Annotated in this window: 48 protein-coding genes and 2 tRNA genes; 13 read left to right on the plus strand and 37 right to left on the minus strand. The window is 60.0% G+C overall.

Annotated elements, in window-relative coordinates; translation table 11 throughout:
* Positions 1–4: 4 nt before the first annotated feature.
* From ACTHV6_RS06425 to ACTHV6_RS06450, 6 genes are all read right to left on the minus strand, one after another.
* A tRNA-Ala gene (locus tag ACTHV6_RS06425) sits at positions 5–77 on the minus strand.
* A 98-nt stretch (positions 78–175) separates the two neighbouring features.
* The gene (locus ACTHV6_RS06430) at positions 176–823 is read right to left on the minus strand and encodes a histidine phosphatase family protein (protein ID WP_441386459.1); all 648 of its coding nucleotides are present in this window, start codon (positions 821–823) and stop codon (positions 176–178) included.
* Entirely contained in the window at positions 820–1,278 is a 459-nt protein-coding gene (gene rsfS, locus ACTHV6_RS06435; protein WP_441386460.1) for a ribosome silencing factor, read from the minus strand. Before rsfS ends, ACTHV6_RS06430 begins: the two co-directional genes overlap by 4 nt.
* Before the next feature lie 73 nt (positions 1,279–1,351).
* A complete protein-coding gene (locus ACTHV6_RS06440) occupies positions 1,352–2,482 on the minus strand; it encodes a hypothetical protein (RefSeq protein ID WP_441386461.1) in 1,131 nt (376 codons plus the stop codon).
* Between the two features lie 2 nt (positions 2,483–2,484).
* A complete protein-coding gene (nadD, locus tag ACTHV6_RS06445; RefSeq protein ID WP_441386462.1) occupies positions 2,485–3,159 on the minus strand; it encodes a nicotinate-nucleotide adenylyltransferase in 675 nt (224 codons plus the stop codon).
* Positions 3,146–4,411 carry a glutamate-5-semialdehyde dehydrogenase gene (locus ACTHV6_RS06450; protein ID WP_441386463.1) on the minus strand — a complete coding sequence of 422 codons (1,266 nt, stop codon included), beginning with the start codon at positions 4,409–4,411 and terminating at the stop codon, positions 3,146–3,148. The genes nadD and ACTHV6_RS06450 overlap by 14 nt, the downstream gene beginning before the upstream one ends.
* Before the next feature lie 125 nt (positions 4,412–4,536).
* Here ACTHV6_RS06450 and trxA point away from each other — a divergent pair, with 125 nt between their 5' ends.
* Complete coding sequence (gene trxA, locus ACTHV6_RS06455; RefSeq protein WP_441386464.1) at positions 4,537–4,899, plus strand: thioredoxin; 363 nt, start codon at positions 4,537–4,539, stop codon at positions 4,897–4,899.
* A 67-nt stretch (positions 4,900–4,966) separates the two neighbouring features.
* On the opposite strand, the gene ACTHV6_RS06460 is transcribed toward trxA, so the two are convergent.
* The 6 genes from ACTHV6_RS06460 to ACTHV6_RS06485 form a co-directional block, all read right to left on the minus strand.
* The gene (locus ACTHV6_RS06460) at positions 4,967–5,863 is read right to left on the minus strand and encodes a hypothetical protein (protein ID WP_441386465.1); all 897 of its coding nucleotides are present in this window, start codon (positions 5,861–5,863) and stop codon (positions 4,967–4,969) included.
* Between the two features lie 359 nt (positions 5,864–6,222).
* Positions 6,223–7,353: a glutamate 5-kinase gene (proB, locus tag ACTHV6_RS06465; protein WP_441386466.1), complete on the minus strand. Its 1,131-nt coding sequence runs from the start codon at positions 7,351–7,353 to the stop codon at positions 6,223–6,225.
* A 15-nt stretch (positions 7,354–7,368) separates the two neighbouring features.
* Positions 7,369–8,892, minus strand: a complete 1,524-nt coding sequence (obgE, locus tag ACTHV6_RS06470) for a GTPase ObgE (protein ID WP_441386467.1) — start codon at positions 8,890–8,892, stop codon at positions 7,369–7,371.
* Between the two features lie 100 nt (positions 8,893–8,992).
* On the minus strand, positions 8,993–9,250 hold the full coding sequence (rpmA, locus tag ACTHV6_RS06475) for a 50S ribosomal protein L27 (RefSeq protein ID WP_441386468.1): 258 nt from the start codon (positions 9,248–9,250) through the stop codon (positions 8,993–8,995).
* Positions 9,251–9,293: 43 nt separating this feature from the next.
* Complete coding sequence (gene rplU / locus ACTHV6_RS06480; RefSeq protein ID WP_441386469.1) at positions 9,294–9,611, minus strand: 50S ribosomal protein L21; 318 nt, start codon at positions 9,609–9,611, stop codon at positions 9,294–9,296.
* Positions 9,612–9,786: 175 nt separating this feature from the next.
* Positions 9,787–12,240: an Rne/Rng family ribonuclease gene (locus ACTHV6_RS06485; protein ID WP_441386504.1), complete on the minus strand. Its 2,454-nt coding sequence runs from the start codon at positions 12,238–12,240 to the stop codon at positions 9,787–9,789.
* Positions 12,241–13,068: 828 nt separating this feature from the next.
* On the opposite strand from ACTHV6_RS06485, the gene ACTHV6_RS06490 reads away from it, so the two are divergent.
* From ACTHV6_RS06490 to ACTHV6_RS06510, 5 genes are read left to right on the plus strand one after another with little or no spacing between them, the layout of a single operon-like run.
* Positions 13,069–14,538 (plus strand): cytochrome ubiquinol oxidase subunit I, encoded by a 1,470-nt coding sequence (locus ACTHV6_RS06490; protein ID WP_441386470.1) that lies wholly within the window; start codon positions 13,069–13,071, stop codon positions 14,536–14,538.
* A 13-nt stretch (positions 14,539–14,551) separates the two neighbouring features.
* Positions 14,552–15,682, plus strand: a complete 1,131-nt coding sequence (gene cydB, locus ACTHV6_RS06495) for a cytochrome d ubiquinol oxidase subunit II (protein ID WP_441386471.1) — start codon at positions 14,552–14,554, stop codon at positions 15,680–15,682.
* A 3-nt stretch (positions 15,683–15,685) separates the two neighbouring features.
* Positions 15,686–17,356 (plus strand): thiol reductant ABC exporter subunit CydD, encoded by a 1,671-nt coding sequence (cydD, locus tag ACTHV6_RS06500; protein WP_441386472.1) that lies wholly within the window; start codon positions 15,686–15,688, stop codon positions 17,354–17,356.
* Positions 17,353–19,098: a thiol reductant ABC exporter subunit CydC gene (gene cydC, locus ACTHV6_RS06505; protein ID WP_441386473.1), complete on the plus strand. Its 1,746-nt coding sequence runs from the start codon at positions 17,353–17,355 to the stop codon at positions 19,096–19,098. Before cydD ends, cydC begins: the two co-directional genes overlap by 4 nt.
* Positions 19,091–20,710: a GAF domain-containing sensor histidine kinase gene (locus ACTHV6_RS06510; protein WP_441386474.1), complete on the plus strand. Its 1,620-nt coding sequence runs from the start codon at positions 19,091–19,093 to the stop codon at positions 20,708–20,710. The genes cydC and ACTHV6_RS06510 overlap by 8 nt, the downstream gene beginning before the upstream one ends.
* On the opposite strand, the gene ACTHV6_RS06515 is transcribed toward ACTHV6_RS06510, so the two are convergent.
* From ACTHV6_RS06515 to ACTHV6_RS06560, 10 genes are all read right to left on the minus strand, one after another.
* The gene (locus ACTHV6_RS06515) at positions 20,707–22,104 is read right to left on the minus strand and encodes an NAD(P)(+) transhydrogenase (Re/Si-specific) subunit beta (RefSeq protein WP_441386475.1); all 1,398 of its coding nucleotides are present in this window, start codon (positions 22,102–22,104) and stop codon (positions 20,707–20,709) included. The two genes, ACTHV6_RS06510 and ACTHV6_RS06515, sit on opposite strands and share 4 nt — an antisense overlap.
* A gap of 9 nt (positions 22,105–22,113) precedes the next feature.
* Positions 22,114–22,392: an NAD(P) transhydrogenase subunit alpha gene (locus ACTHV6_RS06520; protein ID WP_441386476.1), complete on the minus strand. Its 279-nt coding sequence runs from the start codon at positions 22,390–22,392 to the stop codon at positions 22,114–22,116.
* Complete coding sequence (locus ACTHV6_RS06525) at positions 22,392–23,534, minus strand: hypothetical protein (RefSeq protein WP_441386477.1); 1,143 nt, start codon at positions 23,532–23,534, stop codon at positions 22,392–22,394. The genes ACTHV6_RS06520 and ACTHV6_RS06525 overlap by 1 nt, the downstream gene beginning before the upstream one ends.
* Positions 23,535–23,595: 61 nt before the next feature.
* The gene (locus ACTHV6_RS06530) at positions 23,596–24,210 is read right to left on the minus strand and encodes a response regulator (RefSeq protein ID WP_441386505.1); all 615 of its coding nucleotides are present in this window, start codon (positions 24,208–24,210) and stop codon (positions 23,596–23,598) included.
* A 27-nt stretch (positions 24,211–24,237) separates the two neighbouring features.
* Positions 24,238–25,044, minus strand: coding sequence for a ribonuclease III (rnc, locus tag ACTHV6_RS06535; protein WP_441386478.1), 807 nt, complete (start codon positions 25,042–25,044; stop codon positions 24,238–24,240).
* Entirely contained in the window at positions 25,041–25,598 is a 558-nt protein-coding gene (locus ACTHV6_RS06540) for a YceD family protein (protein ID WP_441386479.1), read from the minus strand. Before ACTHV6_RS06540 ends, rnc begins: the two co-directional genes overlap by 4 nt.
* A complete protein-coding gene (locus ACTHV6_RS06545) occupies positions 25,589–26,209 on the minus strand; it encodes a hypothetical protein (protein WP_441386480.1) in 621 nt (206 codons plus the stop codon). The genes ACTHV6_RS06540 and ACTHV6_RS06545 overlap by 10 nt, the downstream gene beginning before the upstream one ends.
* Positions 26,206–26,682, minus strand: coding sequence for a pantetheine-phosphate adenylyltransferase (gene coaD / locus ACTHV6_RS06550; RefSeq protein ID WP_441386481.1), 477 nt, complete (start codon positions 26,680–26,682; stop codon positions 26,206–26,208). Before coaD ends, ACTHV6_RS06545 begins: the two co-directional genes overlap by 4 nt.
* A gap of 77 nt (positions 26,683–26,759) precedes the next feature.
* A complete protein-coding gene (gene rsmD / locus ACTHV6_RS06555) occupies positions 26,760–27,305 on the minus strand; it encodes a 16S rRNA (guanine(966)-N(2))-methyltransferase RsmD (protein ID WP_441386482.1) in 546 nt (181 codons plus the stop codon).
* A 23-nt stretch (positions 27,306–27,328) separates the two neighbouring features.
* Positions 27,329–29,419, minus strand: coding sequence for an ATP-dependent DNA helicase RecG (locus ACTHV6_RS06560; RefSeq protein ID WP_441386483.1), 2,091 nt, complete (start codon positions 29,417–29,419; stop codon positions 27,329–27,331).
* A gap of 156 nt (positions 29,420–29,575) precedes the next feature.
* Between ACTHV6_RS06560 and rpmB the strand changes: the two genes are divergently transcribed.
* Complete coding sequence (gene rpmB / locus ACTHV6_RS06565; protein ID WP_109093195.1) at positions 29,576–29,767, plus strand: 50S ribosomal protein L28; 192 nt, start codon at positions 29,576–29,578, stop codon at positions 29,765–29,767.
* Positions 29,768–29,835: 68 nt separating this feature from the next.
* Here rpmB and ACTHV6_RS06570 read toward each other — a convergent pair whose 3' ends face one another.
* From ACTHV6_RS06570 to leuC, 12 genes are all read right to left on the minus strand, one after another.
* Entirely contained in the window at positions 29,836–31,539 is a 1,704-nt protein-coding gene (locus ACTHV6_RS06570; protein WP_441386484.1) for a discoidin domain-containing protein, read from the minus strand.
* 17 nt (positions 31,540–31,556) lie between these two features.
* A complete protein-coding gene (locus tag ACTHV6_RS06575; protein WP_441386485.1) occupies positions 31,557–32,918 on the minus strand; it encodes a GntP family transporter in 1,362 nt (453 codons plus the stop codon).
* A complete protein-coding gene (locus tag ACTHV6_RS06580; protein ID WP_441386486.1) occupies positions 32,915–33,817 on the minus strand; it encodes an NAD(P)-dependent oxidoreductase in 903 nt (300 codons plus the stop codon). The genes ACTHV6_RS06575 and ACTHV6_RS06580 overlap by 4 nt, the downstream gene beginning before the upstream one ends.
* 28 nt (positions 33,818–33,845) lie before the next feature.
* Positions 33,846–35,261 (minus strand): four-carbon acid sugar kinase family protein, encoded by a 1,416-nt coding sequence (locus ACTHV6_RS06585; RefSeq protein WP_441386487.1) that lies wholly within the window; start codon positions 35,259–35,261, stop codon positions 33,846–33,848.
* A gap of 27 nt (positions 35,262–35,288) precedes the next feature.
* Positions 35,289–35,975: a cyclase family protein gene (locus tag ACTHV6_RS06590; protein WP_441386488.1), complete on the minus strand. Its 687-nt coding sequence runs from the start codon at positions 35,973–35,975 to the stop codon at positions 35,289–35,291.
* A gap of 186 nt (positions 35,976–36,161) precedes the next feature.
* Entirely contained in the window at positions 36,162–36,857 is a 696-nt protein-coding gene (locus ACTHV6_RS06595) for a FadR/GntR family transcriptional regulator (RefSeq protein ID WP_441386489.1), read from the minus strand.
* A gap of 30 nt (positions 36,858–36,887) precedes the next feature.
* Positions 36,888–37,931 carry a thiamine-phosphate kinase gene (thiL, locus tag ACTHV6_RS06600; RefSeq protein ID WP_441386490.1) on the minus strand — a complete coding sequence of 348 codons (1,044 nt, stop codon included), beginning with the start codon at positions 37,929–37,931 and terminating at the stop codon, positions 36,888–36,890.
* Positions 37,932–37,945: 14 nt separating this feature from the next.
* On the minus strand, positions 37,946–39,043 hold the full coding sequence (locus ACTHV6_RS06605; RefSeq protein WP_441386491.1) for a D-alanine--D-alanine ligase family protein: 1,098 nt from the start codon (positions 39,041–39,043) through the stop codon (positions 37,946–37,948).
* Positions 39,040–39,849, minus strand: a complete 810-nt coding sequence (locus ACTHV6_RS06610) for a lysophospholipid acyltransferase family protein (RefSeq protein ID WP_441386492.1) — start codon at positions 39,847–39,849, stop codon at positions 39,040–39,042. The genes ACTHV6_RS06605 and ACTHV6_RS06610 overlap by 4 nt, the downstream gene beginning before the upstream one ends.
* A gap of 72 nt (positions 39,850–39,921) precedes the next feature.
* A complete protein-coding gene (gene murA, locus ACTHV6_RS06615) occupies positions 39,922–41,244 on the minus strand; it encodes a UDP-N-acetylglucosamine 1-carboxyvinyltransferase (RefSeq protein ID WP_441386493.1) in 1,323 nt (440 codons plus the stop codon).
* A gap of 74 nt (positions 41,245–41,318) precedes the next feature.
* Positions 41,319–41,975 (minus strand): 3-isopropylmalate dehydratase small subunit, encoded by a 657-nt coding sequence (leuD, locus tag ACTHV6_RS06620; protein ID WP_441386494.1) that lies wholly within the window; start codon positions 41,973–41,975, stop codon positions 41,319–41,321.
* 10 nt (positions 41,976–41,985) lie between these two features.
* Entirely contained in the window at positions 41,986–43,383 is a 1,398-nt protein-coding gene (gene leuC / locus ACTHV6_RS06625) for a 3-isopropylmalate dehydratase large subunit (RefSeq protein WP_441386495.1), read from the minus strand.
* Positions 43,384–43,474: 91 nt separating this feature from the next.
* Here leuC and ACTHV6_RS06630 point away from each other — a divergent pair, with 91 nt between their 5' ends.
* Positions 43,475–44,227, plus strand: coding sequence for an IclR family transcriptional regulator (locus tag ACTHV6_RS06630; protein ID WP_441386496.1), 753 nt, complete (start codon positions 43,475–43,477; stop codon positions 44,225–44,227).
* A 2-nt stretch (positions 44,228–44,229) separates the two neighbouring features.
* Entirely contained in the window at positions 44,230–45,354 is a 1,125-nt protein-coding gene (locus tag ACTHV6_RS06635; RefSeq protein ID WP_441386497.1) for a glycosyltransferase family 4 protein, read from the plus strand.
* 4 nt (positions 45,355–45,358) lie between these two features.
* Here the strand turns inward: ACTHV6_RS06635 and ACTHV6_RS06640 are convergent, their stop codons facing one another.
* Entirely contained in the window at positions 45,359–45,811 is a 453-nt protein-coding gene (locus ACTHV6_RS06640) for an NUDIX hydrolase (protein ID WP_441386498.1), read from the minus strand.
* A 573-nt stretch (positions 45,812–46,384) separates the two neighbouring features.
* Between ACTHV6_RS06640 and ACTHV6_RS06645 the strand changes: the two genes are divergently transcribed.
* The 3 genes from ACTHV6_RS06645 to ACTHV6_RS06655 all read left to right on the plus strand — a co-directional run bounded on the left by ACTHV6_RS06645 (position 46,385) and on the right by ACTHV6_RS06655 (position 50,529).
* A complete protein-coding gene (locus ACTHV6_RS06645; RefSeq protein ID WP_441386499.1) occupies positions 46,385–48,229 on the plus strand; it encodes a DUF222 domain-containing protein in 1,845 nt (614 codons plus the stop codon).
* A gap of 14 nt (positions 48,230–48,243) precedes the next feature.
* Complete coding sequence (locus ACTHV6_RS06650; RefSeq protein ID WP_441386500.1) at positions 48,244–49,068, plus strand: LD-carboxypeptidase; 825 nt, start codon at positions 48,244–48,246, stop codon at positions 49,066–49,068.
* Positions 49,069–49,191: 123 nt separating this feature from the next.
* The gene (locus tag ACTHV6_RS06655) at positions 49,192–50,529 is read left to right on the plus strand and encodes an MFS transporter (RefSeq protein ID WP_441386501.1); all 1,338 of its coding nucleotides are present in this window, start codon (positions 49,192–49,194) and stop codon (positions 50,527–50,529) included.
* A gap of 1 nt (position 50,530) precedes the next feature.
* Here ACTHV6_RS06655 and ACTHV6_RS06660 read toward each other — a convergent pair whose 3' ends face one another.
* On the minus strand, positions 50,531–55,927 hold the full coding sequence (locus ACTHV6_RS06660; RefSeq protein WP_441386502.1) for an alpha-1,6-glucosidase domain-containing protein: 5,397 nt from the start codon (positions 55,925–55,927) through the stop codon (positions 50,531–50,533).
* A gap of 193 nt (positions 55,928–56,120) precedes the next feature.
* On the opposite strand from ACTHV6_RS06660, the gene ACTHV6_RS06665 reads away from it, so the two are divergent.
* Complete coding sequence (locus tag ACTHV6_RS06665; RefSeq protein ID WP_441386503.1) at positions 56,121–56,501, plus strand: helix-turn-helix domain-containing protein; 381 nt, start codon at positions 56,121–56,123, stop codon at positions 56,499–56,501.
* A gap of 99 nt (positions 56,502–56,600) precedes the next feature.
* Here the strand turns inward: ACTHV6_RS06665 and ACTHV6_RS06670 are convergent.
* Positions 56,601–56,673: transfer RNA gene (locus tag ACTHV6_RS06670), tRNA-Glu, on the minus strand.
* Between the last annotated feature and the right edge of the window lie 88 nt (positions 56,674–56,761).

Consider the following 56,761-nt stretch of genomic DNA (forward strand, 5'->3'; position numbering starts at 1 on the left):
ATTGTGGAGCATAGGGGATTCGAACCCCTGACCTCTTCCATGCCATGGAAGCGCGCTACCAACTGCGCCAATGCCCCTCGGACTCGTATAACTTTACAGCCGAACAGCCGCCTCTCCAAATCAGAAAGGGCTGTATTCCGCGAGATACATCCCACACCTCGCGGTCGCGCGTCCCCTACCTCCTGATGGCCTCGATGGGCTCATTCGCGGGAGCCACTGCTTGGTTGTAGGCCACCAAGCACCACTGTGGCGTGCGGTTGGTCTGGAGCTGCAGCACCGCGAAGTGGCAGTTGTCCATGCCGCGCAGGCCGGACCATTCCTCGCCGCCCAACCCGAGAAGGGTTGAGACCCCTGCGCGTATCGCCGCGCCGTGAGCAACGGCTAGCAGTGTGCCGCCCTCCATGTCAGAAGCAGCCTCCGCCACAGCCGATGCGAAACGTTCGCCAAGATCCACATTTCGCTCAATATCAAGGCCTTCGGGGTAGCCCCCATCCGTCCAGACGAGGAATTGCTCGGGGTCGCGTTCCTGGATCTGCTCCCGAGTCATTCCCTCCCATTGCCCGTAGTTCCGTTCGCGCAACCGGCCATCCCACTCCATGGGCACGCCCACGAGTTCCACAACCTGCTGAGCAGTATCTGCCGCGCGTGAGAGTGGCGAGCTGATGATGCGATCCGGGGCCATGGCGGCAATCTCGGGGGCTATTCGTGCGGCTTGTGCACGCCCCACGTCATTGAGCGGGAAATCCTGTGATCCTTGAATGCGCTGTTGAACGTTCAGATCGGTTTGGCCGTGGCGCCACAGGATCACTCGCCTCGCGCTCATTGTGCGCTTCCGCCCGCGGAATCCACAGCCTCACCAGATCCGCCGAGCAGACGATCGAGTGTGCTGGGTTCATCGCCCACAGCATCGGTGCGCAGGTCCACACCCAGATCGATCTGCGGGCAGTCCGCCCACAGCTTCTCTAGAGCGTAGAACTCGCGATCTTCTTCCAACTGGACGTGAACGATCAGGTCACCATAATCGAGAAGCACCCAGTGCATTTCCGCATCGAAGCCCTCGCGGCGGCGAACCTTCTCCCCCGCTTCGTGCATCGCGCGATCCACGGCGTTGACGATCGCCCGCAGCTGGGGCTGGCTTTCACCGGAGATCACGAGGAAAACCTCGGTCAAGATCAGGCGTTCGGATACATCGATGGCAACCACGCTGGTTGGCTTAACCTCCGCAGCTCCTGTTGCCGCGCCACGCGCTAGTTCGATGATTTCCTCAGATGCTGCCACTTTTCTCCTTGGTAATGCGCCCTGATAAGGCGCCGCGATGATGCGGTTGGTGGTGTTGTGATGCTGCTTGATGTTAGTAAAGGAACCCGTTGAGGTACGGAACGGAGGAAACGATCGTGTAGGGATCGATGTATCCGCCGGATTCGAGGAAGAAGTGCCGAACGGCGAAGCCCAACGCGATTCCAAGAACCAGTCCGATGAGGATTCCGATCACCGTCATGAGGATGTTGCGCGGCTTGTCCTCCTGAAGCTCCTCGATCTCATATTCGGCCTCAACATCATCAGCCTCCGCCCATTCCCGAGCGCTTGTCTTAGCCTTGGGAACGCCGGTATCCGAGCTCGCTTCCGCGTCAGATTCCTCTTTCGCGCCTGCGGCTGCGGCTTCCTCTGGTTCCCCAGCATCGCCGGCCGATGAAACCTGAGTCCACGATTCGCCGGCCACGGCCTCGCCAAGTGTGTGATGCGATTCAACGGGCGCAGTTTCGCTTCCTACCTCCGGACTCGCACTGCCAGCCGACGGCCCCGTTGAATATCCCTCGGAACGCATCCGGTCCAGCAAGCGGTCCTGCAGGCTTGCTCCGCCATCGCGACGATCCTCGTCATCATCCGTGCTCGAAGCCCACGATGCATTGGCGGACCTTGCCGATGGAGCCGAAGCGGCGGACCAACCAGACCCGGCGCTCCCGGACGTCCCCGCAGCATCCGCATCGAAGCGTTCGAATACGCTGCGGCGCCCGGCGCCATTGGACGATTCGGCGCTTTCGGCCAGAGTTGCTTCGGCGGCTGCAAGATCATCGCTGGCTGCCGCGGCGGCGCGTTCGGCCTGCTCACGGTCGTGGCGGGCGGCATCTTGTTCTGCCTGAGCGGCGCGCTGAGCCTGAGCGATGCGTTCGCGATTGGCAGCGGCACGTGCGGCGGCCTCGGCGCTGGCCCGCTCTGACACGGCTCTGCGTGCGGCGGCCTCCGCTTCGCGTTGGGTGGTGGCCCGCCGGGCTGCTTCCTGCTTGGCTGCCTCCACCTCGGAATCAACGGCGGCCTTGGAGGCCCGCTCGCGCTCACGCATCTCCTTGCGGCTGAGCCGGTTCAGGCTGATCTCTTGGGTGCGCGAGAGCTCTTCGATTGGTGAAGGGCCGTCAGTCACGGGGCCAAGCATGCCCTGTTCCCTCATTTGGCGCCGAGACAACCGTGGTTTCTCCTCGCTCATCCTCAGTGCTCCTTCTCCTGGAGGGCCTCCTGAGGCCCTCCATCGTTTACGTCCTCATATAAATGATACTTGGCGATGTATTGAACAACGCCATCAGGTACCAAATACCAGATCGGTGCGTCGCGGCTCACGCGTTCACGGCAGTCCGTGGAGGAGATCGCCATGGCGGGAATCTCCATCAGGGTCATGACGCCCGGCGGCAACTTGCTAACATCCAGTTTATGCCCCGGGCGCGTTACACCAACGAAGTGCGCCATCTCCCACAGTTCCTGTGAGTCTTTCCACCGCAGAATCTCGGGAAGAACGTCCGCACCGGTAATGAAGTAGAGGTCCGCATCCGGGTAGATGTGGCGCAGGTCCCGCAGGGTATCTATCGTGTAGGTGTTTCCCTGCCGCTCGATATCCACGCGCGAGACGGAAAAACGCTTGTTGGAAGCCGTGGCGATCACCGTCATGAGGTAGCGGTGTTCGGCCAGCGTCACGTCCCGGTCACGCTTGAATGGCTGGTTCCCGGTGGGAACGAACACCACTTCGTCTAGCCCAAAATGGCTTTGCACCTCGGAGGCAGCCACAAGATGTCCGTGGTGGATGGGATCGAATGTTCCACCCATGATCCCGATTCTGCGGCGGCGCCCCGGCGTTCCATCAAAAGGGACGTGCACGTCAGATTCGTACATGACCATCCCCTTCAACGATCCACGTTGTAGTAGTCAGCTCTGTCAGTCCCATGGGCCCACGGGCATGCAGTTTCTGGGTAGAGATGCCGATCTCCGCCCCCAGACCGAGTTCCCCGCCATCAGTGAACCGCGTTGAGGCGTTCACCATGAGCGCGGCCGAATCGATCGAGGACGTAAATGCACGCACCGCACCCACATCCTGGCTCACGATGGCCTCCGTGTGCCCCGTTGAGTACCGGCGGATATGTTCGATCGCCTGATCGATGGAATCCACCACGCGCACCGCCATCTCCAGCGCGAGGTATTCGGTCTCCCAATCCTCGTCCGTGGCGGGAACCACGCCCGGCGCCAGCTCCTGAACCTTCGGACACCCGTGCACGGTCACGCCCGCTTCTCGGAGCCCTCCCACGACGCGCGGAACGAATTGGTCAGCAACTGCCGCGTGGACGAGCAGAGTTTCGGCCGCATTACACACGCTGGGCCTGTGGGTTTTTGCGTTGATCGCGATCGCGAGCGCCTTGTCCAGATCCGCTCCCTGATCCACATACACATGGCAGTTTCCCACGCCGGTTTCGATCACGGGAACCAGCGATTCGCGCACCACGGTTTGGATCAGCCCGGCTCCCCCTCGCGGGATCACCAAGTCCACGAGTCCGCGCGCACGCATGAGAGCCACGGCTCCTTCACGCCCGTATTCATCGATAGTAGCGACGAGGTCCGCTGGAAGATTTTCGACGACGACGGCGCCCCTCATCACACGAACAATCTCCGCATTTGTGTGCAGCGCAGCGCTCCCACCACGCAGCAGCACGACAGATCCTGCCTTGAGCGCCAATGCGGCGGCATCAACAGTCACGTTCGGGCGAGCCTCGTAGATCATCCCGATCACGCCCATGGGCACCCGGGTTTGGCGCAGAATGAGTCCATTCGGCAATGTTTGGCCGCGCACCACTTCGCCAACCGGATCCGGCAGCCCGGCCACTTCACGCGTGGCCGCGGCTATGCCTGCGATGCGTTCGGGAGTGAGCAAGAGGCGGTCGATCAGTCCCTCTGCCATCCCTGAAGCACGCCCGGCCTCAATATCGCGCACGTTGGCCGCCACAATGGCGTCCGAGTGCGCTTCCAGTTCATCAGCAATCGTTCGCAGCAGCGCATCCTTGGCACCACTCGTTGCACCGCGCAACGCGCGTGCAGCTTGTTGAGCCCGGCGAGCCGCCGCCTCAACGCCTTCTGTGGGGGTTAATCCAGCCATAGGCCTAAGCCTAAAGGTTTTTGCCGTGCTATGGGCTTCACGGTGCGGAGTGGTTCACATAGGGAATAGGTTGCGCCCCCACATCGTTCCCACCCACAGCAAGGCGTTCAACAAGAAAGGCAATTATGGCTACCCTTCCGGTTACCACAGAAAACTTTAATGAGACGGTCGATGAAGGCATTGTCCTTCTGGATTTCTGGGCGTCATGGTGTGGCCCGTGCCGTCAGTTCAGCCCGATCTTCGAGAAGTCCTCTGAGACCCACACTGATATCACGTTCGGCAAGGTAGATACCGAGGATCAGCAGGAACTCGCCTCCAACTTCGGAATCACCGCCATCCCAACGCTCATGGCGTTCCGCGATGGAATCCGCGTGTTCGAGCAGGCAGGCGCCCTTCCCGGCCCCGCACTGGAGGATCTCATCTCTCAGATCGAGGGGCTAGACATGGACGAGGTCCGCGCCAAGGTTGCAGAGATGGACAAGAACTGACTCGCCGTCGTCGTCAATAAACAAAAGTAGGCACCTCGTACGTGAGGTGCCTACTTTTTTGAACGTGTTATCCCTCGGAACGGGCGCGAAGAAGCGGAAGCACTCCGCGAATCACAGAGGCCAAATCGGTGGGCAGCGAGGCCGGAAGGAACACCACGCCGTCCGCGGCTCCCAAACCGATCCACGATTCCACGAGGTCCGCAACATCGTACACGGTGCCCACCACGGAGGTCTTGCCCTCGAACACGGGGTGACCATTCATGGCCTCGATGAGGATGGCCCGTTCGTTCGCCGCCTGCTGGTTGCCGGAAATGATAATTCCGATCTCCACAAGAACCTTGAGATCGCGTCCCTGCTGGTGCGCTGCCGAACGCAGAGCGAAGCGGGCACCCCGAGCCTCGTGGGGATCATCCGTCAGCAGGCGGACCATATCGGCCCAACTGGCCAGCTCATCGATATCCAAGGACGTGAGGCGATCGCATTCCACGCGCGCCGTGACTTTCACACCTGATTCGTGAGCGGCCGCGGCATTGGCAGCCAACTGCTCCATATCGGCAGAATCGTCAATATCGATTTCGATGCAGCCCCAGCCATCCTTCTGTGCGGCCAACAGCTCCACTGCCTCGTCTACATTTGCACTTTCGGCAGGAATCCCGGCTGAGAAGCCAACGGCGCCGATGTCCATGATTCGCGAAACCGTGCGCGCTGCATCCATGCACGTGGCACGATCGGATCGCGCCTGAAAATCCTTGGAGAGCGCAATAAAATCGAGACCGCCGTTGCAGGCCGCGCCGATGCACGAACCGATGCGGGAAAGGCTGGCGTGTTCAACGGGCAGATCAATGCCAATCGAGGCAAACGCCTCGCTGCATACCGCCCCGAGAAGCGTCAGGTCCACTCCGATCGTGGCTTCTGTTGCCCGTTCGGGTGAAAGTGTTTCATTGGTGGATAATTGAACTGTCATGGTCGTTCGTCCGTTCACGATTTCGATGAGTATCGCTTGCGAGCATCGAGTGGTTGGAGGAAAGAGTGGCTGCAGGGCCGTGCACAAGGTTCACTTGCACATTCGACGATGACTGCACACGAAATGGAGGGGAAGCACATGGAGTGGAGCGTTTGGGTTGTTAACCGCATTCACTGACATTGCTACTCATCCCTTCCGGCATGGACTCCGCGGGTGGCGGCTTGTATCTTGTGATACGCCTACAGAGTAAACAACAGCACGTCCGAATGGCAAGACGGGCCCTCCATACAGTGGACGATCTCACTCAACGTGTGTTACGTACGCCTCATGTTGCCGGGTGCCGAGGGCTGGCACACCGGCTACTCGGGCGAAGCCGCGTGATGGGCGCGCACTCGCACGAAATCGTTGACGTGCACCACGGGCCGTAACCCGTGCGCCGTATCCTTATCGCCCGCGATGCGGGTGAGTTCCTCTGACGAGAAGCCGCAGATACCCCGCCCGATCGTTGTTCCGTCCATCTGGCGGATCTCCACAAGATCACCGGACGCGAACCTGCCAGCCACGGCAAACACGCCCACGGGCAACAGCGACGTGCCGCCCCGGCGTAGTGCGGCGGCAGCTCCGCCATCCACGATGATGGTGCCCTTGACCTGAGCCGCGTGCTCCAGCCAGAGCTTACGGGCGGATGTGCGCCTCCCTGTGGGATGGAACCACGTACCTACTGGCTCCCCTGCCAGAGCCCTCCCTAGATTCTCAGGAGAGGTGATAAGCACGGCCACGCCACCAGAACAGGCTAGATCGGCCGCTGCCACTTTGGTGCGCATGCCGCCAGTTCCCACGATCGATCCGTGGGCGGTAATTTCGAAGGCATCTAGATCCCGCATGGAATGAACCTCGGAGATGAGGCGGGCGCCTTCGAACTTGGGAGGCATCGTATACAGGCCGTCCACGTCCGTCAGGAGGATCAAGACTTCACTCGCCACAAGGTGGGAGGTCAGGGCGGCAAGGCGATCATTGTCCCCGAATCTCAGCTCATCGGTGACCACCGCATCGTTTTCATTCACGATGGGGATGACGCCTAGGGACAGGAGCGTGGACAGAGCGCTCTGAGCGTTAGCGTAGTGGCGCCTGTTCACCACATCTTCGGCGGTAAAGAGCACTTGTCCGATTGTGATCTGGGACTTGGCGAACTCGGATTCCCAGGCTGCCAGCATGCGGGACTGGCCAACCATCGCAGCCGCCTGGTGCAGGTGCATCTCTCGCGGGCGCCCGGATAGGCCCAGAGGGCCAATCCCAGCTGCAGTGGAGCCAGAGGAGACCAGCACAACCTGCTGGCCGCGCTGGTGGGCAGCGCTGAGCGTTCCCGTGATGTGAGCCAGCTGGTCAACGTCCAGATTGCCGTCAGGCCGCGTAAGCGAGGAAGATCCAACCTTCACCACGATGCGCGTGGCCTGATCGAGTTGATGGCGATGAAGCACCTTGTTGTTCACACCGCCATCTTGCCATCAAATGCCGGAGGGGTCCGTCCAGTGTCCAGCTTCGCGTTCCTGCCAGAGCTCCTCGCGAGCCTCCGCCTTCCCGTCCATGCTGTCCAAGTAGGCGTCCTTGCGCTCCTTGCGGGTGGGGCGCACCGGTTCCTCGAATCGCAAATCCGTTCCGCGCGGTCCCAGAAGCTCCGCACCGGTTTGCATCGTGGGCTCCCAATCGAAGATGAAGCCATCTTCCTCAGAGCCAATCACTACCATGTCCCCGGCGCGCGCGCCGGCACGCATGAGTTCCTTCTCAATCCCGATGTTGTAGAGCTTGTCCGCGAGGAATCCCACGGCCTCATCGTTATCGAAATCGGTTTGACGCACCCAGCGTTCGGGCTTGGTGCCACGAACCAGATAGAAGTCCTCACCGCCCTTAGAACGCTTGGCGATCGTGAACGCATCCTCGCTCCTGCGCCCGCGTGGGCGTAGAACGATGCGCGGGGTCTCCTCAAGCTCCGGTTCTGCGGCACGTGCCGCCTCCACGGCCTTGGCCAAAGCGAAGGAGAGCGGGCGCAGGCCCTCGTGGGATGCCGCGGAAACCTCGAACACGGGAAGGCCGCGAGATTCCAGATCCTCCCGCACGAACTCCGCGAGCTCGCGAGCCTCCAACACATCAATCTTGTTGAGAACCACAATGCGCTGGCGATCCATGAGCGGCACGCGGCCTTCGATGGCGGGCAGCTCGTGGGCATAGGCGGCCAGTTCACGCTCAATCATGTCCAGATCCGTGAGCGGATCACGGCCGGGCTCCAGCGTGGCGCAATCCACCACGTGAACAATCACGGAGCAGCGCTCGATATGCCGCAAGAACTCGAGGCCGAGTCCCTTGCCCTCGGAGGCCCCGGGGATGAGGCCCGGCACGTCAGCGATCGTGTAGCGATCATCGCCTGCCTGAACCACACCAAGGTTGGGAACCAGTGTGGTGAACGGGTAATCGGCGATCTTCGGGCGCGCAGCGGACATGGCTGCAATCAGCGAGGACTTGCCGGAGCTCGGGAATCCCACGAGAGCCACATCGGCAACGGACTTGAGTTCGAGCACCACGTCAGCCTGCTCGCCCTCATCACCCAGCAGGGCAAAGCCAGGGGCCTTACGCTTGGGCGATGCCAGTGCGGCGTTGCCCAAGCCACCCGCGCCCCCGCGAGCAATGACGTAGCTCGCGTCCTTGCCCACGAGATCCGCGAGCACCTCACCGGAGGTAGACCGCACCACGGTTCCAGAGGGGACGCCAAGAATCAGATCGGCGCCATTGCGCCCGGCGCGCATATCTCCCGCACCCTGTGTTCCCGATTCTGCCTTCTGGTGCGGGGAGTGGTGGAAGGCCAGCAGCGTTGTCTCCTGCGGATCCACCTGAGCAATGACGTTGCCGCCGTGCCCGCCATTGGCGCCATCGGGCCCGCCCAGCGGCTTGAACTTCTCGCGCTTCACCGATGCACACCCATTGCCGCCATTGCCTGCCTGGGCGTAAATAGTCACTCGATCTACGAACGTGGCCATGTTTCCTCTGCTCTTTTGTCGGATGGGTCGGATGGGTGTGGGAAGAAAAAGAAAGAGGGTGGAAGGCATCGCCTTCCACCCTCTCGCTATCAGACTTTAGTTACGCCTGCGCATCGACGATATCGATGACCTTGCGATCCCTGCGCGTTGCGAACTTGACGCTGCCAGCCTGCAGTGCGAACAGCGTATCGTCCTTGCCGCGGCCAACGTTGTTGCCTGGGTGGAAGTGCGTTCCACGCTGGCGGACGATGATCTCTCCGGCCTTGACGATTTCGCCGCCGAAGCGCTTGACGCCGAGGCGTTGCGCGTTGGAATCGCGCCCGTTGCGCGAGGAACTCGCGCCCTTCTTATGTGCCATCTCTAGAACCTGCTCTCTAGTAATGCGTTGACGGAGTAAATACTCACTGAATGCCGGTGACCTTGAGGCGGGTCAGCTTGGCGCGATGACCCATGCGCTTGCGGTAACCAGTCTTGTTCTTGTACTTGACGATGTTGATCTTCGGACCCTTATCGTCACGAACAACCTCGGCTGTTACCTTTGCGGAAATGCCATCGGCAGCCGTGGTGACCTTGTCACCGTCAACGAGCATGATGGGATCGAGCTCGACGGTATCGCCTGCCTGTCCATCCATCTTGTCAACTACGACGACGGACCCAACGGACACCTTCTCCTGACGGCCGCCGGCCTTGACGATCGCGTAAACCACGTTCTTGCTCATCTCTGTTGATTCCGGCTGCTCACGCTATTGCGGAGCATGACTAACTAATGGGCACGATTTCGCGCGCCGACTCTCAAGGTTACTCACTTTCCAGTAAGCCAATCAAGTCCCGAAGCCCCTTATGGGGCAATTCGGCTATGGGATACACCACGCGGGTTCACCGCGCAGGCACGCGCTATTGCGCGGGAAAGCTCATGATGGCTGCACCAGCATCACTCCCGGGCGTGATCGTGCCCGAGGAAGAGACACGGCGAACCTTCTTAGGCTTGGATTCCTTCGCGGCACCCTCACCCGCGGGTTCACTCGCAGCGCCCGCAGATCCGGTTTCCACCTTGCCCACGGGGGCGTTCGCCGCCCTGCGCAAGGCAGCTGGCTTATCCATCGGCTTGTCTAGGGGTGCCGGCGCCTTCTTGACCACTGTCTGAGAGGTGGAAGACGGGGCGCCGTCGTCGTTCTTCTTCTTATTCTTTCCCGAACCACCGGACTTACTTGAACCACCGGACTTACTTGAACCACCGGATTTACCGGAGCCCGAAGACTTCTTGCCCTTCTTCTGCTTCTTGGGCCCGGACGAACCGGTATCAGGCGCGGAGGTCTCGGCAGCGGGGGCACCATCCTCTTGGCCCTTACCCGCCGCGGCGATCGAGTTGAGGGCGTTCTTCACACCATCACGCTTGGGATCGTTGTCCGACCCCTGATCGCGGGCCGGCTGCTGCTGTTGCTGCTTCTTGCCGCGGCGCTGCCCGGAATCGGATGGACCATCCGTGCGCTCGACCGGGTGGGAATGGGTGATATACCCGGCGCCATCGCAGGCTTCGCAGGTGGTGGAGAAAGCCTCCACTAGGCCCTGACCCACCCGCTTACGCGTCATCTGCACAAGCCCGAGCGAGGTGACTTCAGCAACCTGATGGCGCGTACGATCGCGCCCCAAGCATTCGATGAGGCGCCGCAGCACAAGCTCGCGGTTGGCCTCGAGCACCATGTCGATGAAATCAACCACGATGATGCCACCGATATCGCGAAGGCGAAGCTGACGCACGATTTCCTCTGCGGCCTCCAAGTTGTTCTTGGTGACCGTTTCCTCAAGCGATCCGCCGGCACCGGTGAACTTGCCCGTGTTGACGTCAATCACCGTCATGGCTTCGGTGCGATCCACGATGAGCGTGCCACCCGAGGGCAACCACACCTTGCGATCAAACGCCTTGGACAGCTGCTCATCCACCCGGTTTGCCGTGAAGATATCCTCGGAGGAAGTCCAGTGTTCGAGCCGTTCGGTCAGCTCAGGTGAGAGCTCGCCAACGTATTCGGACAGGGTCTTCCACGCTTCCTTGCCCTGAATCTTCAGGGAGGCGAAATCCTCGTTGAAGATGTCGCGGACAACGCGCACCGCCAGCTCCGGCTCGCCCTTCAAGAGCACCGGTGCGGACTTGTAAGCCTTGGACTTCTCCTGGATCTCCGCCCACGTAGCGGTCAGCCGTTCAACATCGGCGCGCAACTGCTCTTCCGATGCTCCTTCGGCCGCGGTGCGAACAATCACGCCGTGTTCGGAGGGCACGATCTGCTTGAGTAGCTTCTTCAGGCGCTGGCGTTCCTTTTCGGGAAGCTTGCGGGAGATGCCCGTCATAGCGCCGGAGGGAACCAGCACCAGATGGCGGCCTGCAAGCGTCACCTGAGCCGTCAGGCGTGCGCCCTTGTGGCCGATCGGATCCTTCGTCACCTGAACAAGAACGGTATCGCCGGACTTGAGCGCCTGCTCAATCTTGCGGGGCTTGCCTTCCATTCCGGCGGCTTCCCAGTTCACTTCACCGGCGTAGAGAACCGCGTTGCGGCCCTTTCCGATATCCACGAACGCCGCCTCCATGGATGGCAGCACGTTTTGGACGCGGCCCAAGTACACGTTGCCCACCATGGACACCTGCGTGTGCCGAGCAACGTAATGCTCCACCAGCACGTCATCCTCAAGAACGGCGATCTGGTTCAGGCCATCCTGTTCGCGCACCACCATGTCACGCTTGACCGATTCACGGCGTGCTAGATATTCCGATTCCGTGATCGTGTGGCGGCGGCGTCCGGCCTCGCGGCCTTCCTTGCGGCGCTGGCGCTTGGCCTCCAAGCGGGTTGAGCCCTTGGGTGCCGTTACCTCGTCCGTTGCTTCCGAGGACCGGCGGCGGCGCCTGCGGCGCGTGGTGACGGACTGGTCTGCTTCTTCCTTGTCCGCATCCTTCGCCTGCTCCTTGGCGGGCTGGTCTTTGTTGGTCTGATCCTTGTTCGGCTGGCCCTTGGCTGGCTGGTCCTTGCCGTGATCCTTATCCTTCGAATCCTTCTTGGATCTGGTGTCCCGGTTGCCCTTGTTGTCCTTCTGCCCGCCGTCTTTGGCGCCGGACTTCTCCTGAGCCGATTCGGGTTCGGGTGCGGTTTCGCGCTGGTTGTCCGAATCCTCCGTGGTTTCGCCCTGCTTGCGGCGCCCACGGGACCCGCGCCGGTTCCCCTTGGATTCGTCCTTCGAATCGCCGTTTGATTGCTTGTGGCTGGCTTCCGAAGGTTCGGACGGCTCGTTGTTTTTCGAGGGAGGACGACGACGAGTACGCGCCTGTGCCACATCCGGCTCTTGGAACAGCAAGGCCGTCATGGCCGGTGCCAGAGCGGACTCGGCTACCTTCGCCCCAGAACCGTTCTGCGCATCGCTGGCACTGAAGAGGGCTTCGCCAGCCTTCTTCTTGGTGGTCTTCTTGCTGGTTGCTTCCTTCTTGGGAGCACCATCTGGCTTGGGGTCTGCCTGCTTCGCTTCGGCTGCTTCCTCGCGCGGGGCAATCGAATTGAACAGGTCGTCAGTGGAAACCTTCGGGGCCACCGCGCGCTTACGCGATGTCCGCTCTGGCGCATCGCGCTTCAATTCCGCCAGCGATTCCGCTATGGCGTCCTGTGCTTGTGAATCTAGTTTCTTCGTGCGGGTGCCCTCAGGGCGTCCCGACGCTGTGGCCTTGTCAGCCATACGTGTACGCACTCTCCTGCCCGTCTGGCTACGCTCCCACATCTACGAGGCTGTAACGGGCCAATAATCGCGTTCTACCGCGGAAAGCTCTATCTCCCGAGCCGATATCAGCCACCGGCAGCAACGCGTAAGCGGCGCTCAGTAGGATCAGCGGTCGGGTTGTCAGACGATGCGGGTACGTCTAACACCGCACTCATTCTCTCACACCCTGTTCGAATGGCCTAACATCTGTTCGGACGTTTCACGCATCACATCATCTGGGGCGAAAGTCCCAGCGGTGACGGCATGAGCATCGCGATTGGCGCGCTGAGGCGCGAATCGAGCAGTTTCGGGCGCCCAGCCACGGACCGTCTCCCGAAGAACCGCCCACGATTCCGGTGATATATGAGGAATACCAACGGATTATTCTGTTAGAGTAATGCGGAACTTAGTCCTTATTTCCTAGGCCATCCGAAAGGTGCTCACGTGCTAGAAGCCCTAGATCTTGCCCGGTGGCAGTTCGGAGTCACAACGGTTTATCACTTCTTGCAAGTGCCGTTGACGATCGGACTCGCCACCCTCGTGGCCATCATGCAAACAAAAGCCCGCAAGACCGGTGATCCTAAATGGCAGCGAGTCACCGATTTCTTCGGCAAAATCCTCATCATCAACTTCGCTCTTGGCGTTGCCACAGGCATCGTCCAAGAGTTCCAGTTCGGCATGAACTGGTCAGAATATTCGCGCTACGTTGGCGATATCTTTGGTGCGCCACTGGCGTTTGAGGCCCTGCTCGCGTTCTTCCTCGAATCCACGTTCCTCGGACTATGGATCTTTGGAAAGGACCGCCTCTCTCCCAAGGTGCACAACCTCTCAATCTGGCTGTTCGCCTTCGGCACCGCCATTTCCGCCTTCTTCATTCTTGCCGCTAACGCGTTCATGCAGTACCCGGTTGGTGCCGTTGTGAACCCGGAGACCGGCCGGGCCGAGTTGGACGGCATGGGAGGCTTCCTGCGCGTGCTGTTCAACGAAACGTCACTGTTCCAGTTCGCTCACACTCTGTTTGCAGCCTTCTTGGTTGCTGGAACGTTTGTGGCAGCGATTTCCATCTGGTGGATGTCACGCTCCGTACGCGTGACAGGAAACGAGAAGGAAGCTCGCGCCTACTGGAAGCCCACCGCCAAGATTGGCCTCACCGCCATGCTCATCGCCTCAATCGGCGCGATTGGTACTGGCCACTTCATGGGGCAACACGTCATCGATATCCAGCCAGCCAAGGGTGCGGCGATGATGGGAACCATGGAGTCCGGGGAAGCCCACGAGCTCACACTGCTCATGGATACCCGAGACACCGATGGCTACCAGCTCCTCCTGCCGATTCCCGGTGTGGAATCGTTCATGGCCACCAACCACTTCACCGGCGAGGAGTCCTTCCTTCCTGGCCTAGATGATGTCAACGCTGAGCTTCAGGAGAAGTATGCGGACGTCTATGGCGAAGATCAGGACTACCGCCCGAACTTGACGGTCACGTTCTACTCCTTCCGAGCCATGATGGGCATCGGCTTCGCGATGCTGGCCGTTTCCCTTCTCGGGTTCTGGCAGATCAAGGGATCCAAGATCAATAGAGCTGAAGGCTGGGGGAAGTTCTGGCTGTGGATGATCCCGCTGCCGTTCTTGGCCTCCAGCTTTGGCTGGATTCTCCAGGAGATGGGCCGCCAGCCATGGGTCGTAGTACCCGGCGAAAACAACGTCATGCTGTTGACCAATCTGGGCGTGTCCAGTTCGGTGAGCGCGGCATCTGTGTTGATCTCCATGGTTGCCTTCACGGCCTTGTACACCGGCCTTGGCGTCATCTGGATCGCTCTGATCCGGCGATACGCGCTCGAAGGAATCAATACCAAGAGCAAGGTCGTGGAATACGATTCCACGGCCAACGCCCAACCGAACTTCGTTTACTGATCGGGGTAGCCTCATGGATCTCTCATTCATTCAACTTCTCTGGTTCATCCTCATCGCCATACTCTTTATTGGCTATGTGGCCCTCGAGGGCTTCGGCTTCGGCGTTGGTATCCTCCTCAAGGGACTTGCCCGCAATGAAAAGGAGCGGCGTGCCGCTCTGAATGCCATCGGCCCTCACTGGGACGGCAACGAGGTATGGCTCATTACCGCCGGCGGCGCCATGTTCGCGGCATTTCCGGAGTGGTACGCCACGATGTTCTCTGGCATGTACCTTGCACTGGTGCTCATCCTCGTGTGCCTGATTTTCCGGATCTGCGCGCTCGAGTGGCGCAAGATGATCAACACTGAGCGGTGGCGCAACTCGTGGGATTGGATCAATTCAACCGTTTCCTTGCTTGTTGCCATCCTGTGGGGCGTTGCCTTCTCGAACCTCGTGCAAGGCATGCAGATCGAAGTTGGCCACTACGAAGATGGGGCGTTCCAAGCCGTTCCCGTGGATCAGGTCAACACCTCCCTTGACGCGGTTGACAAGCACTTCCTCACGGGCGGGTTCTTCTCCTTGCTCACTCCGTTCACCGTTCTTGGTGGCGTCATGATGTTGCTTCTGTTCATCTCCCACGGCGCGCTGTTCCTCTCGATCAAGACCGTTGCTGGCGATTTCCACAATCGGGCACTGGCTCTGGCAAAGAACACGATGGCGGTAGCCATCGTTGCTGTAGTGGCATGGGCTCTGTGGGCTCAGCTCAGCTACACCAACAACGCGATCTCGTGGATCCCGCTGGCTCTTACGGCAGTGGCGTTCGTGGCGGCGTGGTTCTTCGTACAGAAGGGCAGCGAGGTGAAGGCATTCGTTGCACACTTCATCGGGCTGGCTCTGGCCGTCGTGTTCATCTGGTTCACGATCTTCCCCGATGCGATGAAGTCCGCCATCGATCCGGCCTACTCGCTGACCCTTGTGCAGGCATCTGCCACGGCGCCTACGCAAACGATCATGACCATCGCGGCCCTTGTGTTTGTGCCGATCATCCTTGGCTATACGATCTGGGCGTACAAGGTGTTCGCCAAGCGGATTGATGTCTCGGATATCCCTGAACAAGCAACCGGCATCGATTTCAAGCAGATCCGATCATTCGATAACGTATAGCAAGTGAAGCCACTAGATAAGCGTCTACTTGCCTACGCACGAGGAGCCCGGTCTTACATCGGGCTCCTCGTGCTAACGGGCCTTCTTCTGGCGGGGTTGGTGATCGCGCAGTCCCTGCTCATCTCCGGCAGCATCGCCCCCGTCATTGACGGCTCGAAGTCCTTCCGTGATGTCGCCAATCTTGTTGCCATCTTGGCTGCCGTGTTCGCATGCCGCTTGATCGTCACCTATGTTCAAGAGGCGTACGGCCACCGCGCCGCGCTACGTGTGATTGCCGATCTTCGTACTCAGGTGATCCGCCATGCCGGCAATCAGGGTTCGCGATGGCTCTCCAGGGGCCGCACTGCCTCCACCGTCACGCTGGCAACGGAAGCGCTCGATGATCTCGAGCCATACTTCGTCAAGTTCCTTCCGCAGATGATCCTCACCGCCACGGTCACACCCTTCACTCTTGCCGTCATTCTGTGGCTCGATTGGATCAGTGCCATTGCGATCCTCATCTGTTTGCCACTCATCCCAATCTTCATGATCCTTGTGGGCAGGATGACTCAGGCCGATTCGCAGTCTCGGCTCAAATCCATGGAGCGACTCTCCCAACAACTGTTGGACCTGCTGGCCGGCCTTGCCACTCTCAAGGCTCTGGGACGCGAGCAAGCCCCACGCCGCCGGGTCAAGGATCTCGGCGAGGATTACGCAGATAAAACGATGCGGACCCTGTATACGGCGTTCCTTTCCGGCGCGGTGCTGGAGTTCTTGGCCACTCTTTCCACCGCCCTTGTTGCCGTGGAAGTTGGCCTCAGGCTGGTGTACGGAAACATCGGCCTGTTCGCTGGGCTGGCCATCATCATGCTCACCCCCGAAGCTTTCAAGCCACTGCGCGAAGTAGGCTCCCAGTTCCACGCTTCCGCCGATGGCGTTGCCGCCTGCCAAGCAGCCTTCGATATTTTGGACGAGCCAATCGGCGATTCCAGCACTCCTGCCGCTCAAACAGTCCCCGCACCGGACCTGCGAACCTCCACGATCGAGATCAGCAACCTCAGCGTGAGGGCTCCCGGGCGTGCGACGATCGCCCCAGAGCATCTCAGCGCGAGTATCGGCCCCGGCACCATCACAGCTCTTCAAGGTCCCTCCGGATCGGGGAAATCCACGACGGCCTCCGTCCTGTTACAGCTGGTAGAGCCTTCCGATGGGGGGATCACCGTTGGCGGCATCGAGCTCTCCTCAATCGATCGTGAATCACTGTGGCAACAAGTCACGTGGGTTCCTCAGCGTCCCGTCATTGTTCCCGGAACGGTGCTAGACAACCTCGATATCGATGCCACGGAATCCTCCGCCTCTCGCGACAGGGCCGCCGAACTCACCGGCTTCGATAGCGTTGTTGCCTCCCTGCCCGAGGGATGGAACACTCAGCTTGGCCACGGCGGTGTGGGCCTGTCGGTAGGACAGCGCCAACGGCTCGCTTTGACCCGCGCTCTCATCGCCCCGCGGCCGCTCGTGATCCTAGACGAGCCCTCGGCACACTTGGACGCGATGAGCGAGACCTTCGTAGCTGCTGCAGTGCGCGAGCTTGCCGCACGTGGCTCCACAGTTCTTGTGATCGCCCACCGCAACGCTATCGTGGAACTGGCAGGAAACGTCATCACGGTTGAAGCAAACACTGCGAGGGCACAATGATCTCCACTATCCGCCGCGCCGTTCGCCTTCTTGATATCTCCAAGCTGGGGTTCGTTCTTTCGGTTCTGGCCGGTTCGGCAGGACTCATGTGTTCAGTTGGCCTTGCGGCCGTTTCCGCCTGGCTCATCGCCAAGGCATCGCAGATGCCACCTGTCCTCGATCTGGCGGTTGCCGCCACAACTGTCCGCGCTCTTGGCGTGGGTAAAGCCGTGTTCCGCTATCTCAATCAGATCGCCTCTCACCGCGTGGCTCTGTACGGCATGGCGAACCTCCGATCAACCGTGTACTCTACACTCGCCGATTCGCCAACTGACGTTGTCACCTCCGTTCGCCGCGGCGATCTGTTGGCCCGCACGGGCCGCGATGTAGATTCCGTGGGCGATATTCTCGTGCGAGCCCTCCAACCAACAACCGTGGCCGTGGTTGTCTCCATCTTCTCCGTAGGCCTGGTCAGCTGGCTATCGCCAGTCATTGGCCTCGTGGTTGCTGGCGGCCTGCTGATCTCCGGGCTAGTTGGCCCCCTATTTGCCATGCGCGGTGCGCGGCTCGCCGAGGAGGATCAGATTCGCGATCAGGCGGAACTGGCTGCTCAATCGCTCGCAATGCTCGAATCGGCCGAAGAACTTCGAGTTTCGGGCCGCCTGCAGGCCATGGAGGAGGCAACGCAAGCCACCGAGAAGCGTATCTTTGCCAATCGTGACCGTGCCGCCAAACCCAATGCTCTGGCACCCGCCTTGGATCTGCTGGGCATGGGAATCACCGTGACGCTGGCGATCATCATCGGCACGCAGCAGGTGGCCTCCGGCGCGCTCACGCCTATTGAACTCGCGGTTGTTGTGCTCACTCCCCTTGCGGCCTTTGAAGCTACTCAGGCCCTCGCCAAGGCGGGTGTACAGCTGGTGATTTCAGCCAGCGCCGCCACCCGGATCTTCTCCCTGCTAGATCGCGCGACCGCCGAGCGGAACATCCCCGAACGCCCGGCAGATACCAGCCAAACGGGGCTGACTGCAGACGATCTGGTGATCGGCTGGCCGGACGGACGCGACGTTGCGGGTCCCCTTCATCTTCACGTCCAGCAGGGGCAGTCTCTGGCGATCGTGGGCCCGTCAGGGATCGGGAAAACCACGCTGCTGTACACGCTAGCTGGCATGCTCTATCCGCACGCCGGTCATGCACGCCTGAATGGCCAAGAGATTTCCTACCTCCCGAGGCACGAGGTATCGGCTTCCCTCACACTCACCACTGAGGATGCTCACCTCTTCGAATCCTCGGTTCTTGAGAACCTTCGGGTAGCCCGCGATTCGGTGAGCGAAACTGAGGCTGAAGAACTGCTCACTCGCGCAGGGCTGAGCAGCTGGCTCGCCCAACTCCCCCACGGCGTCCACACATCGCTGGGCTCCGAGGCTGCCACCGTGTCCGGCGGTGAGCGGCGGCGCCTGCTGCTTGCCCGAGCGCTCGCTGCCCCCGGCGAATACCTCCTCATCGACGAACCGGGCGAGCACCTAGATCCAGAAACCGCAGACAATCTGATCCGCGATCTTCTTCGTTCGGGACATCACCCCGATCCGGCCAAATCGCGTACGGTGGTACTTGTGACACATCGCTTGGCACCACTTGATGCCGCAGACCGCATCGTTTTCCTGTCCGAAGATTCGGCCACAGCGGGAACGCATGAGGAACTATCCGATCTTGTCCCGGAGTATCGATGGTCCGTTCGTCAGGAAGGAATCGTCCATGGCTGACCTTGCTCGAGTCATTACACGTGCTCTTGAACTGACGACTAGGCTGGACCAGCAAGCTGCCCTGCAGTCCTTTGTGGATTCGGCCATTGAGGTCACGGGCTGCAAGTATGGAGCCCTCGCCGTGCTCGATTCGCGCGGCGAAACTCTACAATTTGTGTTCTCCGGCATCGAACCATGGTTAGCCGAAAAGATCGGAACACCGCCAAAGGGTCACGGCCTACTAGGCGAGATCCCCGATGATCACTACATCATCGTCAACAAGATCAACGGCGGGCACTATCCGCCCAACCATCCCCACCTTCACAACTTCTTGGGCGTTGCCATCCGCATTCAGGATCGCGTGTTTGGACGGCTCTACCTGTCAGACAAACCGGGCGGCTTTACGGACGAGGACGGCAACAGCATGCAGCTGCTCGCCCAAGCCGCCGCCATCGCGGTTGAGAACTCCCGCCTGTACGCCGAATCCAATACGCGCGCCCAGTGGATTGCCGCCTCACGCGCCATCACCACTGCGCTATTGGAAGGCACGGACGAAGAGGAAGCGCTCCAACTGATCGCACGCCAAATGCGCCGCGTCTCCATGGCGGATGCCGCCCTGATTGTGTTGCCTTCAGTGGGCGATACGTGGGCGTGCGAGATCTGCGATGGCGAATACGCCAAGGATCTCATCGGCGTTGAATTCCCTGCCGCCGGCCGCGCACAAACCGTTATCCGCGAAGGAACCGGCCTCGTGGTGGATGCCATGACGCGCCAAAAGAACCTCTTGGTACCCGAGCTGGCACGCTTTGGAGCCGCCCTATACGCCCCCATGATGGCCAAGGGCACCCCCGAGGGCGTCATCGTCCTCCTCCGCGATATTGGCAAGCCGGAATTCGATCTGGCCGATCTATCCATGGCGGAGAACGTGGCGCGCCAAGCCGCGCTCGCGCTCGAACTAGCGGGCGCCCGGCTCACTCAGGCCAAGGCAGATCAGCTAGAGGATCGCGCCCAGATTTCCCGCGACCTCCACGATTTCGCTATTCAACAGCTCTTCGCCTCGGGCATGGAGCTCTCCGCAGTGCGCAACGATCTGGCCGAGCAGGCCGTTCCCGGATCAGTTCTCGAGGGACTGGATAAATCGATCAACTCGATTGACGAATCGGTCCACCAGATCCGCCAAATCATCTACTCGCTCCGCGATCCTCAGGCAACCGTTCCCGTGGTAGAGCGAATCCATCGCGAGATCGCCACAGCCACAGGATCACTCGGCTACGGACCCAGCCTAGACATCCGCAATTTAGGTGAGGAAATCACCTCAGGATTGCATACGGAAGTTGATGACGAACTGGGCTCCGATCTGGCGGACGACGTTGTGGCGGTCATCCGTGAATGCCTCTCCAACGTTGCGCGCCACGCCCACGCCACGGCGGCCAGCGTGGATATCCGGATCGAGAATCACCGCATCGAAATCCGCATCACGGATAACGGCGAGGGCGTCAAAACTGAACTCTCACGCCGCTCAGGCATCTCCAACCTTGCGGCGCGTGCGCGACGCCATCACGGTACCTTCTCCATTCGGCCCAATCAGGAGGGCCCGGGAACCCGAGTGGAGTGGACGGCAACGATAGCCTAGACGTCTTTCAGCGCCGAGAGCACAGCGGACAGTGACGCTTTGGCATCACCGAAGAGAAGCTGTGTTTTGGGAGAAAACAGCAGCTCGTTCTCAATCCCCGCGAATCCAGGGCGCATCGAACGCTTGAGGAAGATGACCTGACCAGCAGCTTCGGCATCGATGATCGGCATACCGTAAATCGGGGCCGAGGGATCCGTTCGGGCAGCCGGGTTGACCACATCGTTGGCACCGACAACCACAACCACGTCCGTTGATGGCATTCCCGGATTGACATCATCGGCTTCAATCAGCAGATCGTAGCCAACATTGGCCTCCGCGAGTAGGACGTTCATATGGCCAGGCATTCGGCCAGCCACCGGGTGAATACCATAAACGGCATCCACACCACGCCCACGAAGCACGTCAACCAACTCGGAGACGGTCTGCTGGGCCTGAGCAACCGCAAGCCCGTAGCCGGGCACCACAACCACCCTGCGGGCGTAGGCGAGGGTAACCGCCACATCATCAGCGGTCGCGGTGCGGACGGGACGATCGGAAGCCTCGGTGCTCCCGGATGTTGAGCCACCTTTGAGGGCACCAAACAAGATGCCGGCAACGGGCCGTCCCATGCCCTTGGCCATCGCGAGCGTGAGCATTGTGCCAGCCGCACCGATCAAGGTGCCACCCACCAGAAGGAGAACATTGTCCACAGCCCATCCGGTCGCGATAACAGCGAGTCCGGTGGTTGCGTTGAGTAGCGAAATGACGATCGGAACATCGGCACCGCCAACAGGCAGAACAAGCAGCACTCCGAACGCAGCGGCCGCAACCAGCGTCACTATTCCTAGCCACACCTGGCCGCTCACGGCTACTGCTATCGCAAACCCAATCGTCAAGGCAACTGTGGCGATGAACCAGATGCGTGCACCGGGCACCACCAGTGGCCGCGCGGTGATCCAGCCTTGTAGTTTGAGGAACGTGACGATCGAACCGGTGAACGTCAGCGCACCGATGGCAATCCCAACCGCTGTGGCCACTTCGTTGGCCGAAGTGCCCGCATCAGCCTGTGCGGCGAGTCCAGCTAACTCGATCACGCCCACGAGCGCTGCGGCACCACCGCCAATTCCATTGAACAACGCCACGAGCTGCGGCATGTTCGTCAGGGCAACGCGGCGTGCTACCGGAACCGAAATGGCCGAACCAACGGCAATCGTGACTAGGACAATCCACAGGTTCGAGCCCTCGAAGTCCGTTGACAGAAGCACGATGAGAACAGCGAGCGCGGCGCCGATGGCACCGATGGCGTTTCCACGCCGGGCTGTTCGGGGCGATGAGAGCCCTTTGATGGCAAGGATGAAACATACGGCGGCAATGAGGTAGCCGAGCGCCGTGATCGGACCTGGAAGGAGATTCATGCGCGAGCCTCATCCCTTCCGGCTGAACATCTCGAGCATTCGGTCTGTTACCACAAACCCACCTACGAGGTTGATTGTGGCAAACAGTACGGCGAACACGCCTAGAACTATCAGTAAGGGTGACGTGGCGTTGGCAATACTCGCAATCGCCCCGACAAGGATGATGCCGCTGATCGCGTTGGTTCCGGACATAAGCGGCGTGTGGAGCCGCGATGTCACTTTTGAAACCACCTCAGCACCCACGAAACCGGCAAGCACCAGCAACGTCAGTGTTGTCATGGGATCCATCAGTTGATCTCCTCTTCTTCCCCAACACGGACCATCAGGCCGGCAAGGATGTCATCATCCAGATTGATCTGTAGCTCTGGCTCTCCACCATTGTCCGGAGCGACCGTCAGAATCTCGATGACGTTGCTGACGTTCTTGGCGTACAAGCGCGATGCATCGGCAGGCAGATCGCCTGGCGCATTGGCGATGCCCACAACCGTGACGTTGCCTCCCCCGCGTGAAGATGGCACCAGAACGTCCTCACCGGTTCGCGATCCCTCAACGTTGCCACCTGTACTTGCTGCTAGATCGATGGCAACCGAACCGGGGCGCATCGCAGCCACCATCTCGGTAGTAACCAGCCGCGGTGCCGAACGTCCGGGCACCGAAGCGGTAGTGATGAGTATGTCAGCCTCCGCGATATATGGGGCAATTGCTTGCTTTTGTGCATCCGCATCCGATGTGCCGAGCGAACGAGCATAACCTCCCGCGGTTTGGGTGTCACCAACACCTGCTTCAATGAACGTTGCTCCGACAGAACGGACCTCTTCGGCGGAACTCGGGCGGATATCGTTGGCAGATACCGTGGCACCAAGCCGGCGTGCAGTCGCGATCGCTTGTAGGCCCGCAACGCCCACCCCGAGCACAACCACCTTCGCTGGTGGTACCGTGCCAGCGGCCGTCATGGACATCGGCAGGAAACGCGGCAATCGTGTAGCCGCCTCGAGAACAGACCGGTAGCCAGCTGCAAGGGCCTGACTGGAAAGAACATCCATTGATTGCGCCCGTGACGTGCGTGGCAGCTGCTCAAACGCCAGTGGTTGAACCCCGGCGGAGGCGAACGCGGCTCGGCGCTCATCGTCAAGGGCACCAAGCAGACCAAGCGTGATTGCGCCCTTGCCCAACAGCGCTAACCTCTCTGCGGTGAGCGGTGCGACGTGGGCAAGGAGATCCGCCTCACCTAAAGCTGTGGCGAGCGGAGCACCTTCACGTACGTGGGCACCAGCATCTTCGTACTCAGGATCCGAGTAAAAGGAACGGGTTCCGATACCGGACTGCACGACCACGCGATGACCCCCACGAACCAGTGCGCGCACGGTTTCGGGTGTCAGAGCGGCTCGTGTCTCCCCATCGGATTCTCTTAGGGCGACGACGTTGCTCACCTAATCGACTGTAACGTGCACCATATGTGCTAACTAGGACTTTAGCCCCACCGCACAGCGCCTAGTTACGCCACCCTGCGGCGCGCTGCCCGGCAACCCAAGCAGCCACCTGCGTGCGCCGCTGCAGGCCCATCTTGGACAGCAGCGAGGTGATGTGGTTCTTCACGGTCTTTTCCGCAACACCAAGCTTCTCCCCGATCTCGCGGTTGGAGAGGCCATCACCGATCAGGTCCAGCACCTTGCGCTCGGACGGGGTCAGATCCGCGGTGGGATCATCGTGATCCGCGCGGCGGCGGGACACTGTGCGCTCGTCCAGCAAGGTCCGGCCAGCTGCCACTGCACGAATGTTCTCCGTGATCTCGGCACCTCGCACTGACTTCAGAAGATAGGCCTTAGCTCCGGCAGTGAGGGCTTCGGCAAGGGCGTCGTCGTCGTCAAACGACGTCAACACAACACAACGCGTAGCCGGGGAAACCTCGGCCAACTGCTGAATAATATCGATTCCCGTACCATCAGGAAGCCTCAAATCAACGAGGGCAACCTCGGGGTGTACAAGCGCACCACGGCGCACAGCTTCGGATACGCTTCCGGCTTCGGCAACAACGGCCAGCCCCTCCGCGCGGTCCACAACTTCGGCGATGCCTCGCCGCACTACCTCATGATCGTCAATAATCATGACGCGGATATCATCAGAAGCCACGTTTTACCCCTCTCGTTTTTCTACCACATTGAATTGTGCCACATTTGGGCTATTCAGGCTGTCAGGCCCGGCCTGATCGGATTCCACCTGATCTGCCCGCACGGGCGCGCCCTGCTCCCCGCTCTGCTCAGGGATATCCTTGACTAGCTGGCGGTAGGAGGCCTCGGCGGCGGCGTGGCGGGCGTTCTTCTGATTCGAACCCGTCCCACTCCCCCACCTGCGCCCGTCCATATGGGCCACGGCGGTGAACACGCGTGCGTGATCCGGCCCCTCACTGGTCATATCGAACGTCATGGTTCCCTCGGCCCCGCGCGCGTGGGCCACCTCTTCGAAGCTGGTCTGCCAGTCCAAGTTCGGGCCCAAAAGGCTGGCATCCATAATCTTCTGATCCACCAGCCGCTCGACGATCGCGCGCGTTGGCTCAAACCCATGCTGCAGATAGGTGGCGGCGATCAACGCCTCCATTGTGTCCGAAAGGATCGAATCCTTCTCACGCCCGCCGCTCTTGGCCTCACCCTTGCCAAGCCGTATGAACTGCCCCAGTTCCAGCGCCCTCGCAATATCCGCGAGCCCCTTCTCCGAGGCCGCATACCACTTGATCTGCGTCAGGTGCCCTTCGGGCAGGTCCGGGAAATCGCGGTAGGCGCGTTCGGCAACGATCAGGTTCAGCACCGAATCGCCCAGAAACTCGAGGCGCTCATTATGTGGCTCATCATGCTCAAACGCGAAGCTCCGGTGCGTGAGCGCGCGCCGAAGCAGGGGGCGATTAATCTCGATACCCCACCTGGCGATCAGATCGCGGTAGCTCACTCCTGGTCCTGCTCCTGCTCCATTTGCTCCTGAAGAGCCGCGAGCCCCTCAAAGCGCGGATCGAAGTGATCATGGTGGTGATCGGCGGGCAGATCGTCCCATCGCTCCCCACAATCGGGGCACAGCCCCGGGCAATCGGGCCGGCAGAGCGGGCGGAACGGCAAATTCGGCACAATCGAATCGCGCAGAATGGCCTCAAGATCGAAGGAATCATCCACGATCTCCTGAGACTCCTCCACCTCCTCATCGCCCTCTTCCACAAAGGCGGCCTTCCGCTCGGGGTAGTACACGAGTTCGGTGATTGGTTCACTGTGATCGTAGGCGAGATCGCGCAGGCACCTAGCGCACTGTCCCTCGAGGTGAATATCAGCGTTGCCTTGGATGAGGACTCCCTCGGCTACCGATTGCAGCACAAGATCGATGTGCATCGGCGAACCTTCTGGGGCCTTCAAGAGTTCCAGCCCGAATTCCGGTGGCGCGGGAACGTCATCCACCCACGGCAGCGCCGAGCCTTCCTGACGCGGCAGGCTCGCAACTGACACGGTTAATCCCATTCTTCTTCCTCACCTTGTTCTTGCTGGCTGCCGTTTTCATTCTCGTTGCCGTCATCGCTATTGCGGCCGGACAGCACGTTACGTCCAGCCATAATTTGGCCAACCAACGTATCAATGTGGCTCTGCGCGGTGTGGTTGAGCGAATCGAGCTCATTGCCAATTGCGGAGACCTGCTCCTGAAGGGCCAGCAACGAATTGTCGGAGTATGTATCTGCTCCGGCGCCAAGCTTATCGGCATGAGACTTGGCATCGTCCACAATACGCTGAGCGCGAGCCTTCGCCGCGATCGTGATGGCGTCTTGGGAGACGAGGCGCGCGGCCTGCTCCCGCGCTTCGGCGATCGTATCCTCGGCGTCCTTGTTAGCCCGCTCCAGAATATCGTCCGCGCGTTCCTGCGCCTGGGATCGCATTCCCTCGGCGTCAGCCAACATGCTGTCCGCCGCCACGATCTGATCCGGAACCTGATCGCGGGCGGTTGCCAAAAGATCGAGAACCTCGGAACGGTTCACCATCGCTGATGCGGACATCGGGACGGATCTCGCCTCCGTGATCACATCCGTTAGTTCGTCGAGGATCGCCACCAGCGATGCACCCTCAGATTCCGTATTCATCGGTTCTCCTTCTCACGTAATGCCTCCGCCACGTGGGACGGCACTAGATCATCAATTTTACCGCCGTGGTGCGCCACGTCTTTCACCATGGACGAGGCGATGTGTCCCATCGCCGGATTACCCATGACGAACACCGTTTCAATACCTGTCAGGTGCCTGTTCATGAGGGCCATCGCCTGCTCGCCATCAAAATCGGCCGCGCCGCGCAGGCCCTTGACGATCACTGAGGCTCCCACCTCCGCGCAGAACTCGGCCATCAGGCCGGAGTAGGGCACCACACGCACAGTGGGGCGGTCCGCAACCGCTTGCCTGACGAGCTCCACGCGTTCGTCCGCCGCGAAGAGGTACTTTTTCGCGTGATTCTGGGCCACCACAACGATCACCTCGTCGAACATGGCCGCCGCACGGTCGATCACGTCCAGATGGCCAAGCGTCACGGGATCATAGGATCCGGGGCACACGGCTATAGTCATGGCTTTAGCCTACTGGGATCGTGGCGCGGTTCCGGGCTTTTGTGGACAGTGTTTTGCCGACGACGACGAAGCCTTCCCTACAGCGGCACAACCTGACCGGTCCATGCACGTGTATCTCCCCACTTCTTCTGGTGCGTCAGTTTGATCCCAGCTGGCCACTGCGGTTCCGGGGAACGCGAGGAGCGCTCCACCACGATGGCGGCGTCCTCCGCTAGGTGCGGGAGGAGTCCGGCGAGGATCTGAGCGAGCTTTTCTTCCTCCAGATCGTACGGCGGATCGATGAACGCCAGATCGAAGGCGCGGTTGGGCGGCTGCTTCACCCACGTTTCCACCTTCTGGTGGCTGAGCGTGACAGGCAGGCCCTGTGCGTTGGCGCGGATCAGTGCGGCGGCCTTGGGTGCGAACTCCACGCACTCGACGTACACGGCGCCTCGTGAGGCGGCCTCGATGCCCAACGCACCCGAACCTGCGTACAGATCCAGCACCTCGCAGCCCTCGATGAACCCGCGATGTTCGAGGCTGGAAAACAAGGCCTCGCGCACCCTCTCGGAGGTGGGCCGCGTTCCAGAAGGCGGTACCTTGAGCACTCGCCCCTTGGCGCTACCAGCAACAATTCGAGTCATTGACCCTTCCCTTCCACAACCGCCTACCCCTTCTCCAAGTATTCGGCGCGCTCTAGGCGTTCCACCTCGGCCGTCAGTGCTGGCGGGAGCGGCTTCTCAACAAGATCGCGTGCCGCCGTTCGCGCCTGCTCGATAATGTCCGTGTCCCGGAGGACGGAGAGAAACTGGAGGTGGGAGATTCCACCGGATTGGCTGGCACCGAGCACATCGCCCTCGCTACGCAGGCGCAGATCTTCTTCGGCAAGCACAAAGCCATCGGTTGTGGAGGCGAAGGCCTCAAGCCGAGCTTTGGCCAACGTCCCATCCGGTACGCCGGTCACGGCAAGGCACAAGCCCGGGGCAGTTCCGCGCCCGATGCGTCCGCGGAGCTGATGGAGCTGGGAAAGCCCGAACCTGTCCGCATCCATGATCACCATGAGGGTGGCCTCGCGAACATCTACCCCCACTTCAATCACCGTGGTGGATACAAGCACGGGGATGCGTCCGGAGGCGAACTCCTCCATCGCGCCGGTTTTTTCGTCTTGGCTCAGCTGGCCGTGGATCATGCCGATCTCTATGCCCGCCAACGCAGGATCGGCCCGAAGCGCAGCCGCGATCTCCACCACGGAAGCCTGCCCCTCTTCGGGTTCGATGCGTGGGCACACCACGTAGGCGCGGCCCCCGCCGTCAACTTCCTCGCGGGTTCGCTGCCATACGCGTTCCATCCACAGCTGGTTCGCCGCCGGCACGATCGTTGTGGAGATTCCCGCGCGCCCAGCCGGAAGCTCCCGCAACGTGGAAACATCCAGATCTCCGAACACGCTCATAGCGATCGTGCGGGGAATCGGCGTGGCCGTCATGACCAGCGTGTGCACGCCGGAAGCCAGCCGATCGCGCTGGTCCACGCCGAAGCGATGCTGTTCGTCAATCACGGCTAGCCCGAGGAATGGAATCTGCACGTCCTCGGACAGGAGGGCGTGGGTGCCAACGATTAGCCCCGCTTGTCCGGAGGCAATACGCGCGAGGGTTCGCCGGCGCTGGGCCGCCGTGAGAGATCCCGTGAGGATCTCCAGTCCCACATCCAGCACATGTTCGGGGCCAAGCATGGCTTCGATGGTCCGCAAATGTTGCCACGCCAGAACCTCCGTTGGAGCGAGGAGAGCCGCCTGCCCTCCCCCATCGATCACCTGAAGCATGCCGCGCAACGCCACCACGGTCTTACCGGAGCCAACATCGCCTTGGAGGAGGCGCTGCATGGGGACCTCGCGCGAAAGATCGGCGGCGATCTCTTGGCTGACCTTTTGCTGGCCCGCGGTCAGAGTGAAGGGTAGAGCTTCATCGAATGCCTGACGTAGCTTGCCGTCTTGGCTTGGATAGGCCGTGACGGAATGCTTGCGTGCTTGCCGCCCACGCTCCGCCAATGCCGTCTGGAGCACTACCGCCTCTTCGTGCTTCATACGCAGTTGCGCCCGTTTCCACGGTTCTTCTTCCTGCGGATGATGGAGGACAGTGATGGCCTCAAACAAGCTGGGTAACCCATGCGCCGCCCGATAGCCTTCCGGAAGAGGATCGGGGAAATCGGCTTCCGTGAGCGTTGGCAGAACCGTGCCCACCGCTTTTTCGATCTTCCACGAAGGAACCTTCTCGGCAGCATGGTAGATCGGAATGGGCCTGCCCATCTTCTCCGAATCCGGCTCATCGTATTCCGGATGAGAGAGCTGGAGTTGGCCGCGATAAGAGCTGACGGTGCCCGAAAAGGTGGCGACGGTGCCAGAGGTCAGTTGCCGCTCGTGGTACTGAAGCGGGCGCGGGTTCTTCGCAAAGAATGTCAGGGACAGATCGTTCTCACCATCCGTCACTTCGACGGTCAGAATGAAGCCGCGGCGGGAATTCATCGGGCGTAGGTTCGTGGAAAGCACCCGCGCAATGACGGTGACGGCGTCGCCCTCGCTCACCTGCGAGATCGGCATCAGTTCGCCGCGCTTGGCAAGCCGAAATGGAAAATGGTACACAAGGTCGCGAACCGTCGCGAGGCCCAGCTTGGCCAATGCGTTCGCGCTTCGTTTTCCGAGAACGCGTTCGAGGGGGCGTGAAAGCCCCGTCCAATCGTCACTTGCTACTGCGCCTGCCACCACTGCTCCTTTCCGGTGCAATCCTACAGGTGCGCTATACCACTGATAACTCGGTTGGTCATGCGGCGTGAGCGTGGATATACTAGTCCAGTTGCCATTCGTGAGAATGGTGTCTAGGAGACGCCGCTGGCGTCCCGTCAGCGATTGAAGGAGATAACCGTGGCCTCTGTATGCGACGTCTGTGGCAAGCACCCCAGCTTCGGCAAGAGCGTCTCGCACTCCCACGTGCGTACCAGCCGCCGTTGGAACCCGAATATTCAGCGTGTCCGCGCCATTGTTAAGGGCGCCCCGAAGCGTTTGAATGTCTGCACCTCTTGCCTCAAGGCAGGTAAGGTTCAGCGGGCAATCTGAGCGAGAATTTAAAAGGGTCGCACTCAACGGTGCGACCCTTTTTCTATGCCCGCCTCACCGGGCTCCAATCATTCAAACTCGTAGTACAGGGAATCCGGATCTGCGAGTTCTTCCAGCTCCTCACCTGTCATATCCGGATCTATCGGGTCAACCGGTTCGCCTAGAGCTGGCCGATCGGCGCGGTTCTGAGCAAACATCCAGTCCCCCAAACGCGGGTCGTCATACGCCAGAAGCCATGACGAGTGAGTGCTTGAAGCCACGTCTGAGATCACGTCTGGTAAGTAGACCGTCAGCCGTGGCGAAGCGCCCTCACCCCTCAGGGCATTGATCATGGCCAGTGTTTTCTCGAATGGTCGAATATCATCGTCATACGCTTGAAGCTCCCACATAGGGATGTGGGCGTATTGCTCAACGTAGGGGACAACAGTATCGATAACCGTGGGGCCACCTCCAACAGGATTATTTGGTCCTCCAGCAACCGGTATCAACGCCGCAAAGAGATCCGGGTAGAGTATGGACACATTCAGCAGCCCTTCGGCTCCGATTGACAGGCCCGTGCCATACACGCGATCTGCATCGCCACCGCGGGCGGCAACGATCTCGTCCATGAGCTCTGCCAAGCCCTCCATCACATCTGGATCTCGCCACAGCTTATCCTGAGGGATTTGTGGGGCAACGACGATCGCCTGATTTCCACCCTCTTCCGATTCTGAGGCCCAACGTACGGCACCTTCACCCTTGGTGGCCCCGAGATGCTGTGCGGCGTCAGTTCCCCGCTCCCCACTGCCGTGCAAGAACAGCACAACAGGTAGCGGGCCCTCGGAGGATTCGGGCACATAGAGCCGGTACGGCAACGAAACATTCTCGCCCACATACTCTTCATAGGTGAAAAGGCTCTCGTCGGAGAGCTGCCCGAACACGTTGAGATCGGCTACCTCTCCTTTGTCAACGGTGACTCGAACTGCAGTGGCTTGTGACGGTGATACATAGCGGTCAAGCCGATTTCCCTCGACGTCTGCCACATCGATTTCTTGCCACTGCTCCCCGTCCTCGCTCGTTTCAAGAGTGACGTGTGATGGAGAGTCACTGCCAAACGTGAGCGACCAACGATGCACAACTGTTGGCCGGTCCAGATCAATCGTGAGTGTTGTAGGTTCCGTCGCGGCGAATACTGTTTCCGTGTCACCGTCGGTGGCGAGAGCCGCATCGTCCGGATTGGTACTCGCGATGATCTCTGCCTTGAGAATAGCGGCATCGAATACATCTGCCCGCTGGCCTTGCATTAACTCGTCAGCTACGTCAGTAACATCCCGGTCCTGCGTAGCAACGTGGGTGCGCAGCCCAACAGCGTTCGCGTCCGAAACCTCACCTGACGTGAGGCCGATACCTGCAAACATCGCCGGGTAGTGCTCGTCGATGGCACCGACAATTGAATCCGCATCATCGCTCATCGCAATTGCGTAAACTTGCGTATCTGAAATGCTATTTTCAGCCCGCGCGTCGAAAACTGCCTCTGAAACCTCGCCTGCATCGGAGTCCGCAGAAACTTGGAGCACAACCGCTGGCGAACCGATCTCATCACTCTCTGGCGAAAGCTCCTCGTCAGTGTCACCTGCTACGAGTATGAGGGGCCACCCGTCTTCCGGCGCTTCTCCTTCTGGAACTCTCAGGTCAACTCCACTGGATTCGGGTGTACTCGTACAGGCCGACGCCACGAGGGCCGTGACCATCAATACGGCCATGAAGGAGCCGCGAAATGTCCTATGAATCATCTTGGATCTCCTGTGAATCAAACAATCTGGAACACTCCCCACGTGATGAGGAAGCCCGTCACACCACAAATCGTTGTGAGCACGGTCCACGTCTTCAAGCCGTCAGCCACACTCAAGCCTAGATACTTTGTCACGATCCAGAAGCCCGAATCGTTGATATGAGACAGGCCCAAACTACCGAAGCCAATCGCCAGCGTGATCAGCGCAGTTTCCACGGGCGAATAACCTCCTTGGGAGATTGCCGTAGACAGCAGTCCCGCCGTTGTCAGGATGGCAACAGTTGCAGACCCCTGTGCGGCTCGCAGAGCCTGAGAGATCACGAATCCCGCCACAATGGTTGGCATTCCGATGGCCGTCAGGGAGCTGGCGAGGGAATCGCCGATTCCTGACTCTACTAAGACGTTGCCGAATGCACCGCCGGCACCCGTCACAAAGATGATGACGGCAACCATGGGCAAAGCTGAATCGGCAACCGAGCTCCGCTTCGCCTTGTTCCAACGCGCCTTGCGGCCCACCACCACATACGCCACAAGCAAGCCAAGCAACAAGGCCGTAGCTGGAGCACCAATGAATTGCGCAATCGGCATCAGCGAATTGCCTTCATCGAGCACAGTTTGCAGGGTTGAACCGATCATGATCAATGCAATGGGCAACACGATGAGTCCAACAACAGTCCCTGCAGAGGGCACGCTCCGCGTAGTACCTTCAGTAGGCTGGTCCTCGCCAGATTCCAACGCCTCGGAAGCTGGAGATTCTCTCAGAACGATCTTGTCCACCTTGAACAGCTTCGCGGCGAAGAATCCAATAACTCCCACAATTGCGGAGATCGCTAGTCCGATAATGGTCACTAACCCCACGTCCGCGTTCACTTGAGCGGCCGCGGCCACCGGCCCTGGATGCGGGGGCAATGTGACGTGCACTGTCAACAGAACCGCACCCACCGGCAACCCAATTCTGATGGGGTTGATATTCGAGATCTTTGCAAATCCAAACACCAGCGGAGCCAAGATAATGAAACCAACATCGAAGAACACCGGAATACCCAGAATGAACGCTGCGATGGTAACCGCCGCGATCACGCGCTTGGCTCCAAGCTTCGCTGTGAAGGTTCGAGCTAAGTGATCGGCACCCCCGGACACCTCGATCATCCGGCCCAACATAGACCCAAGGCCCACGACGATGGCAACAGAACCCAGCGTGTTTCCCATCCCGTCAATGAGGGTAGGTACAACACTTTCGATCGGTATCCCCGTGACGATGGCAGTTCCCATCGCAACAAGTAGCAGGGCCACAAAGGCTGGCAATTCAAGCTTGATCACAAGGATGAGCAGGACAATGACGGCGGTAACAGCCGTCAGTAGTAGAGCGGTGGTGCTCATTCGGCGTTACCTTTGCGCTCAGGGGCAATCACCGTGATGACTGAGGAATCGTCCTTCGCGCCATTGCCGCTGGCTTCGGCAATCACATAGAGATTCTCCGCTGCGGCAGCGATCGGCGTGGCAACACCAGCTGACCGGGCTGCACCATTGACGATCCCCATATCCTTGGTGAAGATGTCGATACGGCTCTTCACTTCGGCACCGCCCTCGTCGTAGGCTTCCAGCATGCGTGGCCCGCGGTCCCCAAGCATAAAGCTCTGTGCAGCGCCGGCCCCCAGTGTTTCCAGAGCCACCTTGGCATCAAGGCCAAGCGCATCCGCGAGTGCCAATGCTTCGGCACCCGCGGCAATATGAACGCCGCACAGAAGTTGATTGACTGTCTTCATTGCTTGGCCATCGCCCGCGTTCTCACCGATACGTACCAGCGTGGAGGCAAGATGATTCAGTGTGTCCAATGCGCTGTTGTATGCCTCATCGCTTGCACCAACAACAATCAATAGATCACCCGTACCTGCCCTGACGGGACCGCCAGAAACTGGTGCATCAACAAGGTGAATCCCATGGGCAACTAGTTGTTGACCCACCTCGCGTACCGCCTCTATTCCCACTGTGGAGGTCAAGATGATGGTAGCGCTGTCTGGTAGGACGGCCACTACGCCGTCGTCGCCAAAAAGCGCCGAATCAAGCTGGACTCGGTTGCGGACGGCCAAAAGAACGATATCTGCGCCGTCGGCGGCGGCACGCGCCGAATCAAACCCGGCCACGCCAGCCTCATTCGCGAGTGCCACACGATCAGAGGCGATATCGAAGGCGCGAACCTCAAACTTTTCGGCCAGTCTGGTGGACATGGGCAGTCCCATTGCCCCTAGCCCTAGAACTGCAATAGTTGGATTACTCATTGGTGATTCTCCTGTGAATTCGTATTTTCTAGTTGGAAAGCTTGTCGGCCACATCCGCGAGAGATTGATCGTTGCCCACGTTGCCCGCGAACACGATGTAGGGAATGCCCTGAGCCGGCCCGGCAATGGGCTCCCACAGGGAAACGATTCCCGGCAGCATCGGCCCGCGCACCATGGCCCGGCCAATCTCTAGTCCACGGGAAGCCACATCGGATGATGTGATCCCGCCTTTGGCAATGACGAAACGGGGTGGTGCCACGTCAAGGACTCGGCGCACTACCTCTACCACCGCATCCGAAACAAGGCGCGAAATGCGCAGCGAATCCTCTCCGTCACTCCCTTTAATCAGGGTGCGTGACGTTGATACCACCACGTTTCCGCTGTTGAGCGCGCTGGCGATCTTCTCCACCAACGCATCGAGGTGAGCTTGCCGGCCCTCCCCCAACACCTTTTCCACATCGATCTCGAACTCCGTTGGGGTGCGCCGCGCGCGCAAAGCATCGAGCTGGCGGGTTGTCAGTGCCACGTGCGAACCAATAACGATGAGACCACCATTGCCCGACTCGCTAGGACGAATCTCCGCTACGTCATCGGCGGTCAAAGGATCGATGACGGGCTGGCCGATCATCGCACGTACGAACGGGGGTCCTACCCGGAAGACGAATCGTTTGCCCGCCTGCTCGGCTGCGAAGATAGCGAGTGCGAGGGCCCTGATGTCCGTTTCTTCCACGCAGTCAGCAACCACCGGTTGTCCGTTGGCTAGGGAATTGAGAACGGCGACGACGGCGCCCTGATCAGTTCGAAGCTGGTCAAGACCAATTGAGGCAACACTGTCCTGGGCAATTCGCCCGCGGCTCTTCTCCTCAACCCACTCCTTTAGGTCCGAGCTCTCGTAGCCGAACGTCGAATCCTTGGCGAACTCTGTTTGGCCAACAGGCACGAAACCATCTGCGTCATTTCCGGCATAGTGAATGCCGCCAACGGTGATTCGCCCGGCATCCCCAAAGGCTGGTAGAACGATGACGCCGTCAATCGTGATATCCGCTTCTTTGAGCGTTTCGATGATGGTGTCCGGTTCGAGGGGAAAATGCCCGCGCAGCGTGGAGTCACTGCGCGAAACGAAATCCACCTCGATTCCCAGCTGCTTTGCGGCAGCCAGAGCCGCACCCACAACTTCGCGATTTCGCTCTGCAGCGTCATCAGGTCCAAGCGAACGCGAGTTCGTCATCACATAGACTGCCGGCGCTCCAGTTTCGAGTGCCCATTGCACGTCACTCTCACTCCACGAGTTCAGCACTGGAAGGTTGGCCACTGATTGTGTGCCCGTCGGGTCATCATCCAGCACAATCAGTTGCCGCGGCACCGCGCTGCGGGCTTCTTCCACCTCCTGTGCGCTCAGTTCGGCTGGAGCGGGATACCGGTTGGTGAGGTCACTTTTCTTCATGACACCGTCTTTCTTCAATTGTTGTGGTTAGTCAGCCAGCTTCGCCATGACATTCACTTGCGCCGAATCTGCTCCTCGCACACGTAGCGGGCCGAGAGTTACGAACTCGATGTGTTTGTCCGCAAGCGGCGCTAAGGTCATATCTTCAATGCCCACGATGTAGCGGTCACGGAAGTTCCCAAGCAGTTGCTGGTGCGCGTCTTTTCCGTAGCTGTTGCAAGGGCTGCCAATGGAAAGCCAGTCCATGCCGATGCACTGAACCTTGTCCGTATTTTCAATAAGCCACCGGCACGTGTCCGGATGTAAAGAGACTCCCCTGTTTTCATAAGTGTCCGGGTCCGAGTGCTTATAGCGCTCGAATCCGGTGCGGAACAACACCAGCCTCTTGCCTTGAAGGGCGTCCTTGTGCGGTTCCACATCCGAAACCTCGATCACAGATGTGGGCGTGCCCTTCTCGGGAAGATCGATAACAAGGACTTCGCTGCCCCCGTATCCCCAGATATTGTCCGGCAGATCGACCATGTCAATTCCGTTTGGATTGAAGTGATGCGGCGCGTCCAAGTGCGTTCCAAAGTGGTTGGGCAAGTGAATTATCACTGAGTTGAATGGCTTGGCCGTCTCGGAGATGACTGAGTCTTGGACAACCTTCACAACGGGTTCACCCGGGTAAGCGTTGTCATTGGGGTCAAGGATGTAGGAAAGATGGACAAACATGGGATGCTCCTTTGCCATTGTGTCCGTGCGTGATACTGACCGCCAGCACCAGATACCTCAACTGCTTCGTTGAACCATTTCCAACTGTGATGAGCAGTTAGGACTTAAGTAGTGGTATCTGATATCCGATCATACGCGAACAGCGCGCTGCGTCAACCCCAATATGTGATCTGGCTAATAGAGGATCTACAGAACGTACTGGTTGAGATCTCGTTCAGTTTGGTCAATGTGGTCAGACATCGCGCTTCGCGCCGTCTCAGGATCCTCGGAACGAAGCGCCACGATGATTTGCCGATGCATGTCGATGGCGTTGATCTGCACTTGAGGGACGGCGGACGTCTCGCGACGCCTATCTTTCAACAGTTCTTGTAAAGGGTCCAGCAACATTCGTAAGAACGCATTGCCACAGGCATCGAGAATCACGTCATGAAAAGCAATATCGTGGCGCACAAACTTTTCCACGTCATTGACCTTCTGCGCATCCTTCATGCCGTCGAGTTCAATATCAAGCTGGGCGAGTTCGGAGGTGGAAATCTGGGTTGCTGCAATGCCGCATGCACCAGTTTCGATCATTCGGCGTAACTGGACCAGCTGAACGGAGGCTTCCGCCCCGCCGATTCGCTGCTCCACAATTTTGAGCACGGCGCCGATATCAACCCAGTGAGAGACGGGATTGAGCTCGCTTCGCCGTCCCGGAACAGCGCGGACAATTCCCTGCGCTTTCATTTTGCTCACTGCTTCGCGGATCGTCAGCCGATTGACATCAAACCTCTGCGCTAGATCAGCCTCCGATGGAATTGCTGCGCCCTCTTCGAGGTTTCCCTCGGCAATGTCACTGAGCATCTGCGAGATGACTGCATCCACCAAGGATTCCCTGCTCATGACGCCTCCTACGCTGCCCTAGCACGAAGTCTACTCACCAAAGTGGTCCCAGCCCCCCGCATAATCCACTGGCTTGCCGTCAACGGTAACGAAGCCACCCGTGTGAGCCTCGCGAGTTTGCCCGATACGGCTGAAACCCTCGGGCAGCGCGAGGGTGTGCGGGCCCCACGCGCGTTCTGCTGGCCGGTCAAGGGTAGCGAGGAATCCGTGATCCTCTCCCCCGGTCAGCACCGCCTTCATCGCCCATTCCCATGGATCTGACAGGCCGAGCCGGCGCGCCACAGGAATGAGGTCCTCAATATGCTGGGCCAGATAGTTCGATTCAATATCGATCCACACGTTGGAGGCCTTGGCCATGCGTCTGGCATCTCGAATCAGCCCGTCGGATACATCCATCATTGCCCCGATCCGGTTCTCCCGGCACGCGTCCAGCGCCTGAACTAGTGGCGGCTTGGGACGTAGGAAATCATCGATGAGTCCAGTTTGCGTTGGAGGGATAACCCCAAGTTCACGGGTGTAGCCGCGTGTGAGCAACTCGAGGCCCGCGTATCCGCGCCCTAGTTCCCCGCAGTGAATGAGCGCTTGCCCCGGGTGCGCGGCGCTGCGCAACCGTGGCTCGCGCCGCTGAAGATCGCCCATCACAGTCACGGAGATGGTGAGGAGCTCACTGCCAACTAGGTCCCCGCCGTCGACCCCACAACCAACGTGTCCACAGGCCTCCGCGATGCCGATAGCAAAACTCTCCACCCACGAAGCGGGAAGATCTCCGGGTAGTCCCATCGATACAACGATGGAACGAGGTGCGGCACCCATGGCCACCGCATCGGCGAGGTTCTGCGTGGCCGCACGCCAGCCCACGTCCGCGCCACTGGACCAGTCACGGCGAAAGTGGTGGCCTTCCACCAGCATGTCCGTGGAAACGGTGTAGCGGCCATCGGAGGCCGGTATCACGGCGCTGTCATCTCCGGACGGCACAATCACCCCGTCGGCCTGGGGAAGGTGCGGGGTGATGATGGACAGCAGATCGTCCTCTGTCAGGTCCCTGACGTACTTACCTGATAATAATGAACGCACTGAAACCGGGTTCTCTACCGCAGCCCGATCGGACGCTCCAGCGCCAAATCCACGAGTTCGTCAATGAGCTTCGGGTATTCCAGCCCAGTTTTCTCCCAGAGGACCGGGTACATGGAGAACGCGGTGAAGCCGGGAATCGTGTTGTGTTCATTCACGAATATCTCCCCGGATTCCGCTAGGAAGAAATCAACGCGCGTCATTCCCTCACATTCGAAGGCGTCAAACACCTCAACGGCCATCGATTGCATCGACTCGGCAGCTTCGCCGGTAATGTTGGCGGGAATTTCCATGTGGAAGCCCTCGGTTTCCACATACTTGGTCTCATAGTCATACCATTCGGTATCTAGAGCGATTTCGCCAAGCACCGAGGCGCGGGCGGAATCATCGCCGTGGCCACCCAACACCGCGCATTCGATCTCACGGCCGGCAACGCCCTGCTCGATGAGCACCTTGGGATCCACGTCCTGCGCCGTTTTCACAGCCGCGGGAAGGTCCTGCGCGCGCTCCACGCGAGTGATGCCAAGTGACGAGCCAGCACGAGCCGGTTTGACAAACACGGGCCATGTCAAGGTTTCTTCGGCTTCTTTGATCACGGCGTCACGTTCGTGGCGCCAACGCTTGGAAGTGGCCAAGACGTAAGGGACAACGGGGAGGCTGGCAGCTTCAAGCACCACCTTCATGTAGTGCTTGTCCATGCCTGCGGCAGAAGCGAATACTCCGGCACCCACATAGGGCAGGCCCGCAATTTCCAGCAGGCCCTGAATAGTTCCGTCTTCGCCAAATGGTCCGTGGAGAAGCGGGAAGGCAACATCCACGGCATAGGCATCCACGCGTTCAGTTCCCACGTGGTACACCACGCAGCCATCTTCACCAGATCCGATCACCATGCGATCGGGAGATTCCGGGACTTCGCCGTGCGGGCCGGCGGCCTCCAGCTCCTCTGGATCAACTGTGCCTGGAACCCACGTCCCGTCCTTGCGGATGCCGATCGGCAAGACCTCGTATTTAGCGGGGTCCATTGCGCGCATCACGGATGCGGCTGTCAGGCAGGAGACTGAATGCTCCCCTGATGCGCCGCCATAAATGAGTGCGACCCGAATGCGTGCTGTCATTTCTTGCGCCTTCCCTTGTAGTATCGAGTCAATGCTACGCAGCCAAGGACGGCACATCCAACGAACCGCATGCGCGCGCCGCGTTTCTTCGCGCGAATCTGGTTGCGTTCATCGATCTTCTTGAAGGGATCCCCATCAACGGCGCGATCCCACCGAGGTGTGGTGGGAGGCCCCGGCCGCAGCTGCACAAGCTCTGCGGTGATCGCATCCATGACATGATCGGTGGCCTCCACCAACAGGTCATGGGTAATCGGTATGCCGCGGAAGGCCGAAAGGTCAACGGGTGCGCCGAATCTGATCCGAATGCTCGCGGATCGCCTGAGCAGCGCCTTCCAGTTGATCTTCCCACACCATTTGTCGATGAGCTCCTCGTTACCCCAGTGAGCAAAAGGGACAATCACAGCATCCGGGTGCTTGAGGGCAAGGCGAACAGCCCCCGTCTTGGCGCGCATCGGCCATTCATCAGGATCGCGAGTAAACGTGGCCTCGGGAAAGATAAGGACGCTGCCGCCGGAATCCAGGACGTCAGAGAGTTCGCCGAGCGAGCCAGTGGAGCTTCCATTCTTCGGGGTGCTCATAAGCCCTGGGCGGTAGACCGCCACCTGCCCGAGCTGGCGCAGGGCCCAACCCAGAACGGGAATAGTAAACAAATCGGCCTTGGCCGCCGTGTGCGGAACCACGCCAGCCTCATACAAGACAATGGCCACAACCGGCCCATCGAGGTGCGAGGTGTGGTTGCCCACCACGATCATGGGCGTGCCGCTGGCACGATGGCCGGCGAGGTTCTCCGTGCCCTCTACCCGCACGGACTGCATCCTATGAACTGCCCAGCGCAGCGGCGGAGCGATGATCCGCATGAGCGGCGGCTGGTCCATTGGCTACGCGATTTTCTCGGCGTTTGCTCCTAGGCAGCCGAGCTTATGCATGAAGTGCTCGTATCCGCGATCGATGATGTCAATCCCGGAAATGATGGACGTACCCTCGGCGGCCAGTGCCGCAATGAGGTAGGAGAAACCGCCACGAAGATCGGGGACCTCAACATCAGCGGCCTTCAGCGGCGTTGGCCCCTGAATCACCGCCGAATGGTAAAAGCTGCGCTGGCCGAAGCGGCACTCCAGCCCTCCCAAGCATTCGCGGTACGTCTGAATGTGGGCACCCATGTCCATGAGCGCCTTGGTGAAGCCAAACCGGTTCTCGTACACGGTTTCGTGCACGATGGAGATGCCAGCGGCCTGCGTGAGCGCCACTACCAGCGGCTGCTGCCAGTCCGTCATGAAGCCGGGGTGAACGTCCGTCTGCAGCGGGATGGAATGAAGCTCCCCACCCGGATGCCAGAATCGAATGCCTTCGTCACGAACCTCGAAAGAGCCGCCCACCTTGCGGAACACGTTGAGGAAGCTCATCATGTCCTGTTGTTCGGCGCCACGAATCATGATGTCCCCGTGCGTGGCCAGAGCCGCAGAAGCCCAAGAACCAGCCTCGATACGGTCAGCAAGTGCGGTGTGAGTGTACCCGTGGAGGGAATCCACGCCTTCAATGTTGATCACGCGGTCTGTATCCACAGAGATGATCGCGCCCATCTTCTGGAGAACGGCGATCAGATCGTAGATCTCTGGTTCAACGGCGGCGTTGGAGAGCTCCGTGACGCCCTCAGCCATGACGGCGGTGAGAAGAGTCTGCTCGGTGGCACCCACCGAGGGATAGGGCAGGTGGACCGGCTTTGCCTTGAGGCCGCGCGGGGCCACGAGGTGCATACCGCCCTTTTCCTGAACGCGCCGAGCGCCGAAATCTTCCAGCACCTGCATGTGGAAATCAACGGGGCGATCACCGATGTGGCAGCCGCCCAGATCGGGGATGAACGCCTCGCCGAGGTTATGCAGAAGCGGGCCTGCGAACAGGATCGGGATACGGGAGGAGCCGGCAAGCCGGTCCATCTCCGCAGGATCGTCCGGCAAAGTGATCCGCCCGGGCGTGATCGCTAGGCGGCCCTCTTCCTGATCGTAATCAACCTCCACGCCGTGCAGGCGCAGCAGATCGGACACAACATCCACATCGCGGATGAGGGGCACGTTGCGCAGAACAGACGTATCGGATGACAGCAATGCCGCAACCATCGCCTTGGATACGAAGTTCTTCGCACCTCTGACACTGATTTCACCGGTGAGTGGTGAACCGCCAACTACACGTAGCTTTGCAGCCATAACCGTCCCTTCAGTTCTGTAACCAGCCTAGACTACATGGCTTGAAGGCGCGCTTGTATCGGCTGGGTCACCGCTCAGCTGAGAGCGGCATCCTCCCCCACCGGACGCGCCGAGATGACGGGAACGGACGGCAGGTGCTTCTTCGGAAGCGTCTTGGGTTTGAAGGACGGGCGGGTGGCCTCGTAGGCGGTAATATCCGCTTCTTCTTGGAGCGTGAGCCCGATATCGTCCAGCCCTTCCATGAGCCGCCACTGGGTGTAATCGTCGATTTCGAAGGAGCATGTGAAGCCGCCGCACGTCAGCTGCTTGTTCGGCAAGTCAACATTGATTTCGAGCCCTGGTTCGTTTTCGAGGAGTTTCCAGAGTTGTTCCACGTCCTCTTGGGCGACGACGCCGGCAACCAATCCCTGCTTACCTGAATTGCCCCGGAAAATATCAGCGAATCGAGGCGCGAAAACTGCCTTGAATCCGTAATCCTTCAGCGCCCACACTGCGTGCTCGCGGGAGGAGCCTGTACCAAAATCGGAGCCAGCCACGAGAACTGAACCGCGGGAGTACTCCTCCTGATTGAGGACGAAACTCGGATCCTTGCGCAACGAGGAAAAGAGGGCATCCTCGAAACCTGTACGGGAGATCCTCTTGAGGTAGACGGCTGGGATGATTTGATCAGTATCCACTTCGGACCTGCGGAGCGGAACACCGATTCCGGTGTGTGTTGAGAACTTCTCCATGATGGTCCTTTCAGTCCAAATCTGCCGGTGTTGAGAGGGTGCCGCGGATCGCGGTGGCTGCTGCCACCAGAGGCGATACCAAGTGAGTACGCCCGCCGGGACCCTGCCGGCCCATAAAGTTTCGGTTGGATGTGGAGGCGGCGCGTTCGCCGGGGGTGAGCTGATCCGGGTTCATACCAAGGCACATGGAGCAGCCGGCGTTGCGCCATTCGGCTCCGAAGTCAAGGAACACCTGATCGAGGCCCTCAGCTTCGGCTTGGAGGCGCACGCGGGCCGAACCCGGCACCACCATGACGCGCACATTGTCCGCCTTCTTCTTGCCTTTGATCACGCCCACCACGTTGCGCAGATCCTCGATGCGTCCGTTCGTGCACGAACCGATGAACACCGTATCCACCGGGATATCGCGCATCGGTGTGCCGGGAACCAGTCCCATGTATTCGATGGCACGCTCAGCGGCCTTACGTTCGGTTTCATCGGCGATATTTGCCGGTTCGGGAACCGATTCGGAGATCTGTACGCCCTGTCCGGGGTTGGTACCCCACGTGACGAACGGTTCCAGATCTGAAGCGTCAAGATCCACCACGGTATCGAACGTGGCGTCCTCGTCCGTCACCAGAGTCTTCCAATAGGCCACAGCTGCATCCCAGTCCTCTGGGGCGTTGGGGCGGCCGTGGATGTATTCGAATGTTGTCTCATCGGGGGCAACCATGCCGGCGCGGGCGCCGGCTTCAATGGACATGTTGCAGATGGTCATGCGGGCTTCCATGGAGAGCGAGCGGATCGCTTCGCCGCGGTATTCGATCACATGGCCCTGAGCGCCGTTCGTACCGATCTTGGCAATAATCGCCAGAATGATGTCCTTGGCCGTTGTGCCGGGCTTGAGCTTGCCGTCCACGTTGATCGCCATGGTCTTAAACGGCGCGAGCGGAAGTGTCTGGGTAGCCAGCACGTGTTCTACCTCGGAAGTACCAATGCCTAGCGCCAGAGCGCCGAAGGCTCCGTGCGTCGAGGTGTGGGAATCGCCACACACGATCGTCATACCCGGCTGTGTGATTCCGAGCTGCGGTCCCACCACGTGAACAATGCCCTGATCGGCATTGCCCAACGAGTAGAGCGGAACGCCAAACTCCTCACAGTTCGTGCGCAACTGATCGATCTGGGCGCGCGAGGTCTTGTCCGCAATGGGAAGATCAATGTTGAGAGTAGGAGTGTTGTGGTCCTCTGTAGCTAGGGTCTGATCCGGGCGGCGGACCTGCCGGCCGGCTAGGCGTAGGCCCTCAAAAGCTTGAGGACTTGTCACTTCGTGAACTAACTGCAGATCGATGTAAAGCAAATCGGGGCGTCCATTTTCCCCGTGCTTGACGATATGATCGCTCCAAACCTTTTCAGCCAAGGTGCGGCTCATGTGCTGACTCCTTTTTCTCGTCTCCCTAGATTCGCGCTAACTCACAGCCTGTGCAGTTGCATCTCACTCCTTGGGATGACAATATCAAGACATGGACAATTCTACAGAAGAATCCGGCTCAGGCGTAGGCGTACTTGATAAGGCTGCTTCCGTCTTAAGCGCGCTGGAATCAGGCCCGCAAACGTTGGCACAATTGGTCACTGCCACTCATCTGGCCCGCCCCACCGCACATCGCTTGGCCGTTGCCCTCGAATACCACCGGCTCGTTGCCCGCGACATGCAGGGACGTTTTGTCCTCGGTCCGCGCTTAGGAGAACTCGCCTCCTCAGCTGGCGAGGATCGCCTGCTGGCCGCCGCCACACCAGTTCTTGTTGCCCTGCGCGATCACACGGGCGAATCCGCTCAACTGTTCCGCCGCCAAGGCGAGCAGCGTATCTGCGTTGCCGCCGCCGAACGCACGATGGGGCTACGCGATTCAATCCCGGTTGGCGCCACCTTGTCCATGAAGGCCGGATCCGCCGCCCAAGTACTCTTGGCGTGGGAAGAGCCGGATCGCCTCCACCGTGGATTGCACGGCGCGAGCTTCACTGCCACCAACCTGTCCGCCGTACGCCGGCGCGGTTGGTCCCAATCCGTGGGTGAGCGCGAGCCGGGCGTTGCCTCCATCTCCTCACCCGTGCGCGGCCCCTCTGGGCGCGTCATCGCCGCCGTATCCATCTCCGGCCCGATCGAACGCATGGGCCGCCAGCCCGGCCGCCAGCATGCCGCAGCCGTGGTGACATCCGCCAAGCGGCTCACCGATGTCCTCAAAACAACCGAGGGCCTCGGAGCACATAGTATGTAGGCATGCTTCGAACTCTTCTCGTTACCAACGATTTCCCGCCTAGGCGCGGTGGAATACAAACGTATCTCGAAGGATTCATTTCCGAACTCGATCCAGATCAGCTGGTTGTGTATGCCTCCAGCCCGCCCGATGGCGGCGCGGAGGTTTACGATGCCGAGCATCCATGGACCACATATCGCTATGCCGGCACGATGATGCTGCCCATCCCCACGGTGCGCAGGCAGATGCAGAGAATCATTCGCGAGGAGCGAATCGATGTTGTGTGGTTCGGAGCCTCCGCCCCGTTAGGCATGATGGCGAATGCCGCGCGCGCCGCAGGCGCCAAGCGTGTCATCTCCACCACGCATGGGCATGAGATCGGCTGGTCCATGTTTCCGGGCACCCGGCACATCCTCAAACGTATCTTCGCCACCGCGGATACCGTCACATATCTAACAAATGCCACTCTGGCTCGGCTGGCGCCCTGCCTTGGCGATACCCACGTCGTGCGCATGCCCGGCGGCATCAATCCCGAGGCCTTCTCCTTCTCACAGGAATGGCGCGATCTTCTGCGTGCACGCTATGGAATTGGCGATGAGCCCGTAGTTGTCTGCATCTCACGGCTCGTCGAACGAAAGGGCCAAGACACGCTCATTGCCGCATGGCCCTCAATTACAGAGAGGTTCGGGCGGGCTAAGCTCGTCGTCGTCGGCAAAGGCCCCTACGAAGCCGAACTGCGGGCGATGGCCGAAGACGACGAATCCATAATCTTCACCGGCGAAGTTCCCTTCCCCGAACTTGCTGCGCACTACTCTCTCGGGGACGTGTTCGCCATGCCGTGCCGAACGCGCGGTGGCGGGCTGGACATCGAGGGGCTCGGGATCGTGTATCTGGAGGCGTACGCGGCCGGGCTTCCCGTGGTGGCCGGGGACTCAGGCGGGGCGCCGGAAGCCGTGATCCCGGGTGTCACCGGGCTGGTTGCGGCGGGTCGATCCGTGGAAGCGACTGCTGCCTGTGTGGGCTACCTGCTTGAGGATCCCGAGCGCGCCAAGAAAATGGGGCAAGCTGGCAAGGAGTGGGTGGACACCACGTGGCGATGGAGCCATCTGGTCAAGCCGCTGCTGGACGAACTGGGCGCGGCCCGCTAATCCTCTAGGACAGATCGGAGAGAGCCGAAAAATCGGAGTGCGCGTCCACGGCCTCCAGCCGCTCCTGACGCCCGAGCGCGGGGAACACTCGCGTAGCTAACAGCGGGGCGTAACCGGGCGATCCGGGCACGGGATGAGCCCATTTGAGTTCACGGATCTCCGAATGCGGCGAGAATTCTTCGGCGAGTTCGCCCGGATACGTGTAGATCGCACCCGATACTTCGTGGCCCGGTTCGTTGGCTGCCTGAGCAGTGTAATCGCCCAGAAACTCGAGCTGAGCCGGGTCCAACTGCACCCCTACTTCTTCGGCGGCCTCGCGTACCACCGTTTGCCGCATCGTCTCATCGCCTTCGGGCTTTCCGCCCGGAAGCTGGAACAGAGTTGCTCCCTGCTTGCGAACCGTCAGGACATCGCCTTCGCCATTACGCAACACGACTGCGCCTACTCGAATAGCCATTCGATCTCCTCCGCCTGATGTTGGTGTCCTCCGGCAGTTTACCGCGATCGGCCCACTGCGTTGAGGGGCTGTGTGGGAGCACACGGCCGTTTGGAGATTGGTGTCGAGTGCCCTGTGTCGCGTGTGTGGGAATGCGCGTTCGTGGGTCCCTTTTAGGACGACGACGGCGGAGCCTCTCCCGCAACGTCCCATCCTTGCAATCAGATAGCGCTTGAATGGGTGGCCGTCATCTGGTGGCGTCATCTGGCGGCGCCTGACCGGGTACCTCGCTGGCACAAATCTCCGTTTCGCTCGCTAGATACCTTGTTGGCACGGATCAGGTAACACTGGCGCCAATGCATGTCCCTTCAGCATGACTGGACCGCCACGGCACGACTGGACCCCACAGCCGAACTGCCACAAACTAGTCTGTTCGAACTCTTGTTTGGGGAACGTTCGTTCGATAGAATGTGGGTAGGTTGAACAGGGTGGCTCTCACTGGTTACCTCGTTCACTCGCATCAGGTCATGATCGGCAGCGTTCCCTCTCTTTGCGGGGAGTGGACTCTCTCATCACCTCGAAGGGGGGTGGCTTATGAGTATCACACTCGATACACGTGCCGATGCCGCTGTGCGTGATGAGCTCTCACTCGGTCTCGTGCCAGAAACGGCTCTGCGGTCTGACAGTTCCCGTTGTCCTGACGGCATCTATATACCGTCTGACGCTGACCTGTCTTTTGATGAGCTTGTCTTGAATGCTGAGGCGATGGAACGCCTGGGCCTTGAACCTGATACTGCTGGCATGCCGGGCTTCCTCGATCAGCAGTGGGATGAGGATTTCACCGGGTTGATGCTCGCCGAAGCGCAAGCCAATCTGACTACCTTGCTCGAATCCGGTGACGAATCCGGACTCTCCTCGTTGACGGTTATCCGTGACATTCTCCGCAACGCCTCCACCGGGGCAAGTGAGGCGGCGTGTATTTCTCGGATCTCGGTGTTGGAGGACATCAAATCCGCGGCTGCCGCGGCACAGGCACGCGAAACCACAGCATTTCTTCACCACCGGGCAGTGAAGGAACGAGCTGCGGGTGTTCCGATCAAGAAACGCGGCCTAGGTGTCGGCTCCGAAATCGCGTTAGCACGCAGGGAGTCCCCGCAAGCAGGTTCCCGCGCGGTACGTATGGCCCACACACTCACCACAGATATGCCCAACGCGTTGGCGGCGTTAACGGATGGGCGACTCGCAGAATTCACGGCCCAGAAAATCACGAGCGAAGTCACCGCCCTCGACCCTCCCGCTATTGCGGCGATCGATACACGCATGGCCGGCCGGTACGGCAAAGCCGGAACCAAACGGATCACCGGTGAAGTCCGCGCCTTAGCGAATCAGATCGATCCAGCCGCGCAAGTCAAACGCCACAAGATCGCTAAAAGCCGGCGGTCAGTGACAGTCAGGCCTGCCCCGGACGCGATGGCCTACCTGACCGCCCTGCTCCCCATGGGTCAGGCCTTCGCCTGTAAGAAAGCCCTGTTAGATGCGGCAGCCACGGCGAAAAACACCGGATGGGCTGATGGGGACGAGCTCCAACAAGAAGAACGCTCCGGGACACAGATCGAAGCCGACCTGCTCGTTGAACGCCTCACCGGGCAAGCAACCCCCGACGCCATCCCCATCGAACTGCAGATCATCATGACCGACACTAGTGTTTTCGGCATCACCAGCATGCCCGGCGCTACCAGCACTCACGATCCGGACGCCACCGGCACGAAGCACTCACCACGCCCCGATCAGAACACCAACGATCCAGCCGCTACTCACGGCGCTTCTGGTACTAACGATCTGGCTGATACAGATGATTCGTTGTTTCCTGTGGTTGATGATGATGGGCGGCGTGCTGATCCAGCACACACTGCCGCGTGGATTGCCGGGCTCGGCCCCATCCCCGCCCCGCTAGCCCGCGACATGCTCAACCCGGCCTATGACGATCCAGCCACTCGCCGGTCACGGGTGTTCCTTCGCCGGGTTGTGACTGATCCGGTCACCGGGGACATTACAGCCATCGACACCCGCCAACGCGCCTTCTCCGGCGGCCTGCGGCGTGCGTTGCTTGTGCGGGATTCGCAGTGCCGGACCCCGTGGTGTAACGCCCCCATCGCCCACATGGACCACACCCACCCCTTCGCCAAAGGCGGCCACACCACCATTGCAAACGGGACTGGTCTATGCGCCAGATGTAACTACACCAAAGAATACGATGGCTGGAACCATCAACCGGGAACAGGACCCAGCGCTAGCAACGGCTCTCCTGCTGGCAGCGGTGATCGCGGCCGGCCACCCGCCGAGAGCCGCTCCTCGGACCGGATCATCACCACACCAACCGGACACCACTACCACTCCACAGCCCCACCCATCACACCCAACCTCAACAGGCGGCAGTGACGTACGCTGGCTGCATGGCTCGGCTCGCTCTTACTTCCTGCTCCAACCCCACGTTGCCGTGGACGCATTCCAAACTTCCAGCACTTCATGAAGCGCTGGCAAGGGCTGGGCATACGTTGGATAGCTCGGCCGTAGAAACACTTGCTGAAGCGGCACGCAGATCGGCTTCTGGCAACTCGCCGGAGCGTTGGAATCCGCGAGCGCGGGCCCAGATCCTCATGGATGCCTTCTTAGATCCGTCGGTTGAGGGCATTATAGATATCTCCGGCGGGGACCTTGCCAACGAGGTCTTGCCGCATCTGGACATGAACGAGATTGCCGCTCACCCCAAACTCATGGTGGGCTACTCCGATATCAGCTGCATTCTTGGATCACTCCCGTTCCCCAGTCTCTTGTGGAACCCAATCGTTGGACTTACTGAGGGGTTTGGCCAGCTGGATCAGGCCCTCGCAAGCCAACGTATTCGCCCCGGCACGTCACCTATGAATACGAACCTCGCGCTGGACAACCTACCAGCGCTACCTTGGGCAGGCGGCAACATCCGATGTTTCTTGAAACTGGCTGGCACACCGTTCTGGCCGGACCTGACAGGCCGAGTGCTTCTCATCGAGGGGCAGGGGCCCAAGCTCAATTCCGTGGCCGCTCTATTGGCCCATCACGCCGCATTGGGCACCTTCGAGAAAATCGCCGCAATAGTGGTGGGACAGTTTACGCACATCGATGATGCCGGAGAGCGCCCTGCGTTACTGAAACTGGTCGCTGAGTACGCACACGGGCCTGTGGCGGAGGCGCCGTCAATTGGGCACTCCTCGACGAGCGGCGCGGTCACGCTGAATTAGGCGACGCGGAGAGCATCAACCGCGGGCCCATCTTCTTACCGTGCAGGCCATGATCACGTCAAGCAGGGACTTCGGCATGGGCAAGGGCGAGCCAGCCCACTGATACCCATTATCGTTTCGTGAATGAGCACCACACCGGCTGACACCCTGGACCGCCTCGATAATCTGCCCTTCACGAGAAAGCACCGCAAGATTGTGTTCGCATCCGGGCTCGGATGGGCTTTTGATGCGATGGACGTTGGACTTATCACCTACATCATCGCGGTGCTAACAAAACAATGGGGCCTGAACGCAACCGAGCAATCACTGATCGTGTCAGCCGGTTTCGTTGGGATGGCGATTGGTGCCACATGTGGGGGTGCCCTCGCGGATCGTGTGGGGCGCCGCACCGTCTTTACCGTGACCCTCGTGGTGTACGGAATCGCCACTGGAGCTTCAGCGTTCGCAGGCGGGGTACTCCAGCTCATCATCCTGCGCACGATTGTGGGACTTGGGCTGGGCGCTGAGCTACCGGTTGCCTCGACTCTGGTGCAAGAAGTCTCTCCACGGCGAATCCGCGGCTCGATCACCGTGTGGCTTGAGGCATTCTGGGCGTTGGGCTGGACTGCCGCGGCCCTCATCGGCTATTTCGTTGTGCCGCTCTCGGATGACGGGTGGAGAATCGCCTTCGGAATTGGGGCACTACCGGCCCTCTATGCATTGGTACTGCGCCTGCACCTTCCAGAGTCCGTGCGCTTCCTGCTTCATAAAGGTGAAGACGAAAAGGCCGCGCAGGTAGTGGACGAATTGGCCGACGGCCATGTGCCGCTCCCAGCACAGGACGGTCATAGCGCGGAGGCCACCTCACTCGAAAAGCCCACATGGGGCAAGCTCTTCTCGCCGTCCCTACGGAAGCGCACAGTAGCGATCTGGACCGTGTGGTTCATGGTCAATCTGGGCTACTACGGCTCCTCGATTTGGATTCCATCGATCCTTCATGCCAACGGCCATGACCTCGTGAAATCGTTCGGATTCACGCTCATCATCACTCTCGCTCAACTGCCGGGGTATGCAACCTCGGCCTACCTCATCGAGCACTGGGGACGGCGAGCCACGCTCACAACCTTCCTCCTCGGTTCATCCCTCGGAGCAGTAGGCTTCGGAATGGCCGATTCCTCCACGGCGATCATTGCGACGGGTTGCGTCTTGTCCTTCTTTAACCTTGGGGCATGGGGCGCGCTGTACGCGATCACGCCCGAAATCTACCCGACCTTCATACGTGCCACGGGCGCGGGGGCGGCAACCGGCTTCGGCCGCTTGGCCTCCATTGCCGCCCCCTTCCTCGTAACATTCCTTCTGGGCATTGGCGGTGTGCCCGGTGGCAACAAGGGGCTCCTGTTCCCCGTTCTGGCTGGAGCCTTCATCGTTGCTGCAGTGGCAACCCTCGCCTTGCCCGAACGCAAGGGCCAGAGCCTGTCCTGAATTATCGGTGGCGCGCATAGAGCGCTAGGCCACCCAATGCGAGCAGCACGGCCGCGATTCCAGCAAATGTGAGAACGCTAGCCCCCGAATTCGGAAGGTCCTCACCGCTGCCGTCAGTTGGACTAGCACTCGGATCTGCACCGCCGCTTGGTTCACCACTCGAGTCACCGGTGGCCTCATCCGTCAGATCACCGCTCGGGTCACCTGTAGGTTCTGGACCGCTAGTCGGATCTCCCGTGGGTTCGGGATCTCCCGTGGGTTCGGGATCCCCCGTGGGTTCGCCTGTCGGCTCAGGATCGGGCTCGGAATCAGTATCGGCCGCCTGAATCAACACGGCTGCGGTCCGCCCAGGAACGGTCACTGTCCCAGAATCCGGATCCCACGACGTCTCTTTGACAACCTCATCGAAGCCTTCGGCCTGCACGGCGGAGAGCACGAGTTCACGGCTTCTCATGCCGTCAATCGCCTCGGTGATGGGTTCAGGCGAGGCATTGAATACCACGAGGATACGATCCACATCGGGATCGATATCTTCCTTGACGCTGACCTCCAGCCCATCGGCATCCAGCATGGCCTTGCTCATCACACCCGGCGCCATGTCATCAATCTGCATGACGAGCAATCCAGGGGTCGCCTCAGGCCCACCATTCGGGAAGCTCACGCGTTCCTTCACGAGTTCGCCACTGCCTAGGCTGAACAGTGGGCTGGACGAGCGCAGCTTGAGTAGGTCCAGTGACATCTGGTTTGCCGCCTCGATATCTGCCTGAGTCGGCATCTTGGATGGATTCTCCAAGATCGGCGCCATGAGATCCCATTTGTCCCCGTTCGCTCCCTTCATGGGCAGTCCGTTGCCGAAGCCATTGGACTGCCCAGTCCAGTCGATCGCATTGAAGTGATCACCGGAGTTGTAGGAATCGCGATCCAGAGACTTGGACCGGAGCATGTCCGTACCCGCGTGCCAGAAGGAGGGTGATTGCCCCAGCGCGGTGGTAGCCAAGCTCAGCGTGTTCATGCGGATCTGAGTGTCCATCGTCGCCCCAGAGGGCAGCTTCCAGGCGAGATTGTCGAACAGCGTCTCGTTATCGTGGGCATCTACGTAGTTGACGTTCTCATCTGGATCAATGGCATAGGCAGCGGGCTGTTCCCCGTTGTAGAGAATCTCCTCGGACAACACGTACGTGCCGTCACCTGCAGGAATCTGCACGCCCTTGACGTTGCCGGCCAGCCCGATGCGCACCAGATCGGTCTGGTGCATGAGGCTCTCCAGCTGTTCGGCCTCGGATAGCGTCTCCTGAGCAACCTCATTCGGATCGGTGTACAGCCCAGAGCCGAAGCCCTGATACGTTCGGTGATCCTCATCAAACGGACCGCCGCCACGCACGGCGTCTCTCATGCGATCGTTGAACGCACCGATCCCAGTCCCGCCGATGTGTGCTTGCGTGGCCTGCGTAAACAGCGCATCCATGGTGACTTCACCGAAGTCCCATCCTTCGCCGTACAGATAGATGTCCTTGCCATTCACACCATCCTTTTCCAGTGTGAGCCCATCGAGCATCTTCCGTACGTCTTTCATGTTCTCAAGAGAATGATGCCCCATGAGATCGAACCGGAAGCCGTCCACCCCATACTGGGTGGCCCATACTTCCACGGAATCCACCATCATCTTGCCCGCCATGACGTTTTCCGTGGCGATGTTCTGGCAGCACGTGGACGTTTCGATTGATCCCTTCGGATCCAGCCTGTGATAGTAGCCCGGAACGATCCGGTCCAGCACCGCCTCATCGGATTGTCCGGACGCGGAGGTGTGGTTGAACACCTGATCGAGTACCACCCGCAACCCCATCCCATGAAGAGCGGACACCATATCGCGGTATTCGCGCGTTCGCGCTGCCCCATCCTGATTCCCGTCTGTGGCATAGGAACCTTCAGGCGTGGTCCAGTGGTAGGGATCGTATCCCCAGTTGAAACCATCGGAATTCTGTACAGCACCCACGGCTTCTTGTTGGGCCGACGACGACGGATCCCCACCTTCGATGTTCGGCACCTGTTGATTCTCACTAGATTCAGGAATTGACGAGCTCGCGATATCGAAGCTTGGGAGGAGGTGGACGGCCGTCATGCCAGCGTCCGAAAGCTCCGTTAAGTGCTTGGCGCCATCCGAATCAGCCACGGTGAACGCCTTATACGTACCTCGCAGATCCTCGGGAACCGTCTCGTCTGCAATGGAGAAATCTCGGATATGCAGCTCGTAGATCGTCTCTGCCGCCCGAGTTACAGGAGGCTCCGGGTTGTTGTTCCACTGCTCGGGGTAGAGCTCTGGGTCCGTCAGGTCCGCGATCACGGACTGCTCAGAATCGGTGGTCAGGGCCACCGAATACGGATCAGTCACCTGATTGGTAACAACCGCTCCCTCAGATGGAACATATACGTCAACATTCCAGAGGTAGGTAGCGTTCTTCCAGGAAGCCTCCCCAACTACGCTCCACACGCCGTCGTCGTCCCTATCGGCCGAAATCTCTTGATCCCCACGTTGGAGCGAAACGTTTGTGGCCGTAGGCGCCCACACACTCAACGTGGGGATTCCATCGTTCCACGTGAGGCCCAACTCGCGATCCTCGGCGCCCGGGTACAGGGCATCGATCACACCGGCAACCTGCGCGCCAGTTCGGGCCACGGGCTCTCCGCCTTCGGCGGCCTCGATCTGGATCGAGCCTTTAAGAATCTCCGCGACCGTGGCGGCCAGATCCGCATCGCCAGCATCCACGCGCAACCCGGTGTATCCGGAGGCAATGCGCGGGAAGGCCTCCTTCTGAGCCTCGGTGAGTTCGGCAGGCGTGAGTGTCACGCCGTCCACGCCTACAAGGGTAAACTCGCCGCCGCCCAAGGCCGTGGGCCATGCGATCGTATCGGGAGCGATCCAGTAGGCGCGGGATTCGCCGGTGCCCGGCACCTGCGGGTTCTCCAGAACAACGGAGACCTTTTCGTTAGTTGGATCGAACACAAATGTCACCTGCTCCGGCTCGGAAATAGTGAACGACACGTTGTTGCCGTCCTCGCCCCAGCTGTTATCCCACGTACCATCAGTGACCTTGAACTGGTGAGAACCGGCAGGAATGTCGAACGTCCCTGTCCATAGCTTCTCCGCCTCATCATACGTGAGCTTGGTGGCCTCGCATTCCGCGGCCCAATCCACCCCGCAACCCAGAGACTGCTGGAAGGAGCCAGCCACATAATATGCTTCGCCTTCCGGATCTGGTTCCTCGGTATCCTCCGATGGGGTGCCTGCCGTGACCTTCGATCCGTTGACCATCTGCGGGCCATCGCCGGCCGGGATCAGGTAGTTGCCGTTGGGCCCCGATCCCTTACTCAGCCATTCGGCGCCGGAGTTCGTGTTGAAGTTTCCCTCAATTTCGGTGGCGTCCCCCGTCAGCACCTCAACCACATACCAACCAGACACCTCGTCATCATCCGCCATTTCCACGCCGGGAACGGGCGTCCATCCGCTATCCCCGGTGGTGGAGTAGTGGAAGTTTGCGTTGGTCCAGCCTGATGGCTGCTTGAGGTACACGGTGGTGTAGGTGCCCTCCGGCTTTGCCGGGGTGGCAATGGTAAATGCAGCGGACGGCTCAGACGTCTGGCCGTCACGGTCCTGTGCCGTCACCGTGTAGCTGAACTCGGTGGATTCAGGTAATCCTGTATCCGAGAGCTGAGCATCTGGTGACGTGAACGTTTCGGACTGGCCGGTTTCCGTGGTGGTTCGCTCAACCGAATACGTGATGCCGCCGCATAGGTTGGTGGATTCGTCCCATGAGAGATTGACCGAGTTGAAGGTGGCGGTGCCGGTGACTGCGCTCGGCTGGCTAGGGCCTGCGGGCTCTGAGCATTCCGTATCCGCCGTCACGTCTGCGCGCAGGGCAATGGCGCTCTTACCATCGATCGCGGTAGTGATCGCACCATCTGTGACCGTGACGGTTGGCCCGCTCCAGTTTCCGGCCTCGTCCTGACTGGCGGCGAAAACGTTGAAGTAGATGCCGTCTGGCAGCTGAGTTTCGAGAGAAACATCCAGAGCGCCCACGCCGTTGTTCATGGCGAAGAAGCCCACATCGCCGCGCCCGAACGCGATGGCATTGTTGCCACCATCCGTCCACTCGCTATTGACATTGGCACCACCCACCTCGTTGCGGAAGCCCACCATGTTGACGATGTTGTTCTGCGAATGCTTGAAGGTCCAGCCGTTGTCCGTGCTGGGCGAGAGCACCTTGCCGTCGGCGCTTTGCGCCGGGCCTGCGTCATAGTCTGTGAAGGCGTAGCCCGAGTGAATCGAGGGTGAGCTGTAGTCCCAGGCAAGTGTGAATGCCTGCGCCAGGTCGTAGGTTCGCCCGTCCTTGTAGGACAGAGTCTCGCCATTGCGCTCAGTATCGTGGTTATCCACGAACACCGCAGCGTCTTCATTGGGCAGCATGTCCCAACCGTCAGTGCCAATCCCACCGTTGGTCAAAAGACGGCCTACTTGATTGCCTTGGAAGGAAGTGCGAACTTCGCGGGCGTAGGAGAACTCGTGGACGTCGCCAACTCCCGTGTACTCCTCGGGCTGAATTGGCTCACCGGGGCCGCGAATCGCTTCCTGCACAACGTAGAGATCGTCGCGCTTATCTACCTTGCTCCAGATCGCCTCCATATCCGCCTGAGGAATGTGCTTGACGGCATCAATCCGGAATCCCTCCACGCCCATATCGGCTAGCTTGTTGAGGTACCCCGCAATCGTGTCCTGAACCTCGGATTTGCTGGTGTTCAGATCGGAGAGCCCAACGAGCCGGCAGGTTTGCACCTCCCAACGGTTCGTGTAGTCCGAAATGTCCTCCGCACAAGGCTGCTCGGGGCCGCCGGCGCCTTCGTAGGAGTTGAAATCGCTTTCATCATAGAGTCCGGGGTAGTTCTCGTAATCGAACTCCGTTCCCGCGAAACCTTCGCCGCCTTCAGGCTGACCAGACATGTGGTTGACCACCACATCGGCAATCACGCCCACGCCAGCATTTTCGCAGCGATCGATCATGTCCTGGAACTCCGCCTCGGTGCCGAGCCGTGTGTTGAGGTCATAGGACACCGGCTGGTAGTACGTCCACCATGCGTCACCCTGAATGTGTTCCTGCGGCGGGGAAGTCTGGACATATCCGTAGCCGGCAGGCCCAAGAACCGATTCGCATTGCTCTGCAATGTCATTCCACGGGTAGGAGAACAGGACGGCAATCGCGTCCTTGTCCGCCTCTAGCGCTGCTTCAGCGGGCGGCGACGGGGCGGCTGCCAACAGGCCGGTAGCCGCAACGGCAACGCTTGCAGTTGCGGCGAGGATTCTCTTCCATGTCCCCCTGATGCCAGACTTTCGTTTCATCTGTTGCATTGGTGCCCCTTCGCACTAATCGTTGGTGTAACGGAACTTTCGCGGCCCTTCGCTCTAGTTCAATGAAACAACTATATCGGAGATCACATGCCTTGCAACTTTCTTGCAGCAATTCCTTGCATCTGTAAAAACTCGAACTGCCGTTAGGTAAAACATCTGGTTGGCGTTATTGCACTTAAGGTAGGATGCGGTTATGACTGCACATTCACTCGTCAATACGCTCGACCCAGCCGATCCCGCCATCCGCGCCGATGCCCAGAATCTTGCCGCTCGATTGGACGGGGACTCCCCTGTCGAGGCCGCTATCCGCGCCATGCTCGATGAAGTCGCCAGCGGCTCACCCGTCGTGGTGCTACGCACGGAAGATGAAGTCACCCCTGCCCAGGCCGCCAAGATTCTTGGGGTTACTCGTCAGTTCGTTGACCGTCTCTGTGAGGAAAGCGTGCTCTCCTTTCGACGGTTACCTGACAGTCGCCACCGTAGAATCCGTGTACAAGATGTGCTAGACGTAGCCGCCGAACGTGAAGAACGCCGCGCTGGAGCCGCAGCATTGCGCGCTGCGATTGGATCGTAGCCTGCACTATTCCCCACTAACTGCCGGTACACCAATGTACTCTCGGCGCAGGCCGGTGAAAATGAAAAATCCCGTGCCATCAGTGCACGGGATCATGTGTACCCCCAACCGGATTTGAACCGGTGTTACCGCCGTGAGAGGGCGATGTCCTAGGCCGCTAGACGATGGGGGCCAGTGCCTCCATGTGAACCACATGAGAAGCTTCGTACCCCCAACCGGATTTGAACCGGTGTTACCGCCGTGAGAGGGCGATGTCCTAG

Source organism: Ancrocorticia sp., assembly GCF_052089425.1.
Classification (GTDB): Bacteria; Actinomycetota; Actinomycetes; order Actinomycetales; family Actinomycetaceae; genus Ancrocorticia.

Excerpts from the sequence above, each read along its gene's own strand:
- ACTHV6_RS06530 (WP_441386505.1), bottom strand. The coding sequence starts at position 24,210 with ATGATTATTGACGATCATGAGGTAGTGCGGCGAGGCATCGCCGAAGTT.
- ACTHV6_RS06585 (WP_441386487.1), bottom strand. The coding sequence starts at position 35,261 with ATGAAGAAAAGTGACCTCACCAACCGGTATCCCGCTCCAGCCGAACTG.
- ACTHV6_RS06605 (WP_441386491.1), bottom strand. The coding sequence starts at position 39,043 with ATGACAGCACGCATTCGGGTCGCACTCATTTATGGCGGCGCATCAGGG.
- cydB (WP_441386471.1), top strand. The coding sequence starts at position 14,552 with ATGGATCTCTCATTCATTCAACTTCTCTGGTTCATCCTCATCGCCATA.
- cydC (WP_441386473.1), top strand. The coding sequence starts at position 17,353 with ATGATCTCCACTATCCGCCGCGCCGTTCGCCTTCTTGATATCTCCAAG.
- ACTHV6_RS06640 (WP_441386498.1), bottom strand. The coding sequence starts at position 45,811 with ATGGCTATTCGAGTAGGCGCAGTCGTGTTGCGTAATGGCGAAGGCGAT.
- rsmD (WP_441386482.1), bottom strand. The coding sequence starts at position 27,305 with ATGACTCGAATTGTTGCTGGTAGCGCCAAGGGGCGAGTGCTCAAGGTA.
- ACTHV6_RS06510 (WP_441386474.1), top strand. The coding sequence starts at position 19,091 with ATGGCTGACCTTGCTCGAGTCATTACACGTGCTCTTGAACTGACGACT.
- ACTHV6_RS06650 (WP_441386500.1), top strand. The coding sequence starts at position 48,244 with ATGGCTCGGCTCGCTCTTACTTCCTGCTCCAACCCCACGTTGCCGTGG.
- ACTHV6_RS06630 (WP_441386496.1), top strand. The coding sequence starts at position 43,475 with ATGGACAATTCTACAGAAGAATCCGGCTCAGGCGTAGGCGTACTTGAT.
- ACTHV6_RS06575 (WP_441386485.1), bottom strand. The coding sequence starts at position 32,918 with ATGAGCACCACCGCTCTACTACTGACGGCTGTTACCGCCGTCATTGTC.
- ACTHV6_RS06665 (WP_441386503.1), top strand. The coding sequence starts at position 56,121 with ATGACTGCACATTCACTCGTCAATACGCTCGACCCAGCCGATCCCGCC.
- nadD (WP_441386462.1), bottom strand. The coding sequence starts at position 3,159 with ATGTACGAATCTGACGTGCACGTCCCTTTTGATGGAACGCCGGGGCGC.
- ACTHV6_RS06460 (WP_441386465.1), bottom strand. The coding sequence starts at position 5,863 with ATGACAGTTCAATTATCCACCAATGAAACACTTTCACCCGAACGGGCA.
- ACTHV6_RS06590 (WP_441386488.1), bottom strand. The coding sequence starts at position 35,975 with ATGTTTGTCCATCTTTCCTACATCCTTGACCCCAATGACAACGCTTAC.
- rplU (WP_441386469.1), bottom strand. The coding sequence starts at position 9,611 with ATGAGCAAGAACGTGGTTTACGCGATCGTCAAGGCCGGCGGCCGTCAG.
- rpmA (WP_441386468.1), bottom strand. The coding sequence starts at position 9,250 with ATGGCACATAAGAAGGGCGCGAGTTCCTCGCGCAACGGGCGCGATTCC.
- ACTHV6_RS06645 (WP_441386499.1), top strand. The coding sequence starts at position 46,385 with ATGAGTATCACACTCGATACACGTGCCGATGCCGCTGTGCGTGATGAG.
- ACTHV6_RS06430 (WP_441386459.1), bottom strand. The coding sequence starts at position 823 with ATGAGCGCGAGGCGAGTGATCCTGTGGCGCCACGGCCAAACCGATCTG.
- obgE (WP_441386467.1), bottom strand. The coding sequence starts at position 8,892 with ATGGCCACGTTCGTAGATCGAGTGACTATTTACGCCCAGGCAGGCAAT.
- ACTHV6_RS06520 (WP_441386476.1), bottom strand. The coding sequence starts at position 22,392 with ATGGATCCCATGACAACACTGACGTTGCTGGTGCTTGCCGGTTTCGTG.
- coaD (WP_441386481.1), bottom strand. The coding sequence starts at position 26,682 with ATGACTATAGCCGTGTGCCCCGGATCCTATGATCCCGTGACGCTTGGC.
- murA (WP_441386493.1), bottom strand. The coding sequence starts at position 41,244 with ATGGCTGCAAAGCTACGTGTAGTTGGCGGTTCACCACTCACCGGTGAA.
- ACTHV6_RS06540 (WP_441386479.1), bottom strand. The coding sequence starts at position 25,598 with ATGGGATTAACCGTGTCAGTTGCGAGCCTGCCGCGTCAGGAAGGCTCG.
- ACTHV6_RS06635 (WP_441386497.1), top strand. The coding sequence starts at position 44,230 with ATGCTTCGAACTCTTCTCGTTACCAACGATTTCCCGCCTAGGCGCGGT.
- ACTHV6_RS06660 (WP_441386502.1), bottom strand. The coding sequence starts at position 55,927 with ATGCAACAGATGAAACGAAAGTCTGGCATCAGGGGGACATGGAAGAGA.
- ACTHV6_RS06580 (WP_441386486.1), bottom strand. The coding sequence starts at position 33,817 with ATGAGTAATCCAACTATTGCAGTTCTAGGGCTAGGGGCAATGGGACTG.
- ACTHV6_RS06485 (WP_441386504.1), bottom strand. The coding sequence starts at position 12,240 with ATGACGGCCTTGCTGTTCCAAGAGCCGGATGTGGCACAGGCGCGTACT.
- ACTHV6_RS06450 (WP_441386463.1), bottom strand. The coding sequence starts at position 4,411 with ATGGCTGGATTAACCCCCACAGAAGGCGTTGAGGCGGCGGCTCGCCGG.
- ACTHV6_RS06655 (WP_441386501.1), top strand. The coding sequence starts at position 49,192 with ATGAGCACCACACCGGCTGACACCCTGGACCGCCTCGATAATCTGCCC.
- leuC (WP_441386495.1), bottom strand. The coding sequence starts at position 43,383 with ATGAGCCGCACCTTGGCTGAAAAGGTTTGGAGCGATCATATCGTCAAG.
- ACTHV6_RS06570 (WP_441386484.1), bottom strand. The coding sequence starts at position 31,539 with ATGATTCATAGGACATTTCGCGGCTCCTTCATGGCCGTATTGATGGTC.
- ACTHV6_RS06515 (WP_441386475.1), bottom strand. The coding sequence starts at position 22,104 with ATGAATCTCCTTCCAGGTCCGATCACGGCGCTCGGCTACCTCATTGCC.
- ACTHV6_RS06545 (WP_441386480.1), bottom strand. The coding sequence starts at position 26,209 with ATGAATACGGAATCTGAGGGTGCATCGCTGGTGGCGATCCTCGACGAA.
- leuD (WP_441386494.1), bottom strand. The coding sequence starts at position 41,975 with ATGGAGAAGTTCTCAACACACACCGGAATCGGTGTTCCGCTCCGCAGG.
- ACTHV6_RS06595 (WP_441386489.1), bottom strand. The coding sequence starts at position 36,857 with ATGAGCAGGGAATCCTTGGTGGATGCAGTCATCTCGCAGATGCTCAGT.
- trxA (WP_441386464.1), top strand. The coding sequence starts at position 4,537 with ATGGCTACCCTTCCGGTTACCACAGAAAACTTTAATGAGACGGTCGAT.
- ACTHV6_RS06440 (WP_441386461.1), bottom strand. The coding sequence starts at position 2,482 with ATGAGCGAGGAGAAACCACGGTTGTCTCGGCGCCAAATGAGGGAACAG.